45 protein-coding genes and 1 pseudogene (1 of these 46 only partly in view) are annotated in these 57,671 nt (G+C 64.6%); 27 read left to right on the top strand and 19 right to left on the bottom strand.

Annotation, left to right across the window (positions count from 1 at the left end; genetic code table 11):
- Positions 1 to 132 carry the 5' portion of a response regulator gene (locus tag QCE83_RS23050; protein WP_404985693.1) on the bottom strand. The gene continues 618 nt to the left of window position 1, outside the view, so 132 of the gene's 750 nt are visible here — the first part of the coding sequence; it begins with the start codon at positions 130 to 132; its stop codon lies off the left edge, out of view.
- Positions 129 to 2,285 (bottom strand): ATP-binding protein, encoded by a 2,157-nt coding sequence (locus QCE83_RS23055; RefSeq protein WP_309816659.1) that lies wholly within the window; start codon positions 2,283 to 2,285, stop codon positions 129 to 131. The genes QCE83_RS23050 and QCE83_RS23055 overlap by 4 nt, the downstream gene beginning before the upstream one ends.
- A gap of 330 nt (positions 2,286 to 2,615) precedes the next feature.
- Here QCE83_RS23055 and QCE83_RS23060 point away from each other — a divergent pair, with 330 nt between their 5' ends.
- From QCE83_RS23060 to QCE83_RS23135, 16 genes are all read left to right on the top strand, one after another.
- Entirely contained in the window at positions 2,616 to 3,104 is a 489-nt protein-coding gene (locus QCE83_RS23060) for an Hcp family type VI secretion system effector (protein WP_309816661.1), read from the top strand.
- Positions 3,105 to 3,578: 474 nt separating this feature from the next.
- Positions 3,579 to 4,073: a type VI secretion system contractile sheath small subunit gene (gene tssB / locus QCE83_RS23065; protein ID WP_309816664.1), complete on the top strand. Its 495-nt coding sequence runs from the start codon at positions 3,579 to 3,581 to the stop codon at positions 4,071 to 4,073.
- A gap of 69 nt (positions 4,074 to 4,142) precedes the next feature.
- Positions 4,143 to 5,633 (top strand): type VI secretion system contractile sheath large subunit, encoded by a 1,491-nt coding sequence (tssC, locus tag QCE83_RS23070; protein WP_404985387.1) that lies wholly within the window; start codon positions 4,143 to 4,145, stop codon positions 5,631 to 5,633.
- Between the two features lie 200 nt (positions 5,634 to 5,833).
- Positions 5,834 to 6,322, top strand: a complete 489-nt coding sequence (locus QCE83_RS23075; protein WP_309816667.1) for an Hcp family type VI secretion system effector — start codon at positions 5,834 to 5,836, stop codon at positions 6,320 to 6,322.
- Between the two features lie 52 nt (positions 6,323 to 6,374).
- Positions 6,375 to 6,788 carry a type VI secretion system baseplate subunit TssE gene (gene tssE, locus QCE83_RS23080; protein WP_309816670.1) on the top strand — a complete coding sequence of 138 codons (414 nt, stop codon included), beginning with the start codon at positions 6,375 to 6,377 and terminating at the stop codon, positions 6,786 to 6,788.
- Between the two features lie 20 nt (positions 6,789 to 6,808).
- Positions 6,809 to 8,542: a type VI secretion system baseplate subunit TssF gene (gene tssF, locus QCE83_RS23085; protein WP_309816672.1), complete on the top strand. Its 1,734-nt coding sequence runs from the start codon at positions 6,809 to 6,811 to the stop codon at positions 8,540 to 8,542.
- Complete coding sequence (gene tssG, locus QCE83_RS23090; protein ID WP_309816675.1) at positions 8,506 to 9,540, top strand: type VI secretion system baseplate subunit TssG; 1,035 nt, start codon at positions 8,506 to 8,508, stop codon at positions 9,538 to 9,540. The genes tssF and tssG overlap by 37 nt, the downstream gene beginning before the upstream one ends.
- Before the next feature lie 49 nt (positions 9,541 to 9,589).
- A complete protein-coding gene (tssH, locus tag QCE83_RS23095) occupies positions 9,590 to 12,268 on the top strand; it encodes a type VI secretion system ATPase TssH (RefSeq protein ID WP_309816678.1) in 2,679 nt (892 codons plus the stop codon).
- The gene (locus QCE83_RS23100; protein WP_309816681.1) at positions 12,265 to 13,044 is read left to right on the top strand and encodes a hypothetical protein; all 780 of its coding nucleotides are present in this window, start codon (positions 12,265 to 12,267) and stop codon (positions 13,042 to 13,044) included. The genes tssH and QCE83_RS23100 overlap by 4 nt, the downstream gene beginning before the upstream one ends.
- Before the next feature lie 172 nt (positions 13,045 to 13,216).
- Positions 13,217 to 13,705, top strand: a complete 489-nt coding sequence (locus QCE83_RS23105) for an Hcp family type VI secretion system effector (protein ID WP_309816667.1) — start codon at positions 13,217 to 13,219, stop codon at positions 13,703 to 13,705.
- Between the two features lie 65 nt (positions 13,706 to 13,770).
- Complete coding sequence (locus QCE83_RS23110; RefSeq protein WP_309816684.1) at positions 13,771 to 15,342, top strand: type VI secretion system tip protein TssI/VgrG; 1,572 nt, start codon at positions 13,771 to 13,773, stop codon at positions 15,340 to 15,342.
- A gap of 32 nt (positions 15,343 to 15,374) precedes the next feature.
- On the top strand, positions 15,375 to 16,421 hold the full coding sequence (locus QCE83_RS23115; RefSeq protein ID WP_309816686.1) for a hypothetical protein: 1,047 nt from the start codon (positions 15,375 to 15,377) through the stop codon (positions 16,419 to 16,421).
- Positions 16,422 to 16,476: 55 nt separating this feature from the next.
- Positions 16,477 to 19,170, top strand: coding sequence for a DUF2169 domain-containing protein (locus tag QCE83_RS23120; protein ID WP_309816689.1), 2,694 nt, complete (start codon positions 16,477 to 16,479; stop codon positions 19,168 to 19,170).
- Positions 19,171 to 19,198: 28 nt separating this feature from the next.
- Positions 19,199 to 20,239, top strand: coding sequence for a pentapeptide repeat-containing protein (locus QCE83_RS23125; protein ID WP_309816692.1), 1,041 nt, complete (start codon positions 19,199 to 19,201; stop codon positions 20,237 to 20,239).
- 16 nt (positions 20,240 to 20,255) lie between these two features.
- Entirely contained in the window at positions 20,256 to 20,972 is a 717-nt protein-coding gene (locus QCE83_RS23130) for a DUF3540 domain-containing protein (protein ID WP_309816694.1), read from the top strand.
- A 31-nt stretch (positions 20,973 to 21,003) separates the two neighbouring features.
- Positions 21,004 to 21,396 (top strand): DUF4150 domain-containing protein, encoded by a 393-nt coding sequence (locus QCE83_RS23135; RefSeq protein WP_309816696.1) that lies wholly within the window; start codon positions 21,004 to 21,006, stop codon positions 21,394 to 21,396.
- 37 nt (positions 21,397 to 21,433) lie between these two features.
- Here QCE83_RS23135 and QCE83_RS23140 read toward each other — a convergent pair whose 3' ends face one another.
- The 4 genes from QCE83_RS23140 to QCE83_RS23155 all read right to left on the bottom strand — a co-directional run bounded on the left by QCE83_RS23140 (position 21,434) and on the right by QCE83_RS23155 (position 27,150).
- Positions 21,434 to 23,242 carry a sensor domain-containing diguanylate cyclase gene (locus QCE83_RS23140; protein ID WP_309816699.1) on the bottom strand — a complete coding sequence of 603 codons (1,809 nt, stop codon included), beginning with the start codon at positions 23,240 to 23,242 and terminating at the stop codon, positions 21,434 to 21,436.
- A gap of 718 nt (positions 23,243 to 23,960) precedes the next feature.
- The gene (locus QCE83_RS23145; protein WP_309816702.1) at positions 23,961 to 24,110 is read right to left on the bottom strand and encodes a hypothetical protein; all 150 of its coding nucleotides are present in this window, start codon (positions 24,108 to 24,110) and stop codon (positions 23,961 to 23,963) included.
- 559 nt (positions 24,111 to 24,669) lie between these two features.
- On the bottom strand, positions 24,670 to 25,332 hold the full coding sequence (locus tag QCE83_RS23150; RefSeq protein ID WP_309816705.1) for a DUF4397 domain-containing protein: 663 nt from the start codon (positions 25,330 to 25,332) through the stop codon (positions 24,670 to 24,672).
- A 309-nt stretch (positions 25,333 to 25,641) separates the two neighbouring features.
- On the bottom strand, positions 25,642 to 27,150 hold the full coding sequence (locus tag QCE83_RS23155) for an MDR family MFS transporter (RefSeq protein WP_309816707.1): 1,509 nt from the start codon (positions 27,148 to 27,150) through the stop codon (positions 25,642 to 25,644).
- 190 nt (positions 27,151 to 27,340) lie between these two features.
- On the opposite strand from QCE83_RS23155, the gene QCE83_RS23160 reads away from it, so the two are divergent.
- From QCE83_RS23160 to QCE83_RS23170, 3 genes are all read left to right on the top strand, one after another.
- On the top strand, positions 27,341 to 29,281 hold the full coding sequence (locus QCE83_RS23160; RefSeq protein ID WP_309816710.1) for an AAA family ATPase: 1,941 nt from the start codon (positions 27,341 to 27,343) through the stop codon (positions 29,279 to 29,281).
- Between the two features lie 127 nt (positions 29,282 to 29,408).
- A complete protein-coding gene (locus QCE83_RS23165) occupies positions 29,409 to 29,879 on the top strand; it encodes a hypothetical protein (RefSeq protein ID WP_309816713.1) in 471 nt (156 codons plus the stop codon).
- 74 nt (positions 29,880 to 29,953) lie between these two features.
- The gene (locus QCE83_RS23170; RefSeq protein ID WP_309816715.1) at positions 29,954 to 32,119 is read left to right on the top strand and encodes a TonB-dependent siderophore receptor; all 2,166 of its coding nucleotides are present in this window, start codon (positions 29,954 to 29,956) and stop codon (positions 32,117 to 32,119) included.
- A 78-nt stretch (positions 32,120 to 32,197) separates the two neighbouring features.
- Here the strand turns inward: QCE83_RS23170 and QCE83_RS23175 are convergent, their stop codons facing one another.
- The 9 genes from QCE83_RS23175 to QCE83_RS23215 all read right to left on the bottom strand — a co-directional run bounded on the left by QCE83_RS23175 (position 32,198) and on the right by QCE83_RS23215 (position 41,413).
- The gene (locus tag QCE83_RS23175) at positions 32,198 to 32,926 is read right to left on the bottom strand and encodes an SDR family oxidoreductase (protein ID WP_309816721.1); all 729 of its coding nucleotides are present in this window, start codon (positions 32,924 to 32,926) and stop codon (positions 32,198 to 32,200) included.
- 14 nt (positions 32,927 to 32,940) lie between these two features.
- On the bottom strand, positions 32,941 to 34,242 hold the full coding sequence (locus QCE83_RS23180) for an MFS transporter (protein WP_309816724.1): 1,302 nt from the start codon (positions 34,240 to 34,242) through the stop codon (positions 32,941 to 32,943).
- A 95-nt stretch (positions 34,243 to 34,337) separates the two neighbouring features.
- On the bottom strand, positions 34,338 to 35,105 hold the full coding sequence (locus QCE83_RS23185) for an SDR family NAD(P)-dependent oxidoreductase (protein ID WP_309816727.1): 768 nt from the start codon (positions 35,103 to 35,105) through the stop codon (positions 34,338 to 34,340).
- Positions 35,102 to 35,626: a 2,4'-dihydroxyacetophenone dioxygenase family protein gene (locus tag QCE83_RS23190; protein ID WP_309816733.1), complete on the bottom strand. Its 525-nt coding sequence runs from the start codon at positions 35,624 to 35,626 to the stop codon at positions 35,102 to 35,104. The genes QCE83_RS23185 and QCE83_RS23190 overlap by 4 nt, the downstream gene beginning before the upstream one ends.
- A 139-nt stretch (positions 35,627 to 35,765) precedes the next feature.
- A complete protein-coding gene (locus QCE83_RS23195; protein ID WP_309816735.1) occupies positions 35,766 to 37,103 on the bottom strand; it encodes an MFS transporter in 1,338 nt (445 codons plus the stop codon).
- 15 nt (positions 37,104 to 37,118) lie between these two features.
- On the bottom strand, positions 37,119 to 38,456 hold the full coding sequence (locus QCE83_RS23200; RefSeq protein ID WP_309816740.1) for an MFS transporter: 1,338 nt from the start codon (positions 38,454 to 38,456) through the stop codon (positions 37,119 to 37,121).
- An 87-nt stretch (positions 38,457 to 38,543) separates the two neighbouring features.
- Positions 38,544 to 39,479, bottom strand: a complete 936-nt coding sequence (locus QCE83_RS23205; protein ID WP_404985397.1) for a sugar kinase — start codon at positions 39,477 to 39,479, stop codon at positions 38,544 to 38,546.
- Complete coding sequence (locus QCE83_RS23210) at positions 39,466 to 40,116, bottom strand: RraA family protein (RefSeq protein ID WP_309816743.1); 651 nt, start codon at positions 40,114 to 40,116, stop codon at positions 39,466 to 39,468. The genes QCE83_RS23205 and QCE83_RS23210 overlap by 14 nt, the downstream gene beginning before the upstream one ends.
- Before the next feature lie 76 nt (positions 40,117 to 40,192).
- Positions 40,193 to 41,413, bottom strand: a complete 1,221-nt coding sequence (locus QCE83_RS23215; RefSeq protein WP_309816746.1) for an L-dopachrome tautomerase-related protein — start codon at positions 41,411 to 41,413, stop codon at positions 40,193 to 40,195.
- A gap of 188 nt (positions 41,414 to 41,601) precedes the next feature.
- Between QCE83_RS23215 and QCE83_RS23220 the strand changes: the two genes are divergently transcribed.
- A complete protein-coding gene (locus QCE83_RS23220; protein ID WP_309816748.1) occupies positions 41,602 to 42,285 on the top strand; it encodes a GntR family transcriptional regulator in 684 nt (227 codons plus the stop codon).
- Between the two features lie 27 nt (positions 42,286 to 42,312).
- Positions 42,313 to 44,049, top strand: coding sequence for a D-lactate dehydrogenase (dld, locus tag QCE83_RS23225; protein WP_309816750.1), 1,737 nt, complete (start codon positions 42,313 to 42,315; stop codon positions 44,047 to 44,049).
- Here dld and QCE83_RS23230 read toward each other — a convergent pair.
- Together QCE83_RS23230 and QCE83_RS23235 are read right to left on the bottom strand one after the other, a co-directional pair.
- Positions 44,046 to 45,356 (bottom strand): ATP-binding protein, encoded by a 1,311-nt coding sequence (locus tag QCE83_RS23230; RefSeq protein WP_309816751.1) that lies wholly within the window; start codon positions 45,354 to 45,356, stop codon positions 44,046 to 44,048. The genes dld and QCE83_RS23230 overlap by 4 nt on opposite strands.
- Positions 45,356 to 46,084, bottom strand: coding sequence for a response regulator transcription factor (locus tag QCE83_RS23235; protein WP_309816754.1), 729 nt, complete (start codon positions 46,082 to 46,084; stop codon positions 45,356 to 45,358). The genes QCE83_RS23230 and QCE83_RS23235 overlap by 1 nt, the downstream gene beginning before the upstream one ends.
- Positions 46,085 to 46,397: 313 nt before the next feature.
- On the opposite strand from QCE83_RS23235, the gene QCE83_RS23240 reads away from it, so the two are divergent.
- From QCE83_RS23240 to QCE83_RS23255, 4 genes are all read left to right on the top strand, one after another.
- Positions 46,398 to 47,450 carry an efflux RND transporter periplasmic adaptor subunit gene (locus QCE83_RS23240; protein ID WP_309816757.1) on the top strand — a complete coding sequence of 351 codons (1,053 nt, stop codon included), beginning with the start codon at positions 46,398 to 46,400 and terminating at the stop codon, positions 47,448 to 47,450.
- A gap of 6 nt (positions 47,451 to 47,456) precedes the next feature.
- A complete protein-coding gene (locus tag QCE83_RS23245; protein ID WP_309816760.1) occupies positions 47,457 to 50,588 on the top strand; it encodes an efflux RND transporter permease subunit in 3,132 nt (1,043 codons plus the stop codon).
- A complete protein-coding gene (locus QCE83_RS23250) occupies positions 50,581 to 51,969 on the top strand; it encodes an efflux transporter outer membrane subunit (RefSeq protein WP_309816762.1) in 1,389 nt (462 codons plus the stop codon). The genes QCE83_RS23245 and QCE83_RS23250 overlap by 8 nt, the downstream gene beginning before the upstream one ends.
- A gap of 112 nt (positions 51,970 to 52,081) precedes the next feature.
- Positions 52,082 to 53,581 (top strand): argininosuccinate lyase, encoded by a 1,500-nt coding sequence (locus QCE83_RS23255; protein WP_309816765.1) that lies wholly within the window; start codon positions 52,082 to 52,084, stop codon positions 53,579 to 53,581.
- 16 nt (positions 53,582 to 53,597) lie between these two features.
- On the opposite strand, the gene QCE83_RS23260 is transcribed toward QCE83_RS23255, so the two are convergent.
- A complete protein-coding gene (locus tag QCE83_RS23260) occupies positions 53,598 to 54,512 on the bottom strand; it encodes a LysR family transcriptional regulator (protein ID WP_309816768.1) in 915 nt (304 codons plus the stop codon).
- Between the two features lie 164 nt (positions 54,513 to 54,676).
- Here QCE83_RS23260 and QCE83_RS23265 point away from each other — a divergent pair.
- Both QCE83_RS23265 and QCE83_RS23270 read left to right on the top strand, forming a co-directional pair.
- A pseudogene (locus QCE83_RS23265) lies at positions 54,677 to 55,973 on the top strand (MFS transporter).
- Positions 55,974 to 56,238: 265 nt separating this feature from the next.
- The gene (locus QCE83_RS23270; protein WP_309816772.1) at positions 56,239 to 56,661 is read left to right on the top strand and encodes a glycine betaine ABC transporter substrate-binding protein; all 423 of its coding nucleotides are present in this window, start codon (positions 56,239 to 56,241) and stop codon (positions 56,659 to 56,661) included.
- 20 nt (positions 56,662 to 56,681) lie between these two features.
- On the opposite strand, the gene QCE83_RS23275 is transcribed toward QCE83_RS23270, so the two are convergent.
- Positions 56,682 to 57,542: an IclR family transcriptional regulator gene (locus QCE83_RS23275; protein ID WP_309816775.1), complete on the bottom strand. Its 861-nt coding sequence runs from the start codon at positions 57,540 to 57,542 to the stop codon at positions 56,682 to 56,684.
- Positions 57,543 to 57,671 lie beyond the last annotated feature (129 nt).

Here is a 57,671-nt window from a genome sequence, read left to right on the forward strand (position 1 = left end):
ACGCGCTTCGGCCGCGGTTGCCGCGCCTTCGGTCGTCATCCCGTGACCGGACAGATATTCGACCAGCAGCACGCGCAGCGAATGGTCGTCGTCAACGATGAGAATGCGGGGAGAACTCGGCATGACAGTCAGCGCATGGAAGCGTGTGAGGAAGCGTGTGAGGGATAGAGCGCCTGGACCGCGCGCGCAAACGCGGCGCGGCCGAAGGGCTTGGCAAGGAACGGCACGTGCACGCCAGCGGCGATGTGCGCCCCTTGACGCGCGCCGCTGATCAACAGCGCGGGCAATTCAGGGCGCCGGGCGCGCGCGGCGACAATGAGTTCGTCGCCGCGCAGATCGTCCATCTCGATGTCGCTGACGAGAAAGGCGAAGCCATGCGGATCGGCCTGCAGCGCGGCGAGCGCCGCGGCCGGCGCAGCATGGCTCGACGGCTCGAAGCCGGCTTCCGCGAGCCATTCCTCCAGCATCTCCCGCAACGCGCGATCGTCCTCGACGAGCAGCACGGCCTCGCCCTGACCGAAGGGCGCGAAGCTCGCAGCGTGTTCCAGTTCGTTGTCTGACGCGTTCACGGCTTCGTGCGCTTCCACCGCGTCCGGCAGGTCCGCCTGCGCGCCGTGCTGCTGCCGCGCCGGCAACAGCACGCGGAATACGGCGCCGCCGAGCGGCCCGTTGCCCGCGACAATCCCGCCCTCGTGATCCGCGACGATGCCCGCCGCGATCGAAAGCCCCAAACCGTGGCCGCTCTGCTTGTGTTTCGTCGAGAAGAAGGGATCGAAGATACGCGGCAGCACGTCCGGCGGAATGCCCGGACCGTCGTCGTGCACTTCAAGCAGCAGAGCATCGTGCTCGGGCACGCGCCCGACATCGACGAGCTCGTCGCGCGGAATGCCCGCCGCGACGCGCAGCACAACCCAGCTACGGGCCGCTTGCGCCGCATTGCGCAGCAGGTTCAACAGCACTCGCACGAGTTGCGCGTGGTCGCCCGCGACTCGCCATTCATCGATGCCTTCCGTGCCGAGCGCCGCATCGTATTGGACATCGATCGTCACGCGGTCATGATGGTCCGATGCAGCCAGCGCCACGGCCTCGTCGATCACGGCGCGCATCGCCACGCTGCCGCTCTGGCGCGGCTGGCCGCGTCCCACTGCCAGCAGCATCTGTTCGATCATCGCGTGACCGCTTTTCACTGCACCCAGCACGTGCTGCAGCGGACGATGCGCCGGCGCGTCGGCGGGCAGCAACTCATCGGCATATTCCGCGTGGCCGCGCACCGCGCCGAGCACGTTGTTGAAGTCATGCGCAATGCCGCTCACCAGCAGTCCGAGCGATTCGAGCTTCTGCGCACGCAGCAACCGCGCCTCGTAGCCACGCCGCTCGAGCAGCGCCACCGCGACGTAGAACACCAGCGTGCAGAGCACCGCCAGATCGATCTGCAACTGCCGCACGCCGGCGATGCCGCTCTGGTGATAGGAGCCGTTGCCGGTCACCGTCAGTACGATGCCGGTTGCGGCCAGCACGAACGCCGCCAGCGTCGCGGCGCGAATGGAGCCGGCCACGGCCGCCCAGACCAGCAGCACGATCAGCAGCACATGTTCGGTCTCGTCGGGGAGGCGAATGCGGAACGCCTCGATCATCAGCACCGCGCCGCACACGGCCGGCACGACGACGACCCACGCGCGCACCGCAGGGGCATCGGGCGCGGCCGGCGCGGTCCACGCCAGCAGGCCCGGCACGAGGACCAGCATCGCCAGACCGTTGCTGCCCATGATGGTGCGCCAGACTTCGAGGAGGTTCGCGCCGCTCGTCGCGTGCGCGAGCAGACTGCCGGTCAGCGCCATTGCAAATACGGTGCCGAGGGGCAGAAACAGCAGGAAGCGCGTGAAGCGCGCGGTCGTATCGAGCCGGGCGCGCCGGCTCACGAAACGCCATGCCAGGCCGACGCCCATGCCCACGCCCAAAGCGTTCGCAAGCGCGAACGACGCATCGACCCATAACGGAAATTCGTCGAAGCGGCCGACGATGAGCATCGCGACGAAAATCGTCACCAGCGCCGCTGGCCATTCGGTCAGCGGCCTTCGCCACAGATACGCGACTGCGACGGCCGGCGCCGGCCACACGACCGCGGACAGCGACGAACCGGTGCCGAGCGTATCGAGCGGCGTGGACAGCACGCCATACAGCGCGCCCAGCGCGAGCGCGCGCCGCCAGCCGGCCGTGAAATGGCGCACGCCGGAACCGGACGAGCCGAGCGGCGTGGCCGACGCCGCGCGTACGTCGTGAGTCACTGTGAATGAATGCCAGGTGGACGCGAACGCATGGAGGTCGGAAATCTCATGGCGCTTGCGAGTTGTCTTATTAATGGTCGCCAGTGTAATGCGCGCTCACCCAACGCACAACGCGCTTAAAAAAGCCGCCGGCGGCGCGCGCACGCTCGCTGAAAGTGGACGACCGGACGCTTTTACGGCATATCGCGCGGCTACCGTGCCACGCGCGTTACGAATGAAACATGATGCGGCAGCGCCGCAACACGGCTGCAACGGCACGCGACGACACTTCATTCATGCGCCGGACACGAAGAACGGCGCCTCAACCCAAACACAATGAAGAGGTGAATCATGCCGATGCCCTGCTACCTGACCCTCGAAGGTCAAAATCAAGGAAAGATCGAAGGCTCGACCAAAGTCCAAGGCCACGAAGGCAAGATCCTCGTGCAGGCGGTCGATCACACCATCGAGATCCCGAAGAGCCCGCAAACCGGCCTGCCCACCGGCAAGCGCGTGCACGGCGCGATGACCGTCACGAAGGAAATCGACAAGTCCAGCCCCAAGCTCTATCAGGCCCTCACCTCCGGCGAGCAGCTGAAGAGCGTGACGCTCGAGTTCTATCGCATCTCCCCGAAGGGCACGGAAGAAAAGTACTACGCGGCCAAGCTCGAGAACGCGATCCTCACGCACATGCAATCGTGGACGCCGAACTGCCTCGACCCGAACAACCGGCAGATCGGCCACATGGAAGATCTCGCGTTCACCTACGAGAAGATCACCTGGACCTACGAGCCGGACGGCATCGAAGCCGAAGACTCGTGGCTCGCGCCGAAGGCTTGAACACGCCCCGCGACGCGGCAGCGCAGCAAATCGCGCCGCCGCATCCCTGCCGCTCTACGCGCTTGCGCCGCATGGTTTACTGGCACGTAAAAAGCACCGAGTAAACGGCTTGAACGCGCGTTTCTTGAGTCTTCAGCGCCTGATAAAAATGCTTTGGGTTTTTGAGATACGTCTGCTTATAATGGCTCGCACTCATTTTGAGCCTTGCCTTTGAGCAAACGGAGACTGCTCGTCATCCTTACCAGCCGGTCCTTCCGCTCGAGGCAAGCAGGCCTCGCGACCGGACCGGCGCGATCCGGTCTGTCTTCCGTCGTCTCCCTCAATCCGCAGTTTTCTAGTAGGTCACGCGTCCGGGCATCGGCTGCCGGCCTGAGCGCGTCCCGTGCGGCAGTCGTGCCGTCCGTGCGCCGTCAGAGGCGCGTTTTTCGTCGATGTCCGCACTGCCAGCGCGGCGCCGTGAATCTGGAGATGCAAATGGCAAATGATGGTTCGGTTGCGCCCAAGGAGCGCGTCAATATCGTGTATCGCCCCGCTACGGGGGATGCGCAGGCAGAGGTTGAACTGCCGCTCAAACTGCTGGTACTGGGCGACTTCACGCTGCGTCAGGACGATGTGCCGATCGAGGACATGAAGCCGATCAACGTCGACAAGGACAACTTCAACGAAGTGCTCAAGGGCCAGAAACTCGGCCTGCAGCTGACGGTGCCGAACAAGCTCGACGAGAAGGCCGGTCCCGACGACGTGCTCTCGCTCGATCTCAAGTTCGACTCGATCAACGATTTCACGCCCGACGCCCTCGCGGAACGCATTCCCGAGTTGCGGCAAATGCTCGAGCTGCGCGACGCGTTGAAGGCGCTGAAGAGCCCGATCGGCAATCTGCCGGATTTCCGCAAGCGCCTGCAGGAGCTGATTCAGGACGAAGGCGTGCGCGCCCGCCTGCTCAAAGAACTCGGCGCAGAAGACAAATAACGGCATATGGCGCGACGCGGCGGTGCATGCGCCGCCGCCCGGCGTTTCGCGAAGCAAGGAGAGAATCCCGTGAGTGACGAACAACAGCAATCCGGCGCGGCCGCGCCGGGACAGGCCGCGACGAGCGAAGGCTCGCTGCTCGATCAACTGGTGGAGAGCGCCCGCATCAAGCCGGGCGACGAAGCGTATTCCATTACCCGCCAGGGCATTCAGGCGTTCGTCGCGCAGTTGCTCGAACCGCAGCGCGCGGTCGAGCGCGTGACGGCGGCGACCGTCGACGACATGATCGCAAGCCTCGACCAGAAGCTGTGCGCGCAGGTGGATGCGATCCTGCACCACGATGACTTCCAGAAGCTCGAATCGTCGTGGCGCTCGCTCAAGTTCCTCGTGGACCGCACGAATTTCCGCGAGAACATCAAGATCCAGCTGATGAGCGTCAGCAAGCAGAAGCTGCTCGACGACTTCCAGGATGCGCCCGAGATCACCAAATCGGGCCTCTACAAGAACGTCTACACGGCCGAATACGGCCAGTTCGGCGGCCAGCCGTTCGGCGCAATCATCGCCAACTACGAGTTCAACGCGAGCGCGCCGGACATCAAGCTCCTGCAGTACTCGGCGAGCGTCGCGGCAATGGGTCACACGCCGTTCGTCGCGGCCGCGGGCGCGGAGTTCTTCGGCATCGACTCGTTCGATCAACTGCCGAACCTGAAAGATCTGTCGTCCATCTTCGAAGGCCCGAAGTACGTCAAGTGGAACGCCTTCCGTGAAAGCGAAGACGCGCGCTACGTCGGCCTGACCGCGCCGCATTTCCTGCTGCGCGTGCCGTACGGCCCGGAAACGGCGCCGTCGAAGAAGTTCAACTACAAGGAAGACGTGTCGAGCGGCAACGACCAATTCCTGTGGGGCAACGCGGCGTTCGCCTTCGCCACGCGTCTGACGGAGAGCTTTGCCGACTATCGCTGGTGCGCGAACGTGATCGGCCCGCAAGGCGGCGGCACCGTGCAGGATCTGCCGGTGTACTCGTTCGAATCGATGGGCGAGATCCAGAACAAGATCCCGACCGAGATCCTGATCTCCGAGCGACGCGAATTCGAACTCGCCGAGCAGGGCTTCATGGCGCTCACGATGCGCAAGGACAGCGACAACGCTGCGTTCTTCTCGGCCAATTCGGCGCAGAAGCCGAAGTTCTTCGGCCAGTCGAAGGAAGGCAAGGAAGCCGAGCTCAACTACAAGCTGAGCACGCAGCTGCCGTACATGTTCGTGATGAGCCGCATGGCGCACTACATCAAGGTGATGCAGCGCGAGAACATCGGCACGTGGAAAGAACGCGGCGATCTGGAGAAGGAACTCAACAACTGGATCCGCCAGTATGTCGCCGACATGGACAACCCGAGCCCGGGCGTGCGCAGCCGCAGGCCGCTGCGTCAGGCCGAGATCAGCGTGCTCGACGTCGAAGGCGAACCGGGCTGGTACAAGGTGGACATGAAGGTGCGGCCGCACTTCAAGTACATGGGCGCGTCCTTCACGCTGTCGCTGGTCGGCAAGCTCGAAACTTCCTGATCCCCATACTTGCGCCGCACCGGAAAAACCGGGCGGCGCGGCCCAGGTTTCATCGGTAACACGCGGGCGGCGGTCCGTAACGAGGCGGTAACCGCTCACCCTCACACTGTAGTCATGCACCCGGCAACAAGGTGCATAGCGGCACGAAACGACAGCAGACCCAACGCATAAGCTCACCATAACGGCAACTGGAGGCCACCATGCCGATGCCATGCTATTTGACCCTCGAAGGTCAAAATCAAGGAAAGATCGAAGGCTCGACCAAAGTCCAAGGCCACGAAGGCAAGATCCTCGTGCAGGCGGTCGATCACACCATCGAGATCCCGAAAAGCCCGCAAACCGGCCTGCCCACCGGCAAGCGCGTGCACGGCGCGATGACCGTCACCAAGGAAATCGACAAGTCCAGCCCCAAGCTCTATCAGGCGCTCACTTCCGGCGAGCAGCTGAAGAGCGTGACGCTCGAGTTCTATCGCATCTCGCCGAAGGGCACGGAAGAGAAGTACTACACGGCCAAGCTCGAGAACGCGATCCTCACGCACATGCAATCGTGGACGCCGAATTGCCTGGACCCGAACAACAAGCAGATGGGTCACATGGAAGATCTCGCGTTCACCTACGAGAAGATCACGTGGACCTACGAGCCGGACGGCATCGAAGCCGAAGACTCCTGGCTCGCGCCGAAGGCGTAATGAACCATCGCGGCGGCGATGACGAATCCCGCCGCGTCATTCAGGATCGCCAATGAGAGAGCGCAGGCTGCTGGAACGCATTTCGGGCTGGGAACAAGGCGCGGTACGCACCAACGAGACCAGCACCGAAGTGCTCGTACGATCGGTCATGGAACATCTTTCGCGCATTCTCAACACGCGGCAAGGCAGCGTGGAACTGGATCCGCAGTTCGGCGTGCCGGACTTCACGAACATCGCGGGCGGGCTCGAAGGCGGCTCGCTGAGCGATATCGAGGAAGAGATCCAGCGCATGGTGTCGCGCTATGAACCGCGCGTGCTCAATCCGAAAGTGCGGCTGCAGTCCGAACGCAGCGACGTCATGTCGATCCGCTTCAGCCTCGACGGCACGCTCGCCGTGAACGACCGCGAGATTCCGCTGCGCCTCTCGACCACCGTGAATGCCGATGGCCGCGTCACCGTCGTCTAGCGCGCCCCTGCCCTGATCCGATGCTCAACCGCTATTACGAAGACGAACTCGCCAAGCTGAAGACGCTGGCGGTCGAGTTCGCCGAAGCCAATCCGGCGCTCGCGCCGATGCTCGCGGGCCGCTCGACGGATCCGGACGTCGAGCGCCTGCTGGAAGGCGTCGCGTTCCTGACGGGTCTCGCGCGCCAGAAGCTCGACGACGAATTTCCCGAGTTCATCCAGGAACTCTCGACGCTGCTCTTTCCGCATTATTTGCGGCCGGTGCCGGCCACGACGCTGGTGCTGTTCGAGCCGCGCGGCGCGCTGACGGAAACGGCGCGGGTGACGGCGGGCGTGGAACTCGCATCGGCGCCGGTCGACGGCACGTCGTGCCGCTTTCGCACCACGCAGGCTGTCGCCGTGCATCCCCTCGTGCTGTCGGCGCGTCTGTCGGCGGGCGAAGGCCGCACGCCGTCGATCGATCTGGACTTCACGCTGCGCGGGCTCGATCTCGCCCGCTGGCAGACGGACTCGCTGCGGCTCTTTCTCGCGGGCGGCTACAGCGATGCATCCAGGCTGCTGATGCTGCTGATGACCGAGGTGACGTCGGTGCGCCTGACTGCCGGCGCCTTCACCACCGAACTCGGTCCACGTGCGCTCGTGCCCGCCGGGTTCGACACCGAGCTCGTGCCGTATCCGAGCCACGCTTTTCCCGGCTATCGCACGCTGCAGGAATTCTTCGTGCAGCCGGAGAAATTCCTCTTCGTCGATCTCACCGGGCTCGACCGCCTGCGCGGCGCAAGCGGCGTGACATTCTCGGTGTCGCTGTCGCTGCGACGCCTGCCGGCATGGCTCACGGAACTGAGCGCGGAAGCGTTCATGCTCAACGTGACGCCCGCGATCAACCTGTTCGACCATCACGCGAATCCGATCACGCTGGATCACCGCCAGACGGACTATCGCGTCACGCCCGAGGGCGCGAACCGGCAGCACTATCAGGTGCACTCGGTGGACAAGGTCACGTCGTACCGGCAAGGGGTCGCGCAGCAACGCGTCTATCAGCCGTTCGGCGTGCTCGGCAATGCAGCGGCGCCCGATGGCGACCGCCAGTCCGACGATCTGGTCTATCACACGTCGCTCAAGCCGGCAGCAGTCGGTAACGAGGCCGAGTTGTACTTGTCGGTCGCCTATCCGCCGGCGGCGACGCCGCAGACCGAAACGCTGTCGATCGAGCTGACGTGCACCAATCGCTATCTGCCGGAAAGCCTGCGCTACGGCGATCTGAGCGAACCCACCGGCAGCTCGCCCGAGCGCCTCAAGTTCCGCAACATCCGGCCGATGACGCCCGCCGTCAATCCGCCGGTCGGCGAAGCGCTGCGCTGGCGGCTGCTGGGACATGCGGCACTCAACTTCCTGTCGCTGGCCGACGCTGCCAACCTGCGCGCGCTGCTGTCGCTGTACGTGTTCTCGGAACGGCAGGAACAAGGTCATGAAGCGGCCAACCGCAGGCGCATCGCGGGCATCAAGGAACTGGAGGCGAAGTCCGAAGTGCGGCTGGTCGGGCGCAACATGCTGCGCGGTCAGTGCATCCGCATGCGCTGCGACACCGAGCATTTCGCGGGACCGGGCGACCTGTACGTGTTCGGCAGCGTCATCGACCGTTTTCTCGGCGCCTACGCAAGCATGAACACGTACACGCGCTTCGAGCTGGAAGACATTTTCTCGGGAGAGGTATTTCGATGGACGCCGCGGCTCGGTCAACAAGCGCTGCTCTAGACGACGCGCTCTTTAACCAGGGCGAGCGCTTCGGGTACTTTCAGGCCGTGCGTCTGCTGCGCCGGCGCGCGCGGCTCGCGGGCGACGACCCCGAGCGCCTGCGGGTGCGGCCGCGGCTCGCGCTCGGCTTTCCCGAGACCGATATCGACGGCATCGAGCGCGACATGCCGCGTCCGCCCGCCGGTCCCGGCGAGTACGACGAGGACACGCCGGCGCCCCGACCCACGCCGCGCATCACCGCGAACTTCTTCGGCCTGTACGGCGTGTCGTCGCCGTTGCCCACCTTCTACACGGAAGACCTGCTCGAGGAAGCGCGCGAAGGCCGGACCGGGATGCGCGAGTTTCTCGACATCCTGCATTACACGCTGTATCCGCTGCTGTACGAGAGCTGGATCAAGTACCGGCCGCATCTGCGCGTCGTCGAGGAAGGCGACGAGTCGATGCGCGAGCGGCTCTACGCGTTCGTTGGCCTGCAGGAGCGCACGCTGCGGCGCGACGATGCGCCCGGCGTCGCCGACCTGCTGCGCTATGCGGGGCTGTTCTCGCAGCGTCCGCATTCCGCGCTCGGCCTGCAGACGCTGCTCGCCGATGCATTTGCGCCCGCGCGCGTGCAGATCGTCGAATGCGTGGAAAGCTGGCTGCCGATCCCCGCCGACCAGCGCGCCGCGCTCGGCGACATGCGCCATGCGCTCGGCGTCGAATGCTATCTCGGCACGCAATGCCGCGACGCGAACAATCGCCTGCGCGTCGAACTGCGAGACCTGCCGGTCGCCCTGTTCGAGGCGCTGCAACCGGGCCGCCGCGAGCACGAGCGTCTGCGCTTCCTGATCCGTTACTACCTGACCGAACCGTTCGACGTCACCGTGCTGCTCGAACTGCGCGCGGGCGTCGTGGCCAATGCGCGCGCCGGCGGCGGCCACTGGAGCGCGCTGGGCCGCGATACGTGGCTTGCGCCCAGCCCGGACGCCGTGCCGCGCCCGGTCAGCTTCGCCGTCTGAAACGGCCTTCGCCCCGCATCCCTATCGAGACAACACGAGGAGCCTAACCATGCTGCTGGTCGATCTGAAACCGCTGGTGAGCCGGCTCAACGGCTATTGCCGCCAGGCGCTGGAAAACAGCGCGGGCCTGTGCATTTCGCGCGGCCAGTACGAGATTTCCGTCGAGCACATGCTCGTCAAGCTGCTCGACGATCCGCAAAGCGACGTGCCGCTGCTGCTGCGCGAGCACAACGTCGATGCCGCGCTGCTGCGCCGCGCGCTCGATCAGGCGATCGAAGACATGCGCGGGGGCAATACCGGCCGCCCGGTGTTCTCCCCGATCCTGCTGGAACTGCTGCAGGACGCGTGGCTGATGGCTTCGGTCGATCTGCTCGAAACCCGCGTACGCTCCGGCGCGATCCTGCTCGCGTTCCTCGCCCGCGCGACCTTCTACGCGACCGGCAGTTACGCCGACCTCGTGCGCGGTGTTCCACGCGAGGCGCTGCTCGCGCGCTTCGGCGCGGTGACGGCGACGTCCATCGAACAGACGGCGGGCACGTCCGACACGGCCGCGGCAGCAGGCGCGCCGGGCGCAGGTGCAGGCACGGCGATCGCGACCTACTGCGAGGATTTCACGGAGAAGGCGCGCGCGGGCAAGATCGACCCGGTGTTCGGGCGCGATCCTGAAATCCGCCAGATGGTCGACATCCTCGCGCGGCGCCGCAAAAACAATCCGATCTGCGTCGGCGATCCGGGCGTCGGCAAGACGGCGGTGGTCGAAGGGCTGGCGCTGCGCATCGTCGACGGCGACGTGCCCGACTCGCTGCGCGACGTGACCATCCTCGGCCTCGACATGGGCATGCTGCAGGCGGGCGCGAGCGTCAAGGGCGAATTCGAGAACCGGCTGAAAGGCATCATCAACGAGATCAAGGCTTCGGCGAAGCCGATCATCCTGTTCATCGATGAAGCGCATACGCTGATCGGCGCGGGCGGCCAGGCCGGCACATCGGACGCGGCGAACCTGTTCAAGCCCGCGCTCGCGCGGGGTGAACTGCGCACCATCGCCGCGACGACCTGGGCCGAATACAAGAAGTACTTCGAGAAGGACGCGGCGCTGGCGCGGCGCTTCCAGCTCGTCAAACTCGACGAGCCGGACCTCGCCACCGCCGTGCTGATCCTGCGCGGTTTGAAGGAGCGCTACGAGGACGTGCACAAGGTGGTCATGCGCGACGACGCCATTGTTGCTGCGGCGGAACTGTCGAGTCGCTACATCACCGGACGGCAACTGCCGGACAAGGCCGTCGATCTGCTCGATACGGCCTGCGCGCGCGTCAAGGTGCTGCAAAGCGCGAAGCCCGACGTGCTCGAAGATACCGAGCGGCGCATTCAGGCGCTGGAGCGGGAGCGGCGCGGTCTCGAACGCGATCGTGACAACCTGCAACCGGTCGACGACGAGCGCCTGGCCGCGATCGCCGCCGCACTGCCCGAACTGGACAGTCGCGCCGCCGGTCTGCGGGAGCGCTGGCTTGTCCAGAAGGAAGCGGGCGCGGCGCTCGTCGCGGCGCGCGCGGCCGTGACTGCGGCACGCGCCGCCGCGCAGCCCGAGGAGCAGATCGCCGCACTGCGCGACGCCGCCGTGCGGGCTGAAGCCGCGCTACGCGAGGCCCAGGGCGAGCAGCCGATGGTGCGTGTCGATGTCGATCCGGACGTGGTCGCCAAGGTCGTCAGCGACTGGACCGGCATTCCGCTCGGCAAGGTGCAGCGCGATCAGGCCAAGGCGATCCTCGACATGGAAGCGACACTCCGTCAGCGCGTGCGCGGCCAGGACCACGCGATGCACCAGATCGCGGAAGTGCTCAAGTCGTCGGCGGCGGGGCTCAAGGATCCTCAGCAGCCGATGGGCGTGTTCCTGCTCGCGGGGCCGTCGGGCGTCGGCAAGACGGAAACGGCGCTGTCCGTCGCGGACCTGCTGTTCGGCGACGAGAAATCCACCGTCACCGTCAACATGAGCGAGTTTCAGGAGCGCCACAACGTGAGCCGTCTGATCGGTTCGCCGCCGGGTTACGTGGGCTACGGCGAAGGCGGCCTGCTGACCGAGGCGGTACGCCAGCGGCCCTACTCCGTCGTGCTGCTGGATGAAACCGAGAAAGCCCATCTCGACGTCATGAACCTGTTCTATCAGGTCTTCGACAAGGGCGTGCTGTCGGACGGCGAAGGCAAGGAGATCGACTTCTCGAACACGGTCGTGTTCCTCACGTCCAATCTCGCCACCGACGTGATCACCGAACTCACGTCGAACGGCGAGCGCCCCGACGATGACACGATGCTCGCGGCCGTGCGCCCGATCCTGTCGGCGCACTTCAAGCCCGCGCTGCTCGCGCGCATGACCGTGATCCCCTATTACACGCTGCCGGCGGATGCGCTTGCCGGCATCGTGCGGCTCAAGCTCGACAAGATCGTCAAACGGCTGCTTGCCACCAACAAGATGCGTCTTGCCTACACGGACCGCGTCGTCGATACGATCGCCGCGCGCTGCACCGAGGTGGAAACCGGCGCGCGCAATATCGACTTCATTCTGCGCGGCACCGTCATGCCGATGCTCTCGCATGAAATCCTCGTGCGCATGAGCGACGCCGAGCAGCCCACCCACGCTCAGCTCGACGTGGACGAGGCAGGCGCATTCACCGTCTCGTTCGGCTTCGAGCCGGCAGCGAAGAAAAGCGCCGTCATCGAGGACGAACAAGCATGAAGCAGGTCTGGATTACCGCGCTCAAGAAAGACGACGCCCGCATCGCACAGGTCGTGGGCACGCTGAAGCGCTATGGCATCGCGGCGCAAGGCCATGTGTGGCTCGACGAGCCGGACCGGGCGGTCGCGCGAGTCGTGCTCGATGCGATGCAGGCGGCGCACGCGTGGATCGTGCTTGCCGACGATGCGTCGCTCGCCACGCCGGGCGTGCGCTACGGTCTCTCGCTGTTGCAGGCGAGCCTGCAATCGACGCGTGAGGCCGCGCCACCCGTCTTCGTGCTGTCGACATCGGGCGCGGCCTCGTTGCCGCCCGTGCTGGCGGATGCGCCGGTGTTCACCGATGCGAACGCCGCGTGGCCTGCCAAGCTCGTCGCGGCGCTCGCTCGCGCGCCGAAGCAGACGCCACTGGCAGCGCTGGGGACGTACCGCCTGACGCTCTGGGGCGACGAAAACATCGGCCAGTGGCTCGAACTCGGCGCGCTCGATGCGCCGCTCGCCGGCTTTGCCTTCGGCGTGCCCGAGGTGGAAGGCGTGTCGATCGACTTCCAGGCGGTCGGTTCGCGCGGCGCGCTGCCGAGCCGCACGACGCTGGAATACGCGCAGGAAGGCTTGCGCATGGAGGTCGGCGGGACCGCGTACCTGAGCTGGGCGGTGCGCAACCGCATCGGCACGGAGGATTCGTACTTCGCGCGCGTGCGCGGCTGCCCGGATTCGCTGCTCCTGATGCCCTATCCGGAAGGCGATGAGGTCGAAGCGAGCGTGGTGCGGCTCGTCTGAACGGACAGCGGGACTTCGGCCGTGTTTCGGATGTAACACGCCGCGCCGGTCTCGCAACGAAGCCGCAACCGCACGACCTTAATCTGTACTCATGCGCTGAACGACACCGAAAACCGCAAGCGCAAGACAGCCAGTCCGGCCGTCAACCTCAAACACTTACTGGAGATTCATCATGCCGATGCCCTGCTACCTGACCCTCGAAGGTCAAAATCAAGGAAAGATCGAAGGCTCGACCAAAGTCCAAGGCCACGAAGGCAAGATCCTCGTGCAGGCGGTCGATCACACCATCGAGATCCCGAAGAGCCCGCAAACCGGCCTGCCCACCGGCAAGCGCGTGCACGGCGCGATGACCGTCACGAAGGAAATCGACAAGTCCAGCCCCAAGCTCTATCAGGCCCTCACCTCCGGCGAGCAGCTGAAGAGCGTGACGCTCGAGTTCTATCGCATCTCCCCGAAGGGCACGGAAGAGAAGTACTACACGGCCAAGCTCGAGAACGCGATCCTCACGCACATGCAGTCGTGGACGCCGAACTGCCTGGACCCGAACAACAAGCAGATGGGCCACATGGAAGATCTCGCGTTCACCTACGAGAAGATCACGTGGACCTACGAGCCGGACGGCATCGAAGCCGAAGACTCCTGGCTCGCGCCGAAGGCCTGAGTTCACCGCCCGCGCGCCGCCGCCCATGCGCGGCGCGCTTCCTGATTCAACGGCAGACAAACGACATGACTTCGCTCTCCGCCCGACTTGCCAACAATCAGCGCTTCGGCTTCGCCTCGGACGCTTACGCCGCCGATACCTTCTCGGTGGTGCGCATGAGCGGGCGCGAGGCGATCTCGCAGTTGTATCGCTTCGAATTGACGCTCGTTTCCGACGACGCTGACATCGATCTGGCGAAGATGCTGCAGAACAACGCGACGCTGACCATCGGCGCGCCCGACAATGCTTCCCGCACGACCCCGTATTCCGGCATGCTCGCCGAGTTCGATCAACTGCATCACGCGGGCGGCTACACCTTCTATCGCGCCGTGCTGGTGCCGCGCGCGTGGCGGCTTACGCTCACGCGCACCTGCGAAGTCTATTTGAACGAGCAGACCATCCCGCAGATCGTGGGCAGCGTGCTGCGCGACGCACAACTCACCGGCAACGCCGTCGATCTCAAGCTCACGGGCACGTATCGTCCGCGCAGCTATGTGTGCCAGTTCCAGGAGAGCCACTTCGACTTCGTTTCGCGCTGGCTGGAGAAAGAAGGCATCTACTATTACTTCGCGCAGAGCGGGCAGGCGGACACGCTGACCCTCGTCGACGATCGCGCGATGCACGCCGCCGACGCACTGCCGCTGAACTACCGTCCATCCGACGAGCTCGACACCGGCGTCGCGCCCGACTCCGTGCAGCGCTTCGTCTGCCGCGTCAAGCCGCTGCCTGCGAAGGTCGTGCTGCAGGACTACAACTACCGGCGCGCCTCCGTGCCGCTCGTCGTGCAAGCGGCGGTCTCGCCGCAAGGCGCCGGCGAAGCGATGTTCTACAGCGACAACTTCCGCGACGCCGACGAAGGCACGCGTTACGCCACGCTGCGCGCCCAGGAAATTCTCTGCGGCGGTGAACGTTTCGACGGCGAAAGCACGGCCGTCGGCTTGCGCAGCGGTTATTTCGTGCAACTCGCGCATCACTATCGTGACGACTTCAACGGCCGCTATCTCGTCACCGAGATCACGCACGAAGGCTCCCAGGCGGGCGCGCTGCTCGCGGGCATCAGAACGCCCTTCAGCGAAAACGGCGAGGCGCGCGAGGAGATCATCTATCGCAACACCTTCAGCGCGATCCGCGCCGGCGTGCAGTTCCGCGCGCCGCGCGTCACGCCGCGGCCAACCATCTCGGGCACGCTGAGCGCGAGCGTCGACGCCGAAGGCAGCGGCGACTATGCCGAACTCGATGCTTATGGCCAGTACACCGTGCAGCTTCCCTTCGACCGCACCGACAAGGCAGCAGCAAAAGGCTCGGCGCGCATCCGCATGGCGACGCCCTATTCCGGCGATGGCCACGGCATGCACTTTCCACTGCTCAAGGGCACCGAGGTCCTCCTCGCGTTTGATGGCGGCGATCCGGACCAGCCGGTGATCGTCGGAACGGTGCCGAATTCCGTGAACTCGAGTGTGGTGAATCAGGCCAACCCGGCAATGAACCGCATGGTGACGAAGGGCGGCAACATCGTCGAGATGTCGGACAAGGACGGCAGCCAGACGATCCATCTGTTCTCGCCGGGCGGCAATACGCACGTGTTCATCGGCAACTAGCGCGGCGCGCATCTGAATCATCGAGGAATGACATGAGCATCCATAGCTTCACGAAGGGAGACAGCAACGCCCTGACCCTCGGCACGGCGAACTCGCTGACCCTTGGCGCGACCAACGGCGCCTATCTCACCGGGCAGACGACCGTCACCGGACTGGCGTCGAACGCCGTGATACTCGGCACCTATCTCGCCGCGATCTACGGCAACAACGTGCTGTGGACCAACGGGACGTCGCTGTCGATGCAGAGCGGCGACACCTATAACTTCTCGGATTCGCAGACCACGCAGGCGAGCGGCGACATCAGCCTGAAGGGCGGCCTGCATGCGGTGGATGCCGCCACGATGGCCGGCATCACCTCCGCCCAGCTGGCGATCAAGAGCCTGCTGGCGGCCTCGGTCGGCATGAACCTCGCGTACGCCGCCACGCTCGGCGGCCTGGACGCGGCCGGCGACGACGGCGACAACATCGCCGGTTCCGTGCTCAAGGCGGCGGGTGTCGCGTACGTGAACTACGTCACCGCGGAGAAGGTCTCCAAGGCGACGAGCGCGCTATCGCGCTCATGCGCGCTGCTGCAACAGGTCGGCACGCTCAAGCTCGGCGAAACCGGCGCCACGCTGCGCGCCAACTTCACGCCCGAGGCGGACAATCAGCTCGACATGAGCCCGACCTCCACCACGCTCACCCGGACGACCGTCGACAACAAGTCCGTGCTGACCATGGGCCTCGCGACCACTCAATTCATGCGTGAGACGGCGGCGACCCAGGGCTCCGTCATGCTCACCGACGCCAACGCATCGTTCTCGTTCACGGGCGAAGCGGGCGAGACGACGGTCTTGCTGACCGGCGCATCGGCCAGCATGAGCGCCGACGAAACCGCCCTTGCGCTGACCGGCGAGAACCTGACGGCGACGGTCGGGCCGTCGATCATCGAGATGACCGCCGAGTCGGTCACCACGTCCTGCGGCGAAGCGCTCGCCGCGCTCACGCCCGAGATGTTCGCGGTCACGCTGGCGGGCACCACGCTCGGCATGATCGAGGACTTCATCAATCTCGACGCGCCGCTCATCATGCTCGGTTGAGCCGCGCGCTTCGAATCGTTCGCGACGTCATGCCCGTAACCTGCCAGGCCGAATCATGAAGATCATCAAACCCGATACGTGCGCGCTGTTGTTCCGCACGCTGCGCTTCGAAGGCCGCGATTTGCTGTCGATCGGCGCAATGGCGATGTTCCCGCTGACGCCGCCCGCCGCCGGACCCGCGCCGCTGGCGAGCGAAGCCGACCTGTGGACGGCCGGCGCCGCCGCGCTCGGCGACGGCGGTTTGCTCGACGCAGGCTTCCCGAAGCCGCGCGGCGAATGGCTCGCGTATGGCGCGGCGCATGCGCCGGGCGGCGCGCCTGCCGCGCTCGTCGAAACCGTGGTGCAGGTCGGCAACTCCCGCAAGGCGCTCTATGTGTACGGCGACCGCTCTTTCGGCGCCCTCGGCGGCATCTCGGCGGCCGAGCCGTTCCAGCGCATGCCCGTCGATCCGGCGCGTGCATACGGCGGCCCGGCGTTCGCGCCGAATCCCGCAGGCCGTGGCGCGCGCCCGCAAGCCGGCGATGGCGCGCGTCAGCCGCTGCCGAATGTCGAACGCCCGGATGCACTCGTCGCGATGCCGGGCGACGAGCGCGAGCCCGCAGGTTACTGGGCGTTGCCCGCGACCTCGCCCCAGCGCGCCGCGCTGCTCGGCCCGTTCGACGACCGCTGGCTCGCGCAGCAGTGGCCGCATCTGCCTGCGCAGACGCACACGGAATACTTCTGCTGCGCGCCGGCCGATCAGCGTATCGACGGATTCTGGCGCGGCGACGAAGCGATCGCTGTCGATCACATGCATCCGGAGCAGCCGCTGCTGCGCGGCCGTCTGCCCGGCCTGCGCGCGCGCTGCTTCGTGAGCCGCCGCGCGGGAGCGGAACTGCGCTTCGAGGAGTTCGCTGCGCGCCCTGAGACCGTCTGGGTTTTTCCCGAGATCGGCCAGGGCATCGTGTTGTTCCGCGCGGTCGCGACACTGACCGACGAAGACGCAGACGACATCGCGCATATCGTCACCGGCTTCGAGCCGATGGGCGAGAGCCCGTTGCCCGTCGGGCATTACCGGGACAAGCTGTTTGCGGCCCCCGTGCCGGCCGTGCCGGCCAAGCCCCAAGCCGCACCGGCTGTGGCCACGCCGTCCGCACCTTCGGTGCAGCCGTTCGCGATGCCGGCGCCTGCGGGCGCGCCGCCGGGAGAACTGTCGCAGATCGATCAGGTCACGAGCGAAATCGACGCCTTGAAGCAGGACTTGCTCAAGCAGCACGGCCTGAGCCAGCAGGAAGCCGAAGCGCTCGCGCAGCAGGCGATGCCTCCTGCCGCCACGCCGCCCGGTGGCCTTCAACAGGAACTCGATGCAATGCTGCAATCGCTCGAAAGCTCGACGGCGGACCTGCTCAAGCAGCACAACCTCACGCAAGACGACGTACAGCGTTACATCGCTTCGCCCCAGCCTGCTGCTGCCGCGAACCCGGGCGCGGCACAGGGCGCGAACGGTTTTGCCGCGCTGGCAGCGGAAGTTCGCCAGGCGCATGCGCAAACGCGCGAGGCGCTGGCGGCCAGCGGCACCTCGCTCGAACAACTCGCCGCCAGCACGAGCGATCCGCGTACGGCTGCCGCGTTGCGCGAAGCCGCGAGTCTCGACATCGACGCGCTGCTCACCAATCTCGAGGCGCTTGGCTCGCTGCCGGCCGCCGCGCCCGCCGTACCGCAAGCGCTCCAGACCGCGCTCGCGCCGGCGCCGGCTCAGGCCGCGCCGCTCACGCGCGACGCCGCGCTCGCGCGCCTGGCGACGGGCGGCTCGCTGGCAGGACTCGATCTGAGCGGCGTCGATCTCGCCGGTGCGGATTTGCAGGGCGTGGACTTCGGCGGCGCATTGCTGACCGGTGCTCGCCTGACGGGCAGCCGGCTTGCGGGCGCGAACTTTCGCCGCGCGCTGCTGACGCGCGCTGACTTCGCGGGCGCCGATCTGCGCGGCGCGACGCTGGCCAGCGCCAGCGCGCGCGGCGCGAACTTCAGCGGCACGCGGCTCGACGAAGCCTCGCTCGAAGCCGGCGATTTCGCCTCCGCCGATTTCAGCGCGGCGAATCTCGAACGCGCGCGCATGGCCAAGGCTGTTTTCAACGGCGCGACGATGACCGGGCTCGTGGCGCGCGGCTGTATTGCGCCGAAAGCAGGCTTTGCCGAATGCGAACTGACCGGTGCGGATTTTTCGGATGCATCGCTGGAACACGCGGTGTTTGATCATGCGACGCTCGGCGGCGCGAGCTTCGTCAACGCCCGCTGCGCGGGCCTGCGGCTGTTCGGCGTGCGGGCGGCCGGCGTGCGCTTCGAACGCGCCGATCTCGGCGGCTCGCGCGCCGGACTCGATTCGGACCTGAGCGGCGCGCGTTTCGACGCGGCCCATTTGCATCGCGCGGTGTGGATCGGCGTGGACATCAGCCAGTCGGTCTTTGACGGCGCCACGCTTGAACACGCCAACTTCAGCGGCGTGCAGGCGAGCGGCACGCGCTTCACCGGCGTACGCGCGGCCTCCATCCAGCTCGCCAAAGCCGACCTGAGCGGCGCGGATCTGAGCCGCGCAAACCTCATGCACGCGACCCTGCGGCGCGCCACGGTCGACCGCGCGAACTTCGCCTCGAGCAATCTGTACGGCGCGCAGTGCTATGGCGCGAACCTCGGCCACGCGGCGTCGTTCGAAGGCGCGAATGTCGACCGGACGCTCATATCCATTCCGGGTCGCGCCGAGCTCGACTCCTGAACTTCACCCACCCGTCAGCCCATTCACCATGTCCGAGCTCAAAGCACTCCAACCCGGCGTCAAGCTCGTCGGCGCGACCTTCGCGGGCGCCGCGCTGGCAGGCCGCGATCTGTCCGGCTGCGTGCTGGAGCGCGTCGATCTGCGCGCCGCCGATCTGTCGCGCACGCGCCTCGTGAACGCGACCTTTCGCGGTTGCGATCTGAGCGGCGCCCTGCTGGACGCCGCCCTGCTCGACGGTTCGCGCTGGCAAGACTCGCTACTCGCCGACACGAGCCTGCGCGAAGCGCACGGCGGCCGCGCGAGCTTTCTGCGCACGACGTTCACGCGCGCGACGCTATCCAGCGCGCAGTTCGAACGGAGCCTGTTCGACACCTCCGATCTGTCGGGAGCGCGCTTCGACGCAGCGCGGCTGTTCCGTTGCGACGCGGTCGATTGCACGTTCGAGGAAACGGATTTCAGCGATGCGGATCTCACGCGCTTCACCGCGCGCAAGGCCTCTCTGACGAGCGTGGTGTTCTCCGGCACAGCGCTCGTCCAGACGCTCTTTCTCGATGCCGATTTGAGCCGCCAGCGCTTTCCCGAATGCGATCTGTCGCTGTGCCAGTTCACCGGCGCGACGCTTGCCGGCGCGGACTTCAGGGATGCACGTCTCGTCCAGACGCGTTTCGACGGCGCCGTGCTCGAAGGCGCGTGCTTCGCCAACGCAACCGGCCGCTATGCCCGCTTCGGCGGCGCGCTGCTCGCCGCCGCCGACTTCACCGGCGCGGTCTTCACAGTGGCCGACTTCAGTCGCGCGATCCTGACCGGCGCACGCTGCGACGCCGTGCAATGGGAGCAGGCCAATTTCACGGGCGCGCAATGGCAGCGGTCCACGCATGCGGGCGCGCGTTTCATCGACTGCGATCTCTCGCACGTGGACCTGTCCGAAGCCGATTGCGCCCGCGCTGACTTCGGCAACGCCAATTTTCATGCACTGGTCGGCGAGCGCACGCACTGGGCCGATGCGCAACGCAGCCGTACCCGTCCCACTGACCCGTTGCGGCTGCGCGCCGAGGCCTGGTCGGCCTGAATCGAGGAGAAACGACATGGACTTGCAAGCTTCCTTCAGCATCGATCCGGCTTTGCGCCACGGCGCAACGCACAGCATGACGCGTGACCCGGCGCTCACCACCGCTTCGGTCACCGGCCGCGCGGGCGAATGGTTCTATCTCGACGGTCAGACGGAGGGCGCACTCAGAGCGGCAAGCTGCCTGCTCGAACCCCAGCCGGGCGATCTCGTCCTCGTATGCGACGCCTTGCCCGCGCATCCGGTCGAAGCCGGCGTGACGGCGGCGGTCAGCGTCGCGTATGTCCTGGCGGTGCTGGTGCGTTCGCAGGCGACAGCCACGGCGACGCTGGCGTTGCCTGGAGGCACGGCGCTCGAATCGGCCGATGGCGAGTTGCGCGTCCGCGCGCCGCGCATCACGCTGGAGGGCGCCGACCAGATCCGCGCGAGCACCCGTGAGTTCGCCCTGGACAGCGTGTCGGCCAGCATCGTGAGCCATCGGGCCCAGGCGCGCATCGGGGCGCTGGACGCCGGCATCGAGCGCCTGTCACTGGTCGCCAAATCATTCGTGTCCACTGTGGGCCAGCTGCTGTCGCGCGTGCAGGACAGCACGCGCCGTATCGAGGGCAATGACGACCTGCATGCGGGCAGCGCGCACTGGCGCGTCGAAGGACATGCGCACATGCATACGCGGCACACCACGCTCATGTCCGACGAAGTGACGCGTGTCGACGGTTCAAAAATCGAGCTGGGCTGATCGCCGTTCGCGACTACCAAGGAGAAACGCCATGTTTGCTGTGACCATCATGGGCGGAGAGCTGATGGCCGAACCCGACGTCTGCCTGACGCCGACGCCCGCCGGACCGGTGCCCACGCCGTATCCCAATCTCGCCATGCCGATGATGGGCGTGCCGCCTGCCGAGACGGTGCTCGTCTGCGGCGCACCCGCCCTCAACATGGGATCCGAAATACCGCTCACCAACGGCGATCAGGGCGGTGTGTCGGGCGGCGTGATGTCGGGACTCATCATGGGGCCGGCACGCTTCGACGAAGGCAGCACGAAGGTGCTCATCGGCGGCAATCTCGCCGTGCGGCTGACCACGCCGACCTCGCACAATCAGAACAACGCGATCGGCGCGGTGCTGGTGCCGAGCCAGACGGTCGTGCTGATCATGAGTTGAAAAATGGACCGAAGACTGGATGCCGGCGCCGCAGCCGTCAGACTTGCGCACTGAGCCGACGCGCCGGTACCGCCCTTTCAACCCGGTTCCTGCCTTTGCGCTTGGCTTCGAAGAGTGCTCCATCGGCAACCTGCATCAGCGCTGCCCTCGAACATTCTGCGGGCGCGCTCGCCACCCCGATCGATGCCGTAACAGGACCCAGCGCCTGGCCATCGTGATCGACGACCAGCGCAGCAATACTCACGCGAAGCGCTTCGGCTCGACGCATCGCCTCTTCGGGACCGAGGCCCACCATCAAAACGACGAACTCCTCTCCGCCGTAGCGAAACACAAGGTCCGCATCACGGGCCGTCTGCCGCAGCACGCGACCCACGGCGCGCAACACGGCGTCTCCTGCATCGTGCCCGTGGTCGTCGTTGAAACGCTTGAAGTAATCGATGTCGATCATCGCGCACGACAATTCCAGACCTGCATGCGCGAGCTCCGTGAGTTCATCGCGGAGCCAGAGATCCAGCTGCCGCCGATTGCGCAAACCGGTCAGGGAATCGGCCATTGCGAGTTCGCGCAGCGTATCGCGCAGATGCAGATTGTCCAGCGCAAGCCCCACGTTCTCTGCAAGCATGCGCAGGTACTCGTCGAACGAACTCTCTTGCTGCGCACCCTTCTCGTGCTCGAGATAAAGCATGCCTAGCGCACCGTGCTGCCCTGCAAGCGGCAGGCAGCATGAATCGGGAATGACGTCGCCTCGAAGCTCCAAATGCGCACATGGTACGTCGAGCTGATGGCCCGCCGGACGATGCAGGCTGCCCCGACGAATGCCCCAGCATGCATCCGCCGGGAATTCGGATGCTGAATGTTGGGGGTTTTTCCAGGAACAGGCGGCCACCATCACATTGCGATCTGCGTCCAGCAAATAAAGCCGGCCGCTCGTCTGCGGCAGAAGTTCGGGCGTGAACCGCTCGACTACTCCGATCAGGTCTTGCGTGTCGTTGCAACCATGCAGCCGCTGAGTCATGCGCGACAGCGAGTCACGCATGGCGCGATCGGCCTCTCGCTCACGCTCCAGACGCTGGCGCACCAGGCCGTTTTCACGAAACACGCGCAATGCCTGCGCCATGTCGCCGATCTCGTCGATCCGGTCATAGCGCGGCGGCTCGACCGCGAAGTCCTGAGCGGCCAGCCGGTTCACCACGTCGCTCAGCTTGACGACCGGATGCAGCACACGCCGACGGAAAATGAAGTACAGCACGAAGAGAAACACGAGTCCGGTAACGACCAGCATCGACTCCGCCACGAGCCGCCACGCTCTTGCTACTTCTTCGGCGCGTTGCACGGCGAGCTCGGTCCGTTGATCGAGACGATACTGAAAGCGCTCGACGTCCTGACGTATGCGTTCGAGCTCGCGTCCGAATTCCGTGGAGAAAGCAATGTCGATCGCCTTGTTACGGTCGCCGGCCGAGGCAGCGGCGAGCGCAGCCCGTTCGATGTCACGCATTCCGTCCGCCAGGCGCAGGGCGTCGTGCAGCGCATCAAGTTCATCAGCGCGCGCACCGGCATCGGCGATATGACGCGTGCGTTCCTCGACGGCGCCAAGCGACGACAGTTCATGTTGATAGGCGGCGAGGTCGGTGGGATGTCCGCTCACCACGTACTGCCGGGCAAGCGCGCTAAGTGTGTTGACTTCCACGTCGAGATTGGAGGTCGCTTGGTCGAGCGCATAGCGTTGCGCGACGGCTGCCCGCTCTGTCTCCTGCGACGACGATGCCGCCAGCATGGCAGCGCCCGAGGCGAGCGTGAGGGTCACGGTCACCGCATAGGCCCAGTTTGTGATGGTTGATAAGCGCATGCTGCTCCTGCTGGTGTAACACGCCCGCTACGCGGACGGCTACGCCATTATGCGGGTATTTCTCATACTTTACGGTGCTTGGGTCATTCTCTTTCGACGGGATTGTCTGAGGGGTTGTAGGGTATTGCTCCGGACGGCGTGGCAGCTTGCTTCACCAGACGTCGTCACGGAGACAAACGCATGATCGATGCCCGAGGTAGGTGCGATGATCAGAGCTGAAGTCGGCGACGTGTTGTGCATCGCGCTTGGCTTGATTCGCGTCATCGCAAGAAATCGCGACCGTGACAACTCACCCTTGAATATCCAGCACGATGAGTTCCCGGACTGTTGGGTCGCGTTGCCGCACACATAGATCGCCGCGCCGGCCTGGATCCATTTGTCAGCAATGCGCCATTGACGCGAAGGACATCTTGCACGTGACGAAGTGGCATGCCGTCGCACGACCACACCCGATCGAGCCGTTTCGGCATGCCCGCCTCATGCCAGCAAGACAGTTCGCCGACATGAAACCCATCATGCGCTCTGTTGCGCTCGCCGAAGATGAACCAGTTCACATGCCAACTGCGCGCAATTCGCGACTTCAGAGAGCCCGCAGCCCTGCGAGCCCGGTGCACGCGCCGATCAGCACGAGCGGACGAACATCGGCCGGTGCATGGAATGCCCGATTGGTGCGTATGCCCACTTCGACCGACGTGCTCAGCGTCGCGTGCCGGGTCAGTCATCCGGATGCGAGGCCCGGCGAAATGTCGTTGCCGCCGGCCGCATCCGCATGCTGCGCCTGGCGCACGAGCAACTCGATGCGGCCGTCCGTTGATAGCGAGGCGATGGAGTAGTCGCGCGAAGCCGACGGTTCGAGTGCTTCGAACAAGGCTGGCTGCGCGCATCCGCGCAATGCGGTGGCATCGGCGGGCAGTACGCGGCATGCGAGCGCCGCTATCTTGCCTTCGCAGTGCACTTGCGCAAGTTTGTCGAGGCGAAATGGACGCTGCCATTCAGCACATCGGTCCTGGAATGACGTGGCCGAATCTGCGCAATATCTCCGGCTCGCCAGTCGAGCGCGACCGCATCGGTACTGCGTCGGCGCCCGTCGGGAAATAGCTTCACTCGAGCCTTGGACAAACAATCATCGATGGCCATATACAACCTTCGTGAAGACCGCCTTCAGTGTCCTGGAGCGGCCCGGTCTGGCGCTTTCCGATTGGCAATCTCGATACGCCGGGTGCAAGGTTTCTTGAACCGCCGATGGGTATCGTCTCGAGGACGGTCGCCTGGAAACGATTCTGACGGACTGGCGCCTGATGAGAGGCGAACTTTTCTTTGTGACGCCTCAGCGCGCTCCCGTCCGGGCCAGGGTCACGGCGCTGGCCGATCATTTCGCACGGCATCTGTCTGCGCCGGTCTTCTTCCCGCGTGGTCCGGATTCGCGCTCACTTCCCGTCCACCAACGCCTTGAGTGCAAGCGGGTTCGTTGCAGCCGTCTTGACCGACCCGATCGCCACCGCCGTGTAGTTCGTGCCCGCAGCCACATCGATATTCGCTTCGATTGCGGTCGTCGACGTCCCTGCAACGTTGACCTTCACATCGTAAGTACCGGCTGCGACCAAGAGGTAGTTGCTGATCGCCGCAAACGGCACGTTCGACAACACCACCTGGTTATTGATGAGTACATCCACGGGACCCGCGTCGGGCGCAGCGTGAATCACTCGCAAACGCGCCTGTCCGGACGGAGGCGCCGATGCGTCATCGGTCGCGAGAAGCGGCTGAATGCTTGCCACGAAATTCGCTGCAATGGCGGTATAGAAATTGTCTCGTCCCAGCGAGGGTGAAACGCTGATTACCGTGGTCGAAGTACCCGCTGCGTTGATCTTGATGTTATGCGCGCCCGCGACAATCGTCAGGTAATTCGACGCAGTGGGATATGGAACATTCGCGAGGACGAGGCCGTTGTCGATATAAACATCGACGTTGGGCGCGTCCGGAGATGCGTGAAGAATCCTGAGATGGGTACTACCGGAATTGTTATCGTCACCGCCGCAGCCCGCTATGACTGAGGCGACGCAAAACAGGAACATTGCAAGGTATTTGATCACGGCGTGCTCCCATGGCCCGGGCGGGCGATGACAACTGTCTGACCGATCTCCCTGGCCGATCAAGCTTCGGTTTGAAACACGATCGGCCTATGAGAAAAATAAAAGGTCGCGAGTTTTTAAACAAGATGAACAAATGCCGTACATAAAAATTTTTTTGTTCATTATTTGTTCTCGTTAAATGACTTAACGCTGCGCGAGTGTTTTAACTGCTAAAGAACGCTTACGGACTTTTGCATGAATCAAAGAGAATGGAGGAAATTGCTCAAGCAATTCCTCGATGACATGTGAGAAAACGGAGAGCGGCATAACCTAACGCTGCGGCAACTTGCTGCGCGCCAGCCTGAGCACCAGCAGGAAGCCGATGAACATCACAATGCCGCCCGCAATCAGACTCGCGCCAATCGCCCCGCGATAAACCGCCACGACCTGCGCCTGCTGCGCGGCGCTCATCTGCGCGATCGCGCCCAGGCCGTGGTCGAGCAGCGCCTGCGTGTCGAAGGTCACGGGCAAATCGCTGAGTTCGCGCTTGAGCACGAAGCTCATGATGCCGCCCGACAACGCCACGCCCAGCGACGCCCCGAGTGAGCGCACGAAGCCCATCGTCGCCGTCGCGGCGCCGAGCACGCGTTCGGGCACCGAGTTCTGCACGATGACCGTCGCATTCGGCATGCCGATGCCCATGCCTGCGCCGAGCACCGCCATCGCGCAGAGAAACAGCGGCACGCTGGCCCCGCGATGAGCCAGCAGCGCGAGCGACGCCAGGCCGAGGCATTCCAGGAACACGCCGATCGACAGCAGCGTTGCAATCCGCTTCAGGCTGCCGACCGAAAAGCGTCCGCCCGCCACCGAGGTGATGAGCATCAGCGCGACTTGCGGCAGCATCATCGCGCCGGACTGCTCGGGCGTCTCGCCCAGCACGAGCTGGAAATACAGCGGCATGAACACGAGCGAGCCCATCATCGCGAAAGCCATGATGCCGGACGCGGCCACGCAGGTGGCGTACGGCACGTTGCTGAACAGCTTCAGGTCGATGATCGGCTCTTGCGCACGGCGCTCGACGAAGAACAGGGCGGCGAAGCACGCGAGCCCCAGCACGCAGGCCAGCGGCAGGCGCAGCCCGGACATGAACGATGCCGACGCCGAGTTGAACACCAGCAACAGCGCCGACGTGCCGAGGCAGACCAGCACCGCGCCCGCGTAGTCGACGGCATGCTGTCCGCCGCGTTCGACCTTCGGCAGCGACATCAGCACCAGCGCCAGCGACAGCGCGCCGATCGGCGGGTTGATATAGAACACCCAGCGCCATGATGCGTGGCTCGTGATGAAGCCGCCGAGGAGCGGTCCTGCCACGCTGCTCACCGCGAATGCGCCGGTGAAGAGTCCCTGATAGCGGCCGCGCTCGCGCATCGGCACGATGCTGCCGACGAGCGTCTGCGACATCGTCATCAGGCCGCCCGCGCCGAGTCCCTGCAACGCGCGAAACAGGATCAGCGTGTTCATCGACTGTGCGGCGCCGCACAGCGCCGAAGCCGCCAGGAAGATGCCGATGCTGAGCGCGAAGAACGGCTTGCGCCCATACATGTCGGAGAGCTTGCCGTAGAGCGGCGCGCTGACGGTCGAGGTCAGCATGAACGCTGTTACCACCCACGTGAGGTGATTGAGTCCGCCGAGTTCGCCGGCGATGACCGGCAGCGCGGTCGCGACGATGCTCTGGTCGAGCGCGGCCAGGATCATCGCGAGGATGAGGCCCGCGAAGACGCGCCGGCGCTGGTTCAGTGGGAGAGTGCTTGCGTGGGGTTCGATTGCTTCGGTGGACATCGGTTGAAGAGAATGGAATGGCGATCGCCAGTTTACCGGACGTAGCGTCTGCATGACCAAAGCGGTCACCCGCACGGACAGCCCGCCGCGATGCGTACACCATGGGTCAGCCATGTTCATGCGCCGCCGCATGAGCGCCACGTCCCCGCCCGAGAGGGACGCACGCATACGCATTCGAGGAAGACCGCTGATGAAACCGGGAAAGAACGGACCGTGGACCCGGTGGGGCCGACGGCGGGTGCGCTTCGCCGTCGTGGTGTCCATCGCGGTGCTGATTGCGATCGGCGGCGCCGTGCTGCGGCATCGCACGGCGCAGCCGCATGTCGATCCGCTGCAGGCATCGAGCATTGTCCGCGCGATGCGCGATGACCCGTCGCCATGGGCACGCACCGAGCAGGACGCGTCGCGCATGCTTGCGGACATTCGCGAGCAGCGCGTGGCCGCCATCGGCGTGACGCTGGACGCCATTCTCGTCTCGACGAAAGACGGCGCGCGCTACTTCGTTACCGACCGTTTCGCGGTGTTCTCGCAGGCGCTGCTGCTCAATCCGGCAAAGGACGGCCGCGCGCCCGACTACCGGATTGCGTGGCTGCCGAATGTGTCGATCGGCACGCATGCGGGCTTCGCCACGCTGCTCGCCGCGTTCCGCGATTCGGCCAGCATGCTGGTGTCCGTGCTGCTGCTGTTCCTGATCTTCCGCTACATGCGTCGCGAGATGAAAGGCGATGCCACGCTCATCACCGAACCGACCCACCTGAGCTTTGACGACGTGATCGGCGCGGCCGAGGCCAAGGCCGCGCTCGAAGACATCCGCGCCTATCTGCGCGATCCGGCCTCGTTCGCGAAGCTGGGCGTCCGTCCGCCGTGCGGCGTGCTGATGACGGGCGGACCGGGCGTCGGCAAGACGCGGCTGGCGCAGGCGCTGGCGGGCGAATGCGGCGCGCAGTTCATCGCCATCACGGGCAGCTATTTCAGCGCGAAGTACTACGGCGTCGGCATCCAGAAGGTCAAGCAGCTGTTCAAGATGGCGCGCAAGCATGGGCCGGCCATCATCTTCATCGATGAAGCCGACGGCCTCGCCGCGCGCACCACCGGCGCGTCCGATTCCGCCGATGCCGAAAGCAACCGCATCATCAACCAGTTGCTCGCGGAGATGGACGGCTTCGACAAGAACGATGGCGTGATCGTCGTCGCGGCGACCAACTTTCCCGAGAGCATCGACGAAGCGCTGCGCCGTCCCGGCCGCTTCGACCGCATCGTGCCGGTGCGCCTGCCCGATGTCGCGGACCGCGTGAAGATTTTCGAGTATTACCTGGAAAGGATGCCGTCGCGTGCGGCGGATATCGACTGCGCCCAGCTCGCGCGGCTGACGGTCGGCTTGTCGCCGGCCTCGCTGGCGATGATCGTCAATCAGGCCGGGCTCATCGCGCGCCGGGAGGGTGCGGACACGGTGGGCGCGGCGCATCTGCGCGAGGCGGTCAAGGTCGTGCGTATCGGCGACGTGAGCGGTGCGCAGAAGGCGCTCGACGCCGAGGAGGTGCGCCGCGTCGGCGTGCACGAGGCGGGGCATGGCGTCGTCGCGGCGCTGCTGGAAACGGGTGTACTGGAGGAACTGACGGTGCTGCCGCGCGGCGGCGCGCTGGGCATGGCGCTCATCACGAAGCCGCAGGAAAAACATCTGTACCGCCGCAGCGAACTCGAAAAGGAGCTGATGGTGCTGCTCGGCGGACGCAATGCGGAATTGCTGGTGTTCGGCGAAGCGTCGAGCGGCGCGGCGCAGGATCTGCAGGAGGCATCGCGCATCAGCCTGGAGATGGTCTCGCGACTCGGCTTCGGCAGCGACGGCAATCTGTTCAGCCTCGCGGCGCTGCCGCGCGAGAGCGCCGGACGCCAGCTCGACGGGGCGATCGCACAGGCCAACGCGATGTTGAACGAGATGGACAAGCGCTGCTTCGAGCTGCTGGAGCGGCATCGGGCGATCCTGCAGGAGGTCACGGACGCGCTGATTCGCTCGGAGACGGTGCCGGGCGAGTATGTGTATGCGTTGATTCGCGGGAGCGAAGGCGTCCTGCCGCTCGAACTCGATGCCGCTTGCACGGCTATCGATGCGCGAGCCATGCGTCCCTTGTAACGCGCGTCTTTGGAGCCCGGCCGCTCTTCCGACTCGCCCGCATCAAGCGAAAGCAGCGATGGCGCCGCGCCGGATCTGCCGAAACGCGGCCGCCTCATTTTTGAGATAGCCGGTTAAAATGCGCGCCATGAATGCCCTTCGCCGGTTCCTCCTGCGGGGCGGAATCGCGAGCCGGCTGAGTGTGCTGGCCGCTTTCGCCGTGCTCCTTGCGCGCGCCCTGTTGCCGGGCGCGGTCATGCTCGATCCGGTATCGGCAGCGCAGGGCGATTTCGCGCTTGTCATCTGTTCCGGGCACGGTCCGATGTTCGCGCCCGACGCCCACGCGATGATGAACATGTCCGACGAAGACATGATGCACGGCGACATGCACATGTCCGCAAGCGGCGGCGCGCCGATGCAGACGCCGATGGCATCGGACGACGGTCTCTGTCCTTTCAGCGCCGCGCTGTTCGTTGCCTGCGTGAGCGTGACGCTCGCGATGGAGCTGTTTGCGCTGACGCCTGTCATCGAGAGGTGGCGCGTCCTTCCGACGCACCGGCCAACACGCGCGTCACCCCATCTTCGCCCGTTGTCGCGGGCGCCTCCCCTGTTCAGCTGAGAACGAGTCTTCCCGCTGCGCGCGCGCCCCTGGCGACGCGCGAGCCCGACTATTCCTTTTGCTGAATCGAATCCATGAACATCGAACCACGACCGCGCCACGCGGGCGCCGCCGGCACACGCGCGCCTGTCGCATGCCGCGCTGGAATTGCCGCTGCCCTGATGTATGCCGGACTGGTGAGCGTGCCCGAGGCGCATGCGGCGGATGCAGCGCCGTCCGTCAACGATACGGCCGCCCTGCCCGCCGTCCACGTCAGCGATACCCTCGCGCCCGCCTATGCCCCCGACACCGCCGACAACCTCCTGCGCACCGGCACACCCTTGAAGGACTACCCGGCATCGGTCCAGGTGGTGCCGTCGGAGATCCTGCAAGAACGCGGCGTCACGCGCATCGACCAGATCGCCGACAACGTCAGCGGCGTGCATGCCGAAGCCAGCTACGGCGGCAATGGCGCCACGTTCTTCAACATCCGCGGCTTCAGCGAAAGCAACGGCCTGCGCGACGGCTTCCGCAACTACGGCTATTACGCGTTCCGCGACGTGCAGAACATCGACCGCGTCGAGATCTTCAAGGGACCGGCAGGCGCGCTGTACGGCGGCGTCGGCGCGGTGGGCGGCTATATCGACACCGTTTCCAAACGGCCCGAGCAGGACAACTTCGGCGAGGCCGGGGTCACGGCGGGAACGCATGGCCTCGCGCGCTCGACGGTGGATGTGAACCGCGTCTTGAACGACGAGCTGAGCGTGCGGCTGAATGCATCGGCGGAGAGCAATTCGACCTTCCGCGACAACGGGGGCTATCGCTCATGGTCCTTCGCGCCGGCCATCACGTGGGACAACCACAGCGGCACCTCAGTGACGCTGCTTACCGAGTACAACCACCTGAACCGCGATGGCTTCGATTTCGGCGTGCCGGCGGTGCCCGACTATCAGTCGCTGTCCCGCACCCGCTATTACGGGCTGCGCAGCGGAATGTATCCGGGCATCGATGGCGACTATGGCCGCAACGACACCTTCGCCGAAACCGTGTTGTTCGAACACGCGCTGTCGAGCAACTGGACGCTGCGCCTGTCCGGCCAATACGCCTATGCGCGCCAGCTCTCGACCCAGTCCTTCCCGGACAGCACGACACCCACCGGCAATCTGCTCGATTACTCCGTCTACAGCGGCGCGAACGAGTTTTCCCGTCAATACTCGGCCCGTGCCGAACTGGCAGGCAAGTTCTTCACCGGCAGCGTGAAGCACGCGTTGCTGGCGGGTGTGGACTACAGCTATCTGAAGATCGGCAGCGGCGGCTCGCAGGTTTCGACGATGTCGCTCGACCTGTTCAATCCGGCCTATCTGTCCGGCCTGACACCGGGCGATCCGCTGCCTGGGCATCAGGGTCAGGGCAAGGACTACGGCGTGTACGTGCAGGATCTCGTCGAACTGACGCGTGCGGTCACGCTTCAAGCCGCCTTGCGAGCCGACCGCTTCATCAACCAGGCCGACGAAGCCGGTCAACCCGCCGGTCATGGCCAGCAGACGGCGTTCTCGCCGCGGATCGGCCTGGTGTGGAAAGCCACGGAGAACACGTCATTCTTTGCCGACTGGAGCCGCAGCCATGCGCCGAATGTCGGACATAGCGGCAGCAACGTGACCTACGACGCGGAAGTGGCGGAACAATACGAAGTGGGCGTCAGGCACGACGTCATCAAGGATCGGTTGAGCGCCAGCCTGGCGCTGTTCGACATCGAGCGGAATCACATCCTCACCACCGATCCCTCGAACCCGTTGCTGGAAGTGCTGACGGGCAAGCAGCGCAGCCGCGGTATCGAACTCGACGTGGCAGGCAACATCACGCCGCGCTGGAAGGCGATCCTCACCTACGCCTACACCTTCGCGACCGTGACGAGCGACACCACCTATCCCGTCGGCGATGTGCTGAGCAATGTCCCGCGTCACAGCGCGAGCCTGTGGACCGTGTACCGGCTGGAGTCGCTGCCGGGCTTGCAGGTCGGCGCGGGCCTGTATTACGTCGGTTCCCGGGAAGCGACCTTGCCCAATACGTTCAAGCTCGGCAGCTACGTACGCGCCGATGCGATGGCGTCGTACGAGCAAGGCCGGTGGAAGACGCAGCTGAACGTCTTCAACCTGTTCAACCGCAAGTACTACACCGGCGGCTCGGCGGCGACCTTCGACTACACGTTGATGCCGAGCCCGCCGTTATCGGCGCAAGTGACGGTCTCGTACCGGTTCTGAAAGCACTGGCAAAAAAGAAGCGGTCTCGCCCTGCCCTCCGGCAGATGCGAGACCGCTTGCACGCGCAGACGATGAACGTCAGGAAACCAGATACCCGCCATCCACCGGCACGATCGCGCCGGTCATGAACGACGCAGCCGGCGTGCACAAGAATGCCGCCACTTGCGCGACTTCTTCCGGCAGGCCCCAGCGCTTCATCGGCGTGCGCTCGAGAATGGCCTGCGAGCGGCCGTCGTCGTTCTGCAAGGCCTGCGTGAGCGGCGTCGCGATCCAGCCCGGCGCAATCGCGTTCACACGAATGCCGTCCGCCGCATACGCGATGGCCAGCGATTTCGTCAGTTGCGCCACCGCGCCCTTGCTCGCGCTGTAACCCGGCACCAGTCCGCCGCCGAAGAAGCTCAGCATCGAAGCCGTGTTCACGATGCAGCCCGACGATGCCTTCAGCAGCGCGCGCGCCGCCGCGCAAATGCGCATCGTGCCGTTCAGGTTGATGTCGAGCACGCGCTCGAACACCTCGGGCTGATGCTCTTCAACCCGGCTGATCACGCCCGCGCAGTTCACGACGATATCGAGCCGTTCGAACGAGCCGATCAGCGCAACGATCTCGTCATTCGAACGCACATTGAGCGTGGCCTTGCGCACGACGGGTGCCAGTACATCGGGCACGTCGCCCGGGGGCGGCAGGCCCGCCGCCACGACGCTCGCGCCCATCTCGGCGAGCCGGTTCGCGATCGCCGCGCCGATACCCGAGAATCCGCCCGTCACGAGCGCGGTCTTGCCTGCCAAAAGGTTATTGGAGAATGTCATGATCGATGCCTTGCTTATGAAACCGAGGGAACGTGCGTGCTCGCCGGCTGCGGCGCCACTTCGCGCACCACAAACAGATACACGAGCGCCGCGGCGAACGCGACCGCTGCGCTGATGAGCAGTGCATTGACGAACGAATGCGTCTGATCCACCACGATGCCCGTGATGACCGGCGCAAACGAGCCGCCGAGATAGCCGCCGAAATTCTGCATGCTGCCGAGCGAAGCCACGAGATGACGCGGCGCCGCCACGGTCACCAATGCCCATGCGCTGCCGCTGGCGAGATTCACGAAGAACATCGCGAGCGAGACGTAGGCGATCGCCATGGCCGTGCTCGGCGTGTACGCGGCCGGCACGGTGAACGCCGCCGCGCCGATCAGCCCGATGCACACCGGCCACTTGCGGCTGCGGATCGGCGCCATGCCCCGGCGCAGCAGATAGTCCGCGATATAGCCGCTGCCGCCCATGCCGAGCGTGCCGAAGATATACGGGATCGACACGAGCCAGCCGGTCTTCGCAATGCTCAGGTGGCGCTCATGTTCGAGATAGCCGGGCAGCCAGGTCAGATACAGCCACACCATGTAGATGACGCCCATGAAGCCGAAGATCATGCCCCACGTGTTGCGCAGCTTGAAGAGCGCGCCCCACTCCTTGAAGCTCAGGCCCTTGTTCGGACGCGCTTCGGTCTTGGCGTTCTGATCGAGCCATTCGGTCTCGTCCTGCGTGAGCGTGACTTCATCGCGGTTGCGATACCACATATACCAGCCTACCGAGACCAGCACGCCGAGCACGCCCATGATGACGAACATCGTGCGCCAGCCGAACGACAGCATCAGCACCGTGAGCAGTGGCGGCGCGATCATCGGCGCGATGGTCGAGGACGCGATGAAGGTGCCGGTCGGCCCGCCGCGCTCATGCACGGCGAACCATTCGTTGACCACCTTCGCGCCGGCCGGGAACAGCGGAGCCTCGGCGATGCCGAGAATCGTGCGGGCGAACAGGAAGTGATTGAGCGACTGGATGAAGCCGCCCGCCATCTGCGCGACGGACCACACCAGCATGCCGAGTCCGAGCATGGCACGCGAGCCGAAGCGGTCGAGCATCGCGCCGACCGGCAATTGCGCGAACGCATAAGCCAGCGAGAACGCGGACAGCAGCAGACCGATCTGCGCGCCGCTGAGGTGCAGTTCCTCGCTGACCGAGTGATTCGCGATGGACAGCGTGGTGCGGTCCAGATAATTGACGATGCCTGCGATCGTCAGGAAAACGACCGCGATAACCTGCGTGCGTTTCAGGCGCTTCGATTTCTGAAGCATGAGTGTCCCCTCGACTTGCGTTGTGGTGTCCAGCGTGGTTCAGGTCAGGTCCGGCATGCGTAACGGGTCGTCCGGTGAAGACCCGCTGGCCGGTATCAGTATGTGGCGCGGCCGCCCGAGAGATCGAAGATCGCGCCCGTGCTGAAGGTGCAGGAATCGGAGCAGAGCCAGAGCGCCAGTTGCGCGACTTCGTCGACGGTGCCGAGGCGGCCCATCGGGCTCTTGTCGATCATCGTCTGCACGTGGGCCGGCGACATCTGGCCGAGCAGCGGCGTTTCCACCGCAGCCGGCGCGATGCCGTTGACGAGCACGCCCGTTTTCGCGAGTTCCTTGCCGAGCGACTTCGTCATCGCGATCACGCCGGCCTTGGCCGCGCTGTACGCGGACGCGTTGGGCGTGCCTTCCATGCCCGCGAGCGACGCGATATTGACGATGCGGCCCTGCCCCGCGCGGCGCATCTCCGGCACGACGAAGCGGCTCACGTGAAACGTGCCGATCAGATTGATCTCGACGATGCGTTGCCACTCGGCGGGATCGTAATCATCGAGCGGCGCGGTCGATCCGGCAAAGCCCGCATTGTTGACGAGGAAGTCGATGCGGCCATGACGTTCCAGCGTGGCGGCGAGCGCGCGCTGAATCGACGCGGGATCGGCGATGTTCACCTGGCATTGCGAGGCGGCGGGCGTGGCGTCGTCGGGGCCGGGCGCGAGATCCCAGTTGACGACGGTGGCGCCCTGCGCCGCCAGCGACTCGCAGACCGCGCGGCCGATGCCGCCGGTCGCGCCCGTCACGACAGCCACGCGTTCCGTGAAGTCGTAGCGCGCGAATGCTGTCGATGCGGCCCGGGCCGGATGCGTTCTCATCGGATGAACTGGTCGACGTAGTCTTCGCCCAGACCGACTTGCGCGTAGTGCTTGCGGCACATGTCGATCTTCGTGAAGACGTCTTCGTAGCCGGTGTAGTTGCCGTACGGATCGCAATAGAACATCACGCCGTTGACCTGGAAGTACGTGATCATCTCTTCGACGTCTTCAGGCACATACAGCGTATGCGTCTCGCCCGGCGGCTCGTAGACATAGCTGCCTTCCGTGGCGGTCCATTCGTGTTCCAGATATTTCCAGCGCCCCTTCAGCACCATGCCGTGCACGCCCTGCGGATGGCGATGACGGCTCAGCACGCCCGACTTGCGCACGCGCAACAAATTCATCCAGTAACCTTGCGATGCATTCAGGCACAGCGGACGGAACGACACGTTTTCGGCCTGCGGCACCCACACGCGTTCATCGGTGGGAATGGCGAACGGGACGACGACTTCCTTCTGCGCTTCCTTCGGAAAAGGCAACTGGTAAGGCGTCATCGGATTGGTTTCGACGATCGTGGGCATGGATATCTCGTTTTGAAGTCCGATAAAGGTGATCTGCATGCCGATTTGTCCACCATGCGGACGCGCAAATCACGATATGGACAATTATCCAGTGTGCCCTTGCGGATGGTCAAGGCTAGGGTATTCCCTGCCTCTCCGCTTATGTCGACCTTGCGGCGTCAGCCGTGCGCCGCCGTTCCTCGCTCGGACCTGGAATGGGTTCGATCTTGCCGAGGACGAAGACGATCGACAGAATGCCCGCGAAGATCACGACGCCCGCAACCCAGAACGCGTTCTCGAACGAATGCGTCGCGCTGACGATGAAGCCGGTCAGCGCGGGCGCCACGGCGCCCATGACATTGCCGACGCAGTTCATGATCCCCGAGACGGTGCCGACGCCGCCTTGCGGCGCAATGAGCGATGGAATGGACCACGACACCGCGCCGGCAATTGCCAGCCCGCCGAGCGACACCGAGATCCACGCGATGGCCCAGCGCGGATCGGTCGTGCCGATCACGCCGAGAATCGCCAGCGCGCAGATCATGCCGAACACGAGCACGGCCTTGCGCACGCCGCTTTCGTCGTGGCCTTTGGCGATCATGTGATCGACGATCCAGCCGCCGATGAACACGTCGGTGAAGGTGGCCCAGGCCCAGGGAATCATCGCGTAGCCGGCCGAGTGCAACACGCTCATGTGCATCGTCGTGACGAGATAGCTCGGCAGCCAGGTCAGGAACAGATAGAAGGCGTAGTCGTAGGCGGAATAACCGATCGTCAGGCCCCAGACCTTCTTGTTGGTCAGCAGATAGCCGAGCATGCCGGCGGTGCCGGTGGCCGACGGTCCTTCCGGCGTCGCGCCGCCTTGCTGGATGTAGGCGAGTTCGTCGCGCGAGAGCCGTGCATCCTGCGACGGATCGCGATAGACGATGCAGAAGCCCGCGAAGTACACGAGGCTCAGCGCCGCCGACATCCAGAAGCCCCAGCGCCAGCCGAACGTCACCACGACGAACGCAATCAGCGGCACGCCGATCACGTTGGCGAACTTCGCGGAGGCATCGAAGATGGAAGTGGCGAGCGCGCGCTCGGCGCGTGGAAACCAGTAGCCGGTGGCCTTCGAACTCGCGGCGAGCCCGGGCGCCTCGGCGACGCCGAGCAGGAAGCGCGCGGCGACGAGCCCGCCGAAGCCGCTCGCGAGCGCCGTGATGACCGACGACACCGCCCACAGGAACGCACCCCAGCGGCCCACGCGCGTGACGCCATAGCGGTCGAGCACGACGCCGGCCGGGATCTGCAGCAGCGCATAGGCCCACGAAAACGCGCTGAACAGGATGCCGATGTCGCCGGGGGTGAGGTTGAAGGCTTCGCTCAGTTGCGGCGCGGCGACCGAGAGTGTCACGCGGTCGATGTAATTGACCAGGATGCCGATGCCGACGAAGATGCCGATCCACCAGCGACGGCGCGGCACGGACTGGCGTCGGGTCATGACGTTATGGTGCATGTCGTGTTCTCGTGGTTAGTTGGCGCGCCGGCCCTGGACGCCGTTCGTCGCGCGGGGCGAAGGCTCGCCGCGTTGTCCGGAGCCGCCCGACAGCACGCTCGCGATGGCTGCGAGCAAGGCCGCGCCCGCCAGGATGCCGAGGCCCGCCGCATAGCCGGACGTGGTGGAGCGCACGTAGCCCAGCAGATAGGGACCTGCGAAGCCGCCCAGATTGCCGATGGAGTTCGCCATCGCGATGCCGGCCGCCGCTGCCGTGCCGCCGAGGAAAGTGGTCGGCAGCGCCCAGAACGAAGGCAGCGCGCCGTATCCGCCGATTGCGGCAATGGTCAGGCCGACGAGGATCATCGGCAGCGAGGACGAGGTGGCGGCAAACGCCAGCCCCGCCGCCGCGACGACGCACGCGCATGCCAGGTCCAGCCGGTACTTGCCGCGCCGGTCGGCGGCGCGCGACCACACGACCATCGTCAAGGCGCCGATGACGAAGGGCACCGCGTTCACGGTGCCGATCCATTCATCCGCGACACCGAGCATCTTCATGATCTGCGGTTGCCACAGCACCAGACCGTTGTTCGCCGTGACGATCAAAAAGTAGATCGCGCCCAGCAACAGCACGCGCGGGTTCGCGAGCGTTTGCAGCACGCCCGCCTTGTGATGGCGCTCGCGTTCGGCCGCTTCGCCGCTGATGCGTGCATGGAGCCAGTCGCGTTCGTCGGCGGCGAGCCACTTTGCGTCACGCGGCGAATCCACGAGATAGCGCAGCGTCACGAAGCCGAGCAGCACCGAAGGCAGGCCTTCGATCACGAACAGCCACTGCCACCCGGCGATGCCGAGCAGCCCGTCCATGTGCAGGATAAAGCTCGACACGAGCGAGCCGAGCGCGGTCGACACCGGATTCGCCAGCATGAACAGTCCGACGACCTGCGCGCGGTAACGCGCGGGAAACCAGAACGTGAGATACAGGATCACGCCGGGGAAGAAGCCTGCTTCGGCCGCGCCGAGCACGAAGCGCAGGATCATGAAGCTCGTCGGACCTTGCACGAACGCGCCGCACGCGGAGATCAAGCCCCAACTGATGAGAATGCGCGCGAGCCAGATGCGCGCGCCGGTCTTCGCAAGCGCCAGGTTGCTCGGCACCTCGAAGATGAAATAGCCAATGAAGAAGATACCCGCCGCCCAGCCATAGGCATACGAAGAGAGGCCGATGTCCTGGTTCATCGTCAACGCGGCGAAACCGACATTGACGCGATCCAGGAATGCAAAGAAGTACAGAAGGATCAGAAACGGCAAGAGCCGTCGCGTCACCTTTCTCATGGTGCGCTGTTCGAGCGCACGATCGTCGTGATGGTCATGCATGACCTGTCTCCTCGCCTGCCTTGTTCAATAATGGTTTGATGAGCGATGAAACGGCCGCTGCGCGCTGCCGCGGCCGTCTGGACGACTTCAGTGCGCGGCCAGCATGGCTCGCACGTCGGCGGGGCGCGGTATCGGGGCAACCGCGCCATAACCTTGCGTCGAGAGTGCCGCTGCGGCGTTCGCGTAACGCGCGGCCGCTTCGGCCGAATCGCCTGCCGCGAGTCGCGTAACGAAGGCGCCGTCGAAGCAGTCGCCCGCGCCGGTGGCATCGACGACATCGACCTTGTGGCCCGCAATGCGCACGCGCGACGCGCCTTGTGCGACCAGCACGCCGTCGCCGCCCAGCTTCAGACACACCGTGTGCGGACCCAGCGCCAGATAGTGCTGGACGATTGCTTCCGGGTCGTCGAGGCCGGTCAGCGTCTGCGCATCCTCGAAACTCGGCAGCATATAGTCGGCATGACGCGCGGTGGCATCGATGATCGCGCGTGCCCGCGTGAGCGGCCACAGTTTGAGGCGCACGTTCGGATCGAAGGTCACCGCCACGCCCGAACGCTTCGCAAGCTCCACCGCCGCGAGCACGGCATCGCAGGCGCTTTCGCTGATGGCCTGGCTGATGCCCGACACATGCAGGTAACGCGCGCGGCCAATCGCGTCGAGCGGCAGATTGGCGGGCGACAGACGGCTCGCCGCCGACCCTCGCCGCAAATAGCTGAACGCATGGCCGCGTTCGTCATGCGTGACGAAGTACACGGCGGTATGCGCTTCATGATCCGTTGCGACGCCGCTCGTATCCACGCCCTCGCGCTGCCAGAGGTCGAGGAAGCTGCGGCCGAACGCATCGTCGCCGAGCCGCGTGACATAACCCACGCGTCCGCCTTGCCGAGCGACCGCAACGCAGAAGTTCGACGTATCGCCGCCGAAGCCCTGCAGGTAGTCGCGCGCATTGGCCGCGGTCTGGTTGAACTCGATCATCGGCTCGCCGATGGCGACGATCTCCGCTGCCATCTCAGATGCGGCCATACTTCGCGAGCCCCTTGCGCAAGGATTTTTCGCCGATGATGAGACGCGCCTGTTCCAGTTCGCGCTCGTCGATTTCCTGCGACAGTTTCAGCACGGCCTCGGCATGTTCGCGCGGCACGACGATGACGCCGTCGATATCCGCGACGATGATGTCGCCCGGATGCACTTTCACGCCGCCGCATTCCACCGGCACGTTCGCTGCGAGCGTCGTGAAGCGGCCCACAGTCGTGCCCGGCGACACGGAGCGCGAATAGATCGGGAAGTCGTAGTCGCGGCGGATCTCGGTCAGATCGCGCACGCCGCCGTCGAGGATCGCACCGGCGTGCTCGTTCGCCACCGCGCCCGCCGTCATCAGCCCGCCCCACACGGCCACGTTGGTCTCGCCGAAGATGCCGATCACGATCACGCTGCCGGCCGGCGATTCGTCGATGGCGTCGAGCGCGTGTTGCGGCGGCACTTTTTCATGCGTCGGCGCTTCGAGAATCGTCACCGCCGGCCCGACGATCTTCTTGTCGTTGATACGCGGCTTGATCGACTCGTCCATGTAACCGCGCACGCCGGCAATCTGATCCACAGCGTCGGCCACGCTCGCCGTCGCGACATTCTCGAAACCCTTGATCAACGTTGCCAGTTCCATTCACTGCTCCTTTCGTTGGTAGTATCACTAATCATTCAAACAACGATGCAGGCCGATGGGCTGCATTGCATCGAAACTACTTCGACGTATAGCTCTTGCCGTGAGCCTCGATCTTCCAGATGCGGAAGTTCGGCACGGCGGGATGATCGAAGTCCATCTGGTTGTCGACCCACTTGTTCAAGTGGCCGGATACCGCATACAGCGATCCGTCCGGACTCCAGCTCAGCGTGTCAGGCCACACCATCTCCGGATGGACCACATAGGTCGAGATCGCGCCCGTCTTCGCATCGCGGAAGTTGATGCCGTTCATTTCGAGCGCGGTCATATAGAGATTGCCGCTGCGATCGGCGATCATGCCGTCGGTATTGGACGGCAAGGTCGCGACGCGTTTCACGGCCGTGCGCAGCGCCGCTTCGCTTGTCCCGAAGTTGCGCAGCAGCGCGGTATCCAGCGAATAGAGCGTGTGGCCCGAGAGATTGGTCCAGTACAGCGTGCGCTTGTCGCCCGACAGCGCGATGCCGTCCGCGCCGGTGCGCATCGGCGTCTTGCTGAGCACGGGCTCGTTGTCGATGCGGAAATTAAAGCCGGCTTCGTCGGTTGTGAAGACGGTCTGGTCGAGAACGCGGCGCGCGCGATTGCTCTTCTGGTCATACACGATGAGCCCACCGTGCAGGTGATCGCAGAAGATGCCCGAGTCCGTGATATAGGCCACGCCGCGGTCGTTATCGACGACGACATCGTTGAGGAAGGAGCATTTTTTATCGGAATCGGCGTCGCTGAATTCGTAGCGTTGGATCTCGCGATTGGTCTTCAGGTCCCACAAAATCAGCTTCTCCGCCCCCGCCGCCGACGGCTGCCCCGCAATGTGTCCCTGATCGAGAATCCACATCACGTCATTGCGATCGATCTCGAAGCCGAGCACGGACTGCAAGGCCTGACGGTCGCCCACCTTGTTCATGGCCACGCTCGGGAACGGTTGCAACTCCCATTGACCGTTCTTGCGCACCAGTTTGGACAGCGTGGCGGGCACGTCCGGTCCACCCCAGCGCGCAGTGCTGACATACATCGTGCCGTGCGAATCGACCTTCACGCCCTGCAACAGCACTTTCTTGTACGTCTGATTGCTTTCGTAAGCCTGCTCGGCCTGGGCGTCGCCAAGGTCGTAGGGCAGGCGGTTCCACTCCGCTACGACTTCGACATGCGGCATAGCATTCGATGACGCCGCGAATGCCGCGCCGTTCGACATGATCAACGCGCTCGCCAGGGCGAGTCCGAGCCTGCGACTGTTTCGCATCATTGAGTCTCCTCCGTTCCGGTTTTTTCTTCGTCGGGTGGTCGGCTTTCGAGGCCGCCGCAATCGAGAACTGATATCTTAGATATCAATTTCGAGACGTGCAAGCGGCGCGTGCTAATATCCACACAGACAATCGGTGCATGCAGTACGAACGCGCCGTTCCGCTCATACGAGCAATCGTCGATGCCCCCATGAACATGAAGAGTGAAAAGCTGGCCGAGCGTCCCAAGTCGCTGACGGCCATCGCGAAAGACCTGATCCGCAATGCCATCGTTGAAGGTGAGCTTCCGTTCGGCAGCCAGCTTTCCGAAAGCGCGCTGGCGCTCCAGTTCGGCTTCAGCAAGACGCCCGTGCGCGAAGCCCTGCTGCAACTCAAGCTGGAAGGTCTCGTCGATGTGCTGCCGCAATCCGGCACGCTGGTCTTCAAGCCGACCGAAGATCAGGTGCGCGAGATCTGCCGGTTTCGCGAGATCATCGAACTGTCGGCGCTCGAACTCGCGATGCGCGGCGATCACGAAGGACTCGCGCAGAGCCTGACGGCGGCGCTGAAGTCAGGTCTTGACGGCGATATCGACGACGACATGCGCCATCGCCTGCAGGACGCGAGCTTTCATGGCGCGATCCTGGAACGCTGTGGCAATGCGTATCTGCAAGCCGCGTATCAACTGGTCGCCGACAAGATCCAGGCGCTGCGCGCGCGGCTCGCCGCCGATGACAAGCGTGTGGATTCATGCCACGACACGCATTCGGAGATCATGCAGCTGATTGGCGCGGGCAACGTGCGCAAGGCATGCGCGGAGCTGCGCACGCATATTCGCAGCACCGAGGACTCGTACATCCGTGCGAGCCAGCACGGCGACGACAGCGCGGCCTGACCCCGCGCCCCAAACGAATCGTTCAACATGCAAGCACTTATCCAGTCGCTCGGCGACATCGTCGGCAGCAAGTTCGTCTTTACCGGCGCGACAGAAACGCGCCGCTTCCGGCAGGGCTATCGCTACGGCGGCGGCGCGGTGCTGGCCGCTGTGCAGCCCGGTACGCTGGTCGAAATGTGGCGGGCGTTGCAGGCCTGTCACCGGGCCAACGTCATCGTCATCTGCCAGGCGGCCAATACCGGGCTGACGGGCGGATCGACGCCGGCAGACGTTGGCTATGACCGCCCGGTCGTCATCATCAACGGCATGCGTCTGCGCCGGCTCGACTTGATCCGCAATGGCGAGCAGGTCATCTGCCAGCCCGGCGTGACACTGGATCAACTGGAAAAGCGCTTGCAGCCGCTCAGGCGCGAGCCGCATTCGGTGATCGGCTCGAGTTGCATCGGCGCTTCGGTGACAGGCGGCATCTGCAATAACTCGGGCGGCTCGCTGATCCGTCGCGGTCCCGCGTTCACGCAGTTGTCCATCCATGCGCGCATCACGGCGGACGGCGAACTGAAGCTCGTCAATCATCTGGACATCGACCTGGGCGATTCGGCCGAAGCCATCCTCGCGCGTCTCGATGCAGGCGAGTTGCCCGACGATATTCCGGCTGCCGCTGGCCTGCTGGCATCGGATCATGAATACAGCACGCATGTGCGCGACATCACGGCCGCCACGCCCGCGCGCTACAACGCAGACCCGCGCAGACTTTACGAAGCGTCCGGCTCGGCGGGACATCTGGCCGTGTTCGCGCTGCGGCTCGATACCTTCCCGGCGGACGAACGCACGCAGGTGTTCTATATCGGCAGCAACGATCCGGCGGAACTCGAGGCGATCCGCCGCGACATCCTTGCGGATTTCGACAGCCTGCCGATCGCGGGTGAATACATGCATCGGGGCGCATTCGATATCGCCCGCCGCTATGGCAAGGACATGTTCCTGTATATCCGCAAGTTCGGTACGGACAAGGTGCCGCATGCGTTCGCGGCAAAGAGCCGCTTTGACGGCTTCACCGAAAAAGCCGGCCTCGGCGGCGCGATCAGCGACCGGCTGTTGCAGGCCGCGAGCCAGCTTTTGCCCGAACATCTGCCACGCAGGTTGATCGAGTACCGCGACCGCTTCGAGCATCATTTGCTGCTGAAGATGGGCAACGACGGCGTGCAGGAAGCGCGCGCCTATCTGCAAGCGCGCTTTCCGACGCAGCAAGGCGACTACTTCGAATGCACCGACGATGAAGGCAAGGCGGCGTTTCTCAACCGCTTCGCGATCGGCGGCGCGATGGTCCGTTATCGCGCGGTGCATCCGCGCACGGTGGAAGACATCGTGGCGCTCGACATCGCCCTGCCCCGCAACACCACCGACTGGTTCGAGCGCTTGCCGCCCGAGATCACGAAGGACATCGAGTTCACGATGTACTGCGGCCACTTCTTCTGCCACGTGCTGCATCAGGAGTATCTGGTGAAAAAAGGCGTGGACTGCGACCGCATCAAGGACGCCATTCTTGCGCTGCTCGCCGCGCGCGGCGCCGAGTATCCGGCCGAGCACAACGTCGGGCATCTGTACGAGGCGAAGGCTTCGTTGCGCGAGTTCTACGAACAGCTCGACCCGACCAACTCGTTCAACCCGGGCATCGGCAAGACGTCACGCATGTTCAACTGGGGCAAGCCGGGCTATGCCTGTGCTTGCGAAAGCGAACATGAAGGCGTGCAGCACACGCCCTAATCCCGGCCGCCTGCCTCGGTCACGGGCAGGCAGACCCGCGCCAGCAATCCCGTCGGCGCACGATTGCTGAGAGTCAGCGTGCCGCCATGCGCGCGCACGATTTCATCGACGATCGACAAGCCCAGCCCCACGCTGCCGGGCCGCTTCGCACGCGCCGGATCCAGACGCACGAACGGCTCGATGACATCGCCCAGACGCTCGGGCGGAATGCCCGGCCCGTCGTCCGACACGTCGATGACGACCTCGCCGCCCCGCACGCTTGCCACCACAACGACCAGCGTGCCGAAGTGAATGGCGTTCTCGATGAGATTCGTCAGCACGCGCTGGAACGCATCCGGTCGACAAAAAAACGGAATGCGTTCCGGATTTTCGTAGCGGATGACAGCGCCGGACTCGGCATATTCGTCGCACAAGGTTTCCAGCAGCGCGCCCAGATCCAGCCACTCCATTTTCTCTGCGCTCGTGTCGGTGGTCAGGAAGGCGAGCGCGGAACTGACCATGGTCTGCATCAGCGTGATGTCGCGTTGCAGCTTCGCGCGGTCGATGTCCTTGTCCTCGCGGTCCACTTGCAGACGCATGCGCGTGAGCGGCGTGCGCAAATCGTGGCTGATGGCGGCCAGCATCCGCGTGCGGCTCTGCATGTGGCGCGTGATGCGCTCCTGCATGGCATTGAACGCATGCGCTGCGCGGCGTATTTCCAGCGGCCCTTCTTCTTCGATCGGCGCAAGCGCGATATCGCGGCCGAACGCATCGGCCTGTCTCGACAAACGCCGCAATGGCCGGATCACGCGCGACACCGCCCATGCCGACAACGCCGCGACGCCCACGCAGAGAAATGCCAGCGCGCCAAAAAACGGAATGGTGAAGCGCTCTGGTTCGCGCTCGCTGCGGTCGGTATGGAGTTCGAGCGTCCGCGTGCCGAGTGGAATCAGCACTTGCACGTCGCGTTCCGGATGGCCGGCATCGCACGCGCGCACCGTGAGTTTTTCTGCATCGTGCAGTTCGGATTTCAGCGCGGCTTCCAGATCGTGTGTATCCAGCGTGATCTTGCCGCAGGGCACGGGCGCATCGGTCCATGTGGCGGGCATTCCCGACGCGGCCAGCACCCGGTCCTGCTCCGCAGCGGGCGTCGCCTTCAGAATGCCGACCAGCGCGCTGATGCGATAGGTGGTCTGCCAGGGCCACGGCGGATTCGGCGGCGCGCCCGGATAGAACAGCAGCGCGATGAAGAGCAGGAACGTCGCCACCGACGAACACGCAACGATGGCCAGAATCTGCCCGAGCGTGGTAGAGAAAAAACGCGGCATCAGACGGTCTTCACTTCGGGCTGGAACGCGTAGCCATCGGCGCGCATGGTGCGGATGGGATCGTCGAGCGGATCGTCGCCTTGCAGCTTGCGGCGCAGACGGCTGACAAGCAGATCGACGGAACGCGCTGCGATCGGAAAGTCCTTGCCGCGCGTGAGGCCGATGAGTGCTTCGCGTGACAGCACCTCCCGCGCATGCTGGCAGAAGACCAGCAGAAGATCCGTTTCCGCGCCGGTGAGCGGCACGCGCAATCCCTTGGGCGAGCGCAGGAACCGACGGTACGGATAGAACGTGAACCCGGAGAACGTCATCACGAGTTCCGTAGCCGGCTGCCGGGCCGATGCGGATTCGCCCGAGGCCGTTTGCCCGCGCCGCAACACCGCGCGAATGCGCGCGAGCAGCTCGCGCAGATCGAACGGCTTCGTCACGTAGTCGTCGGCGCCGAGTTCGAGACCCACGACCTTGTCGGTCGGTTCGGACAGCGCGGTCAACATGATGATGGGCGGGCCGCCCGACGCGCGCACGCGCCGGCAGAAACTCAGACCGTCTTCGCCGGGCAGCATGACGTCGAGCAGGATCAGGTCGAAAGCGCCGGGCGCGAGCATCTCATGCCCCGCTTCCGCGCTCTGCGCAACCTGCACGCTCAGACCCTTGCCGCACAGGAAGTCCGCCAGCGATGCGCTGATGTCGGGATCGTCTTCGACGAGCAAGAGGCGGATATCGGTCACGTCGATAAAGGGCCGGTCAGGGCGGAAAGGCAAACCATGTGATTGTCCACCAGAATCTGGACGCGCTTCATGTCAATCCAGACACAATATGTGAATGTCTATATGAATCAATAACTTAATTGATGTTTGGCGGCTTCGCGGCTATCTTTGGGCCTTCGGCAACGATACGCGCCATCAACAATGAATCGGCGCGTTGCCTCCGTCATTGCATCTCATGCCCAGAACTTGCCTTCTTGATTCCATCGCCCTCGCTTCAATCGCCTGTCTCGCGCTGTCCGCCTGCCACGACCCATCCGCTTCCGCCGCCGCACCCATGCCCGCGCTATCCGCAGCGCCGCGCGTCAGCGTCACGACGCTGGCTGTCCGACGTATCGATATCGTCGATGACCTGTCGGGCCGTCTGTCGTCCGTCGAAGTCGCCGACGTGCGCCCGCAAGTGGACGGCATCGTGCAGCGCCGCCTGTTCACCGAAGGCGCGGCGGTCAAGGCGGGCGAGCCGCTCTATCAACTCGATCCCGCGAGCTACCAGGCCGCCTACGACACGGCGCGCGGCGCCTTGCAGAAAGCCATCGCGACCTCAAAGGCAGCGGACATCACGGCACGGCGCTATCAGGACCTGTTGAAGGTCAAGGGCGTAAGCGAACAGGACGTCGAGAACAACCTCGCCGCCGCCGACGAAGCCCGCGCCGATATCGTCACCGATCGCGGCACGCTGGAAACGGCGCGCGTCAATCTCGCGCGCACGCGCATCGTCGCGCCGATCAGCGGCAAGATCGGCAAGTCGGCGGTCACGGCTGGCGCGCTCGTCACGGCAGACCAGACCACGGCGCTTGCCACGATCCAGTCGATGGACGCGCTCTATCTCGACGTTACGCGGTCGAGCACGGAAGCGCTGCGTCTGCGCAAGGCGCTCGCAGCGGGCGCTTTGCAGGCCGGCGCGGCGCAGGTGAACGTGCAGACTGAAGATGGCGCCGCCTATGCGCATCCCGGCAAGCTGCTGTTCGCCGATGTTACGGTGGACGCCACCACGGGCTCCATCACGTTGCGCGCGCTGATCCCCAATCCCGAACACGAACTGATGCCCGGCATGTTCGTGCAGGCGCGCCTCGATGAAGGCGAACAGGACGCGCTGCTCGTGCCCCAGACGCTCGTGAATCGCGGCTCGGGCGGCACGGCAACCGTCCTGATCGTGAATGCCGCGAACGTCGTGGAGAGCCGCGACGTCGAAGCTGAACAGGCGCACGGAACGGACTGGATCGTGACGCGTGGCTTGCGCGCGGGCGACCGCATCGTCACGGACAATCTGCAATCGATCAGCGCGGGCATGAAGGTGACGCCCGTCGAAACCGCTGCAAAGGGAGCGTGACCGGACATGCTCTCCCGCTTCTTTATTCATCGGCCGGTGCTGGCATGGGTCATCGCCATCGTCGTGATGATGATCGGCGCATTGTCCTTGCGCACGCTGCCGGTCGAGCAGTATCCGAATATCGCGCCGCCGACCATCCGCATCAGCGCGACCTATCCCGGCGCATCCGCCGATACGCTCGCCACCACCGTCACGCAGGTCATCGAACAGGACATGGTGGGCATCGACAACCTGGACTACATGTCTTCGTCGAGCAGTTCGGCGGGCACGGCCACCATCACGCTGACCTTCAAGTCCGGCACAAATGCGGATGTCGCCGCGATGCAGGTGCAGAACAAGGTGCAGGAGGCGAATGCCTCGCTACCGACCGTCGTGCAGGAAGAAGGCATTCAGATCACGAAGACGTCCGCGGACATTCTGATGGTGATCTCGCTCACATCCACCGATGGCCGCATGAACGCGATCGATCTCGGCAACCTGCTCGCGACCCGCGTGGAAGATCCGCTCACGCAGATCAGCGGCGTGGGCCAGGTCATGCTGTTCAATGCACAGCACGCGATGCGCGTCTGGCTCGATCCTGTGAAACTGCGCAGTGTCGGACTGATGCCGAGCGATGTGACGACCGCCATTGGTTATCAGAACGCGCAGTTGTCAGTCGGGCAGATCGGCGGCGCGCCGCAGACCGATACGCAGGCGATCAACGCGACCATCGTCACGAAGGGCTTCCTCAAGACGAGCGACGAGTTCGGCAAGGTGCTGCTGCGCGTGAACAGTGACGGCTCGCGGGTGTATCTGAAGGACGTGGGCCGCGTCGAAGTGGGCGGCGATTCATACGGCATGACTTCGCGCCTCAACGGCAAGCCCGCCGCATCGATGGGCATTCAACTCGCCAGCGGCGCAAATGCGTTGACCGTTGCAAAGGCCGTGAAGGCGGAACTCGCCGTGTTGCAGAAGCAGATGCCGGGCGGCGTGAAGGTTACCGTCGCACACGATACGACGCCCTTCATTTCAGCCTCGATATCCGAAGTGGTGAAGACGCTGATCGAGGCGGTCGTGCTGGTCTTTCTCGTGATGTATCTGTTCCTCGGCAATCTGCGCGCGACGCTGATACCGACCATCGTGGTGCCCGTCGCGCTGCTCGGCACCTTCGCGCTGATGGCAGTGGCGGGCTTCACGATCAACGTGCTCTCGCTGTTCGCGCTGGTGCTCGCCATCGGCTTGCTGGTGGACGATGCGATCGTCGTCGTGGAGAACGTCGAGCGTCTGCTGAGCGCGGGTTCAACGCCGCTCGAGGCCACCGTGCAGGCGATGAGCGAGATCGGCGGCGCGCTGGTCGGCGTGACGGCGGTGCTGACGGCCGTGTTCATTCCGATGGCCTTCATGTCGGGATCCACCGGCGAGATCTATCGGCAGTTCTCGCTGACGATCACCTCGGCGATGCTGCTGTCCGTGCTGCTTGCGTTGACGCTCACGCCTGCGCTGTGCGCCACGCTGCTGCGCCCGGTCGATCCCGAGCATCAGCGGCGCGGCTTCTTCGCGTGGTTCGAGCGGACCTTCGAGAAAGGGACGCGCCGCTATGAACGTGCCGTCACGAAGCTCGTGGCCCGGCCCCTGCGTTCGATGCTGCCTTATGCACTGATATGCGGCATCGCCGCGCTGCTGTACTGGAACCTGCCGTCGTCGTTCCTGCCGGATGAAGACCAAGGCACGCTGATGACGCTCATCACCCTGCCCGCAGGGAGTTCGAGCGTGCAGACCAACGTCGTGGAGAAGCAGGTCGAGTCGTATTACACGTCTCTCCCGGATGTGGAGGACATCATCATGCTGGACGGCTTCAGTTTCTCCGGCGAAGGTCAGAACATGGCTATGGCCATGGTGCGCCTCAAGGACTGGAGCCAGCGCACGGGCCGGGGCCATACGGCGGCGGAGATCATCGCGGCCGCCAACCGCCACTTCGCGGGCAACCACACCGCACAGGTCTTCGCGATGAATCCGCCCGCCGTGCATGGACTCGGCACCTATAGCGGCGTGGACTTCGAATTGAAGGACATGGTGGGCCTCGGTCACGCCGCATTGACGGCGGCGAAGCAGAAGTTGATCGCGATGGCATCGAAGGATCGGAACATCGAAGGCATGCGGGCCGCCGGCATGGCCGACGAACCGCAATACGAAGTGGACATCGACTATCTGAAGGCGGCGGCGCTCGGCGTGAGCGCGCAGAACATCGACGACACGCTGCAGACCGCGTTCGGGTCTTCCTACGTGAACAACTATGTGGATTCTGGCCGTATTCAGAAGGTCTACGTGCAGGCATTGCCACAGTACCGGATGATGCCCGCGGATATCGGCAAGTGGTTCGTGACGTCGGCGAATGCAGCATCGGCCTCAAGCACGACGACCGCCACGAGCTACGACGGTCAGATGGTGCCCTTCTCCGCCTTCGCAGCCGGACACTGGACCACGGGTGCACCGCAAGTCGAGCGCTACAACCGCAGCCTCTCCATGGAAATGACCGCGCAAAGTCCCGAGGGCATCAGCAGCGGCGACACGATGAAAGCCGTTGAAACGCTCGTGGCGAAGTTGCCGCAGGGTATCGGCATGGAATGGACGGGCGAGTCTTATCAGCAGCAACTCGCGGGGTCGCAGGCCACTTATCTTTACGCACTGTCCCTGATCGTCGTGTTCCTGTGCCTCGCAGGTCTCTACGAAAGCTGGTCCGTGCCGTTCTCCGTGATACTCGTGGTGCCGCTCGGCATCGTGGGTGCGTTGATCGCCGCACATGTGCGCGGCTTCAGCGACGACATCTACTTCAAGGTCGGGCTGCTCACGACCATCGGTCTGGCGACGAAGAACGCGATTCTGATCGTCGAGTATGCGAAGTCCCTGCTCGAGCGCGGTCATGGCCTGCGGCAGGCGGCGATCGAAGCGGCGCACCTTCGCTTGCGGCCTATCGTGATGACGTCTCTGGCCTTCGGCTTCGGCGTGTTGCCGATGGCGCTCGCCAGCGGCGCGGGCGCGGCGAGTCGCGAAAGCCTCGGCACGGGCGTGCTCGGCGGCGTGATCGCGGCGACGCTGCTGGCGATCGTCTTCGTGCCCGTGTTCTTCGTGCTGGTGAAAGGGATGGGTCGCGATGAATAAGCTCTTCACATGCGTTGCGGCCCTTGCACTGTGCCTCTTGAGCGCATGCACGCTCGAACCGCATTACGAGCGCCCTCAGGCGCCGGTGCCGTCAACCTACCCTCATTACGGCGCATCCGATGTCACGCAGGCATCCACGGACATCCTCACTGACTGGCGTCTCTTCGTGCAGGACGATCAACTGCGTACGCTGATCGACCTCGCGCTGAACAACAATCGCGATCTGCGCCAGGCTGCCTTGCAGGTGGCGCAGTATGAAGCGCAATACCGCATCGTCCGTGCGGAACTCGGGCCTTCGATCGCCGTGACGGGCGCGCAGAGCGCGTCGCGTGCAGCGGGCGTGACGACCCATGCATCGAGCCTGGAACTCGGCGCGAGCGCGTGGGAGATCGACTTCTTCGGGCGCATTCGAAGCTTGAAGGATCAGGCGCTCGAACAATACCTCTCCACCGATGCCGCCCGGCGCAGCACTCAGCTCAGTCTCATCTCGACCACCGCAACGGACTATCTGACATGGCTCGCCGACCGCGCGTTGCTGGCGAACACTGAACGCACGGTGCAGTCGTACCGCGACACGTATGAAACGACACTGCGTGCCGCGCAACTCGGCGGCGGTTCGATGGAAGACGTGCAATCGGCGCGCACTTCGCTCACGAGCGCGATGGCAAGCGTCGCGTCCTACACGCGTGCGGTGGAGCAGGATCGCAACAATCTGCTTGCAGTGATCGGCTGTCCGCTGCCTGCGGATTTTCCCGACACACGCTTGCTGCCGGAAGCGCCGCTGTTCGCGACGGTGCCGGAAGGTTTGCCGTCGTTTCTGCTCACGCAGCGTCCCGACATCGTCGAAGCGGAACACACGTTGAAGGCCGCGAACGCTTATGTCGGCGCGGCGCGCGCGGCGTTTTTCCCGAGCGTATCGCTGACAGCGGCCGGCGGTACGGCCAGTGCTTCGCTGTCTTCGCTCTTCAAGGCAGGGAGCGGCGCGTGGTCGTTTGCGCCATCGATTACGGTGCCGGTCTTCGAATCCGGCAGTCTGCATGCGACGCTCGATGCCGCGCAGATCGCGAAAAACATTCAGATCGCGGCCTATGAAGGCACGATTCAGACGGCCTTCAAGGAAGTGGCGAATGCGTTGGCCGCGCGCTCGACTTACATCGATCAGACGGCAGCGGATGCGCAATACGTCGATGCCGCGCAACGCTACTACGACATCGCGAATGCGCGTTATCGCGGCGGGCTGGACAGTTTTCTGACGCTGTTGACCGCGCAACGCACGCTTTATGCCGCGCAGACGCAGATGATCACGGACCGCGCGGCGCAGCAGTCGAACATGGTCACGCTTTATACGGCGCTGGGCGGGGGATGGAGGAAGGACGAATAGCGGGTTCGCCACCGCGCGGGCATACGCGATTAGAATCGCTGTCTTGCCCGACGCGCCGCGACGACTTGATGAAGCCGTCGTGCCCACCGAAGCGACCAGAAAAATCGAGACCATGTTAAGAAAAAAAGTCTTACCGCTCGCTTTCACATTTCTTTGTCATGCATTGCCGGCGGCGGCCCAACAGACGCCGAACCGCGACGAGTTCTACTGGCTCGGCGAGATCAACAAGGCCAGTGCGGTCATCAATACGCAAGAGGGGTTGCTGGACAAGTCGCTGGCGCCCGGCATTGCGGCGGGCCTTGCCAAGGTGCTTCACGACGGCGATCAACCCGGCGGCAAGCGCCCGTCCACGGTAATCACCTTCGAGCCGCTGATGATCCAGGCAGCAGGCATGGATGTCACGCTCCTGCACGCGGGACGCTCGAGCCAGGACATGCACGCAACCTACCGCGCGGCGATCCTTCGTGATGACATGCTGCGCCTCGCCGATCAGCTGAACCAGACCTCCAAAACTATCGTGGCGCTCGCACAGAAGCACGAACATACCGTCGTGCCGAACTACACCAACGGCGTCGCGGCGCAACCGAACAGCTACGGTCACTATCTGCTGGGCTATGCAGCCGCGCTCGATCGTGATGCGCAACGCATTCGCGAAGCCTATGCACGCATCGATCTCTCTCCGATGGGAACCACCGTCCTGAACGGCACGAGCTGGCCGCTGGATCGCACGCGCATGGCGGACTATCTGGGGTTCGCCGGCATCGTCGACAACGCCTATGATGCCCATCAGATTGCCGCGGTCGATCATCCTGTCGAAGCGGGCGCGATCGTCACGAGCATCGCGCTTCATGCGGGCAGCTTCATCGAGGATGTGATGACGCAGTATGCGCAGCCGCGTCCGTGGATCCTGCTGCAGGAAGGCGGCAACAACACCTATGTGTCCAGCGCGATGCCGCAGAAGCGCAATCCGGGCTTGCTGAATTCGACTCGCGCGGATGCCTCCACTGCCATCACGCTTGCCATGGGACCGGTCATGCGCGCTCACAATCTGCCGCCGGGCATGCCCGACGCGAAGGAAGTCCGCGACAACAAGGAGATGGTGAACAGCGCGATCACGGTCTTGCGAAAGTGGAATGCGATCCTCAATGCACTGGTGATCGATCAGGGCCGGGCGCTGGAAGAACTGAACAGCGACTGGACCGCGTCGCAGGAAGTCGCCGACGTGCTGATGCGCAAATACAAGCTGCCGTTCAGACTGGGGCATCACTTTGCTTCGGAGGTCGTGGAATACGCGAGAGAGCACGACATCAAGCCCAGCGACTTCCCTTATGACCAGGCGCAGCGGATTTATGCGGAAACCACGCAAGGGTACGGCAATGGCGTGCTGCCGATGAGCGAGGCGGAATTCCGTTCGACACTCGATCCGGTCGCCATCGTCAATAACCGGCGCACCGTGGGCGGTCCGCAGCCGGCCGAGATGACGCGCATGCTCACCGAGGCGAACGCAAAGCTTGCGCAACAGGATCAATGGATCAAGGAGAAGCGTGCGCGGATCGATACCTCGCTGAACAAGCTCGACCGGGATTTCGACACGCTCCTGAGCAGCAGATGAGGCGTCTATACGACCCTCAGCGCCGACCTGTCAGCGCGAACTCCGTTGTTGTGACGGCATCGGCCAGATAATCGACGAACGAGGCGATCCGTGCCGAGATCGCCGTGTTGCGGTAGTAGACGGCGTTGATGGGCTGCCGCACTTCCTGCGTGTGCCGCGCAAGGATCTGCACGAGCTTGCCTTCGCGCCGGTCGCGCAGGGTCATGAAGTCCGACAGGCACACGATGCCCTGACCTTCCAGCGCGAGATGCCGCAGCGTCTCGCCGCTCGACGACGCAATCGCAGGCGTGATCCGATACGGCTCGCTGTCCCGCGCCGAAAGCGGCCACACATTGAGCGACTCGGGCTGGGTGAAGCCGAGCAACGCATGCCCCACGAGTTCATCGACGCGCTTCGGGTGCCCGTGCGCTTCCAGATACCGGGGCGACGCGAGCACACGAATCCGGCTGCTGCCGATCGGGCGGCTGTGCAGCGTCGAATCCTTCAGCCTGCCGATGCGGATCGCGACGTCGGTGCGGCGTTCCAGCAGGTCGATCACCCCTTCATTGCTGTTCAGTTCCAGTTCGACGTGCGGATAGCGTTCACGGTAGTCGGCGAGCAGCGGCACGATCACGTGCAGCATGAACGGCGTCGCGGCATCGACGCGCAACAATCCGGACGGCCGCTCGCGACGCGCGGCAATCTGCTCTTCGGCGCGCTCCACCGCATCGATGATTTCACGTGCATTCTGAAGAAAACTCTTGCCTTCGTCCGTCAGTTCCAGCCGGCGCGTGGTTCGCCGCAGAAGCGTGGTCTGGAGCTTTTCTTCGAGTCGGCCGAGGGTACGACTCGCGCCGGAGACGGTTTGATCCAGCTGCTCTGCGGCGGCGGTAATGGATCCGGTATCGACCACGGCGGCAAAGGTCTGAAGCTCGTCGAGCGTGACTTTCATCGTTGATTATTTTTCAAGGATGTTCCGGTTATAGACTAGCTTCCTCGCAAAAGTAAAGCCGGTCCGCAAGCCGCCGATTCAGTAAAAAAGCAGAAAATGGCGTTCCACCCAGGAAGCGTCGCGCGCGTTACCCTTCGACGGCGGCCGACTCTCCGATTCCGAACATGATCAGGTCCTTGCTGACGAACCTTGTTTCCGGAACGCATCCGCTGGACGAAGACCGTTTGCTCGATCGCAAGATCACCTGGCGCATCGTGCCGTTGCTGTTCGCCTGCTTTGTCGTGCTGTTTCTTTCAGATGAAGCACGACCTCGGCTTCACCGACGCGATGTACGGACTCGCCGCCGGCATCTTCTATCTCGGCTATGTGATCTGCGAAGTGCCGAGCAACATGCTGCTTGCACGCTTCGGCGCGCGCAAGACGTTCTCGCGCATCATGCTGTTTTCCGGAATCACGGCGATGGGCACGATGCTGGCCTCCACGCCGTCGGCCTATTTCGCGCTGCGTTTCATGCTCGGCGTGTTCGAGGCGGGTTTCTTCCCAGGCATCATCCTGTACATGACCTACTGGTTTCCCCCGCATCGACGCGCCGGCATCATGTCCGTCTTCATCGCGGGTGTCGCGACTGCCGGCATGCTTGGCGGACTGTTCTCCGGATGGATCATGCGCGACATGAACGGGCTGCTCGGCCTCTTCGGCTGGCAATGGATGTTCGCGCTCGAAGGCTTGCCTGCGGTGGCGCTCGGCCTCGTCGCGCGAGCGTGCCTGGCCGATTCGCCGGCTCAGGCAAAGTGGCTCTCTGAAGCTGAAAAGACGCGTCTGAGCGCGATGCTTGCCTTGCCGGCGTCTGCCACGCGCGCGAGCAGTACACGCGCCATCGCCGCGAATCCGATGGTGTACCTGTTCGCATTCGTCTACTTCACGCTGACGTGCGCGTCGCTCACGCTCAACTTCTGGCTGCCGCTGATGATTCGTGACTTTGGCGTCGATGACGTCGCGCTCGTCAGCCTGTACTCCGTCATCCCGAATGCGATCGGCGTCGTCGGGCTGATCGTCATTGCACGGCATTCCGACTCTACCCGCGAACGCCGCTGGCATTTCCTGTTGTGCACGGCCGGCGGCGCCGCTGCACTCGGTGCGCTGACCCTGCATCCGCACAGCCTAGTGGTCATGCTCGGCTTGCTCACCGTTGCATGCGTGTCGATCTACGCGGCATTGCCGGTGTTCTGGGCCGTCCCGTCGACACACTTCGCGGCCCGCGACTCGGCGGCCGGCATCGCGCTCGTCAGCAGCATCGGGATCACGAGCGGCATCGTCAATCCGTGGGCAATCGGTATCGTCCGCAGCAGAACAGGCAGTCTCGATGACGCCATCTACATCCTCGCGCCGCTGCTCCTGCTGAGCGGCATCGTGCTGCTGGCGGCCGTGAGGCCTGCGCGTCGACGCGAAGAGGCTGCATGAATCGGGCGCATGCGGCGATGGAATCGACACGCGTAGTTGCCCGTTTTTTATCGCGCTCCCGTTCCGTTTTTTTCCGGAACACCACGTCTCATTGAAAAGCGGAATGCTTTATAGCTGTTTCCTGACGCATTGCGAGAACGCACTGAGCCCACGGCCCGGGGCGTGAAGCACGCTAGCCTGCATGACGGCGTCGGGCATCAGGTTTCTGCCGCGCTCACCATAAGTCGGACGCGCGTTCTTGCGCATCGGAGCGGAGAAGCGTCAGATGGAACATCAGCACGAAAACCCTCCGAACCCGCTTCATGGCGCACATGGGCCCCTGAACCGTGGCCGGCGCGCACTGATGATTGCAGCGGCGACTCACGACACCGCGCTCGCTCAGCGCCAACGCTTCATCTTCCCGGCGTGGACCCCACAATACCTCAACAACGGTGGCCGCTTACGGCCGCTCGACGATCCGCTGCACGTGCTGGGCGGCGAGAATCGCGGCTCGCTGGTGGCGCCGCAAGCGCGGCTGCAGATGCTGCCGGCGCGAACGGTGCGCGTGCTCTCGCGCATCCGGCTCGGCATCGACGGCGTGACGCAGATGGACTGGCTGGTGAACGTTCAGAAAAAAACGCCGCTGGAAGCCGCGCGCACCTGGATGCAAGCCAACGATGCGCTTGTCTCCTCATGGTTCGCAGCCTGACCAGGAGCACGACCCCGGGTTCACTCTCCCGATCCGGATAACGGCTTCGTCGCCATCGCGCGGGTCAGGCCGTGTACGGGGCGCCGCACGGCGACATCAAATGGATTGATCTGCTGGCCGAGCGCCTGGGCCTGGCGTCGCAACAGTTCGACCACCATCGGCAGGCGGTCCTCGCCAAGACGCGTGGACAAGGTGCCGACGCTCAATGCGCCGATCGCCAGGCCCGCGCGGTCGAGGATCGGCACCGCGACACCCGCCATGCCGTCGATCAGACCGCTGTTGCGGCCGGCGTAGCCCTGAGCGCGCACCCGCTCGATCTCGGTGCGCAGATAGACTTCGTCGAACACGCCATAGCTGTGCAAGCGCGGCACGTTGAAGCGAATGATCTCTTCACGCTCCGCCTCGGGCTGGAACGCGAGTATCGCGAGGCTGCCCTGCCCGACGCCCAGTGCCACGCGTCCGCCCACGTCGCCCGTGAACGAACGGATGGGGAACGGACCTTCGCAGATGTCGAGGCACACCGCATCGAAGCTGCTCTTCACCAGCAGGAAGATGGTTTCGCCGAGTCCTGAACACAACCTCAAGAGTGCGGGCCGGCACAGCGCGCGCATGCGGCTCGGGTTGCCTGCCTGCGCCGCGAGCGAGAAAAAATCGACGCTCAGCCGATAGCGCTTGCTGCCCTCGTCCTGCTCGACCACCCCTTCCGCAATGAGCGCATGGAGAATCCGGTGCACGGTGGCCTGCGTGAGGCCGACTGCTTTCGCCAGCGCCGTGACGCGGCTTCCTTCCACCTGATCGTTGCCCAGCGCCCGGATCACGGCGAACGCACGCTGCAGCATGCCCGCGCCGGGCGTTCCGTTTTCTTCGTCCGGTACCTGCATTCTTGCCTCTCCGATTCCATTAAACGGAATAACTGCGCCGTGGCTCCAGATGACCTGAGACACGTGGACGCCCAATCCTGAAGCGGCGCTCCGGGATTACCCACATACCGCTCAGCGAAATTTTTTTCG

The organism is Caballeronia sp. LZ034LL (genome assembly GCF_031451215.1).
Lineage (GTDB): Bacteria > Pseudomonadota > Gammaproteobacteria > Burkholderiales > Burkholderiaceae > Caballeronia.

Excerpts from the sequence above, each read along its gene's own strand:
- QCE83_RS23195 (WP_309816735.1), bottom strand. The coding sequence starts at position 37,103 with ATGCACCATAACGTCATGACCCGACGCCAGTCCGTGCCGCGCCGTCGC.
- QCE83_RS23240 (WP_309816757.1), top strand. The coding sequence starts at position 46,398 with ATGCCCGCGCTATCCGCAGCGCCGCGCGTCAGCGTCACGACGCTGGCT.
- QCE83_RS23115 (WP_309816686.1), top strand. The coding sequence starts at position 15,375 with ATGAGCATCCATAGCTTCACGAAGGGAGACAGCAACGCCCTGACCCTC.
- tssF (WP_309816672.1), top strand. The coding sequence starts at position 6,809 with ATGCTCAACCGCTATTACGAAGACGAACTCGCCAAGCTGAAGACGCTG.
- dld (WP_309816750.1), top strand. The coding sequence starts at position 42,313 with ATGCAAGCACTTATCCAGTCGCTCGGCGACATCGTCGGCAGCAAGTTC.
- QCE83_RS23125 (WP_309816692.1), top strand. The coding sequence starts at position 19,199 with ATGTCCGAGCTCAAAGCACTCCAACCCGGCGTCAAGCTCGTCGGCGCG.
- QCE83_RS23160 (WP_309816710.1), top strand. The coding sequence starts at position 27,341 with ATGAAACCGGGAAAGAACGGACCGTGGACCCGGTGGGGCCGACGGCGG.
- QCE83_RS23230 (WP_309816751.1), bottom strand. The coding sequence starts at position 45,356 with ATGCCGCGTTTTTTCTCTACCACGCTCGGGCAGATTCTGGCCATCGTT.
- QCE83_RS23110 (WP_309816684.1), top strand. The coding sequence starts at position 13,771 with ATGACTTCGCTCTCCGCCCGACTTGCCAACAATCAGCGCTTCGGCTTC.
- QCE83_RS23210 (WP_309816743.1), bottom strand. The coding sequence starts at position 40,116 with ATGGAACTGGCAACGTTGATCAAGGGTTTCGAGAATGTCGCGACGGCG.
- QCE83_RS23270 (WP_309816772.1), top strand. The coding sequence starts at position 56,239 with ATGGAACATCAGCACGAAAACCCTCCGAACCCGCTTCATGGCGCACAT.
- QCE83_RS23245 (WP_309816760.1), top strand. The coding sequence starts at position 47,457 with ATGCTCTCCCGCTTCTTTATTCATCGGCCGGTGCTGGCATGGGTCATC.
- tssG (WP_309816675.1), top strand. The coding sequence starts at position 8,506 with ATGGACGCCGCGGCTCGGTCAACAAGCGCTGCTCTAGACGACGCGCTC.
- QCE83_RS23175 (WP_309816721.1), bottom strand. The coding sequence starts at position 32,926 with ATGACATTCTCCAATAACCTTTTGGCAGGCAAGACCGCGCTCGTGACG.
- QCE83_RS23135 (WP_309816696.1), top strand. The coding sequence starts at position 21,004 with ATGTTTGCTGTGACCATCATGGGCGGAGAGCTGATGGCCGAACCCGAC.
- QCE83_RS23060 (WP_309816661.1), top strand. The coding sequence starts at position 2,616 with ATGCCGATGCCCTGCTACCTGACCCTCGAAGGTCAAAATCAAGGAAAG.
- QCE83_RS23200 (WP_309816740.1), bottom strand. The coding sequence starts at position 38,456 with ATGCATGACCATCACGACGATCGTGCGCTCGAACAGCGCACCATGAGA.
- QCE83_RS23155 (WP_309816707.1), bottom strand. The coding sequence starts at position 27,150 with ATGTCCACCGAAGCAATCGAACCCCACGCAAGCACTCTCCCACTGAAC.
- tssE (WP_309816670.1), top strand. The coding sequence starts at position 6,375 with ATGAGAGAGCGCAGGCTGCTGGAACGCATTTCGGGCTGGGAACAAGGC.
- QCE83_RS23170 (WP_309816715.1), top strand. The coding sequence starts at position 29,954 with ATGAACATCGAACCACGACCGCGCCACGCGGGCGCCGCCGGCACACGC.
- QCE83_RS23120 (WP_309816689.1), top strand. The coding sequence starts at position 16,477 with ATGAAGATCATCAAACCCGATACGTGCGCGCTGTTGTTCCGCACGCTG.
- QCE83_RS23075 (WP_309816667.1), top strand. The coding sequence starts at position 5,834 with ATGCCGATGCCATGCTATTTGACCCTCGAAGGTCAAAATCAAGGAAAG.
- QCE83_RS23250 (WP_309816762.1), top strand. The coding sequence starts at position 50,581 with ATGAATAAGCTCTTCACATGCGTTGCGGCCCTTGCACTGTGCCTCTTG.
- QCE83_RS23255 (WP_309816765.1), top strand. The coding sequence starts at position 52,082 with ATGTTAAGAAAAAAAGTCTTACCGCTCGCTTTCACATTTCTTTGTCAT.
- QCE83_RS23260 (WP_309816768.1), bottom strand. The coding sequence starts at position 54,512 with ATGAAAGTCACGCTCGACGAGCTTCAGACCTTTGCCGCCGTGGTCGAT.
- QCE83_RS23165 (WP_309816713.1), top strand. The coding sequence starts at position 29,409 with ATGAATGCCCTTCGCCGGTTCCTCCTGCGGGGCGGAATCGCGAGCCGG.
- QCE83_RS23105 (WP_309816667.1), top strand. The coding sequence starts at position 13,217 with ATGCCGATGCCCTGCTACCTGACCCTCGAAGGTCAAAATCAAGGAAAG.
- tssB (WP_309816664.1), top strand. The coding sequence starts at position 3,579 with ATGGCAAATGATGGTTCGGTTGCGCCCAAGGAGCGCGTCAATATCGTG.
- QCE83_RS23275 (WP_309816775.1), bottom strand. The coding sequence starts at position 57,542 with ATGCAGGTACCGGACGAAGAAAACGGAACGCCCGGCGCGGGCATGCTG.
- QCE83_RS23190 (WP_309816733.1), bottom strand. The coding sequence starts at position 35,626 with ATGCCCACGATCGTCGAAACCAATCCGATGACGCCTTACCAGTTGCCT.
- QCE83_RS23130 (WP_309816694.1), top strand. The coding sequence starts at position 20,256 with ATGGACTTGCAAGCTTCCTTCAGCATCGATCCGGCTTTGCGCCACGGC.
- QCE83_RS23100 (WP_309816681.1), top strand. The coding sequence starts at position 12,265 with ATGAAGCAGGTCTGGATTACCGCGCTCAAGAAAGACGACGCCCGCATC.
- QCE83_RS23220 (WP_309816748.1), top strand. The coding sequence starts at position 41,602 with ATGAACATGAAGAGTGAAAAGCTGGCCGAGCGTCCCAAGTCGCTGACG.
- tssH (WP_309816678.1), top strand. The coding sequence starts at position 9,590 with ATGCTGCTGGTCGATCTGAAACCGCTGGTGAGCCGGCTCAACGGCTAT.
- QCE83_RS23205 (WP_404985397.1), bottom strand. The coding sequence starts at position 39,479 with ATGGCCGCATCTGAGATGGCAGCGGAGATCGTCGCCATCGGCGAGCCG.
- QCE83_RS23140 (WP_309816699.1), bottom strand. The coding sequence starts at position 23,242 with ATGCGCTTATCAACCATCACAAACTGGGCCTATGCGGTGACCGTGACC.
- QCE83_RS23185 (WP_309816727.1), bottom strand. The coding sequence starts at position 35,105 with ATGAGAACGCATCCGGCCCGGGCCGCATCGACAGCATTCGCGCGCTAC.
- QCE83_RS23180 (WP_309816724.1), bottom strand. The coding sequence starts at position 34,242 with ATGCTTCAGAAATCGAAGCGCCTGAAACGCACGCAGGTTATCGCGGTC.
- QCE83_RS23215 (WP_309816746.1), bottom strand. The coding sequence starts at position 41,413 with ATGATGCGAAACAGTCGCAGGCTCGGACTCGCCCTGGCGAGCGCGTTG.